This is a genomic window from Pseudooceanicola marinus, from assembly GCF_020177265.1.
Taxonomy (GTDB): Bacteria; Pseudomonadota; Alphaproteobacteria; order Rhodobacterales; family Rhodobacteraceae; genus Pseudooceanicola; species Pseudooceanicola marinus_A.
The window spans coordinates 1-55,366 of record NZ_JAIVMC010000017.1; the positions used below are offsets into that span (position 1 = coordinate 1).

The 55,366-nt window shown below is 65.9% G+C and carries 57 protein-coding genes, 2 tRNA genes and 1 riboswitch (1 of these 60 cut by a window edge); of the genes, 27 read left to right on the top strand and 32 right to left on the bottom strand.

All coding sequences use genetic code 11. The features are described 5' to 3' along the window. Positions 1–188: 188 nt before the first annotated feature. Positions 189–1,370: a DUF6538 domain-containing protein gene (locus LC066_RS20255; RefSeq protein ID WP_224903049.1), complete on the bottom strand. Its 1,182-nt coding sequence runs from the start codon at positions 1,368–1,370 to the stop codon at positions 189–191. Between the two features lie 254 nt (positions 1,371–1,624). On the opposite strand from LC066_RS20255, the gene LC066_RS20260 reads away from it, so the two are divergent. From LC066_RS20260 to LC066_RS20295, 8 genes are all read left to right on the top strand, one after another. Further along, complete coding sequence (locus LC066_RS20260) at positions 1,625–2,815, top strand: tyrosine-type recombinase/integrase (protein WP_224903051.1); 1,191 nt, start codon at positions 1,625–1,627, stop codon at positions 2,813–2,815. Between the two features lie 3 nt (positions 2,816–2,818). Then, the gene (locus tag LC066_RS20265) at positions 2,819–3,808 is read left to right on the top strand and encodes a hypothetical protein (protein ID WP_224903053.1); all 990 of its coding nucleotides are present in this window, start codon (positions 2,819–2,821) and stop codon (positions 3,806–3,808) included. Positions 3,809–3,983: 175 nt separating this feature from the next. After that, positions 3,984–4,178, top strand: a complete 195-nt coding sequence (locus LC066_RS20270) for a helix-turn-helix transcriptional regulator (protein ID WP_224903055.1) — start codon at positions 3,984–3,986, stop codon at positions 4,176–4,178. Positions 4,179–4,285: 107 nt separating this feature from the next. Next, positions 4,286–4,597 (top strand): hypothetical protein, encoded by a 312-nt coding sequence (locus LC066_RS20275; RefSeq protein ID WP_224903057.1) that lies wholly within the window; start codon positions 4,286–4,288, stop codon positions 4,595–4,597. Between the two features lie 284 nt (positions 4,598–4,881). After that, entirely contained in the window at positions 4,882–5,415 is a 534-nt protein-coding gene (locus LC066_RS20280; RefSeq protein WP_224903060.1) for a helix-turn-helix domain-containing protein, read from the top strand. Positions 5,416–5,785: 370 nt separating this feature from the next. Then, positions 5,786–6,703, top strand: coding sequence for a helix-turn-helix domain-containing protein (locus LC066_RS20285; protein ID WP_224903063.1), 918 nt, complete (start codon positions 5,786–5,788; stop codon positions 6,701–6,703). 198 nt (positions 6,704–6,901) lie between these two features. Further along, complete coding sequence (locus LC066_RS21585) at positions 6,902–7,045, top strand: terminase small subunit (protein ID WP_224903064.1); 144 nt, start codon at positions 6,902–6,904, stop codon at positions 7,043–7,045. After that, complete coding sequence (locus LC066_RS20295) at positions 7,042–7,281, top strand: hypothetical protein (protein ID WP_224903067.1); 240 nt, start codon at positions 7,042–7,044, stop codon at positions 7,279–7,281. The genes LC066_RS21585 and LC066_RS20295 overlap by 4 nt, the downstream gene beginning before the upstream one ends. Before the next feature lie 126 nt (positions 7,282–7,407). Here the strand turns inward: LC066_RS20295 and LC066_RS20300 are convergent, their stop codons facing one another. Continuing rightward, the gene (locus LC066_RS20300) at positions 7,408–7,839 is read right to left on the bottom strand and encodes a Rap1a/Tai family immunity protein (protein WP_224903070.1); all 432 of its coding nucleotides are present in this window, start codon (positions 7,837–7,839) and stop codon (positions 7,408–7,410) included. Positions 7,840–8,151: 312 nt separating this feature from the next. Beyond that, complete coding sequence (locus LC066_RS20305; protein WP_224903072.1) at positions 8,152–8,388, bottom strand: helix-turn-helix domain-containing protein; 237 nt, start codon at positions 8,386–8,388, stop codon at positions 8,152–8,154. A gap of 173 nt (positions 8,389–8,561) precedes the next feature. On the opposite strand from LC066_RS20305, the gene LC066_RS20310 reads away from it, so the two are divergent. Genes LC066_RS20310 through LC066_RS20320 form a run of 3 tightly spaced genes read left to right on the top strand, consistent with a single transcriptional unit; the run spans position 8,562 to position 9,348 of the window. After that, the gene (locus LC066_RS20310) at positions 8,562–8,729 is read left to right on the top strand and encodes a hypothetical protein (protein ID WP_224903075.1); all 168 of its coding nucleotides are present in this window, start codon (positions 8,562–8,564) and stop codon (positions 8,727–8,729) included. After that, positions 8,726–9,025, top strand: coding sequence for a hypothetical protein (locus tag LC066_RS20315; protein ID WP_224903078.1), 300 nt, complete (start codon positions 8,726–8,728; stop codon positions 9,023–9,025). The genes LC066_RS20310 and LC066_RS20315 overlap by 4 nt, the downstream gene beginning before the upstream one ends. After that, a complete protein-coding gene (locus LC066_RS20320; protein ID WP_224903081.1) occupies positions 9,022–9,348 on the top strand; it encodes a hypothetical protein in 327 nt (108 codons plus the stop codon). The genes LC066_RS20315 and LC066_RS20320 overlap by 4 nt, the downstream gene beginning before the upstream one ends. A gap of 82 nt (positions 9,349–9,430) precedes the next feature. Here the strand turns inward: LC066_RS20320 and LC066_RS20325 are convergent, their stop codons facing one another. Both LC066_RS20325 and LC066_RS20330 read right to left on the bottom strand, forming a co-directional pair. Next, positions 9,431–9,721 (bottom strand): HigA family addiction module antitoxin, encoded by a 291-nt coding sequence (locus tag LC066_RS20325; RefSeq protein ID WP_224903084.1) that lies wholly within the window; start codon positions 9,719–9,721, stop codon positions 9,431–9,433. Positions 9,722–9,733: 12 nt separating this feature from the next. Further along, positions 9,734–10,015 (bottom strand): type II toxin-antitoxin system RelE/ParE family toxin, encoded by a 282-nt coding sequence (locus tag LC066_RS20330; RefSeq protein WP_224903087.1) that lies wholly within the window; start codon positions 10,013–10,015, stop codon positions 9,734–9,736. 436 nt (positions 10,016–10,451) lie between these two features. On the opposite strand from LC066_RS20330, the gene LC066_RS20335 reads away from it, so the two are divergent. The 4 genes from LC066_RS20335 to LC066_RS20350 all read left to right on the top strand — a co-directional run bounded on the left by LC066_RS20335 (position 10,452) and on the right by LC066_RS20350 (position 14,984). Next, positions 10,452–10,640: a helix-turn-helix domain-containing protein gene (locus tag LC066_RS20335; protein WP_224903090.1), complete on the top strand. Its 189-nt coding sequence runs from the start codon at positions 10,452–10,454 to the stop codon at positions 10,638–10,640. Positions 10,641–10,803: 163 nt separating this feature from the next. Further along, positions 10,804–11,010 (top strand): hypothetical protein, encoded by a 207-nt coding sequence (locus LC066_RS20340; RefSeq protein WP_224903093.1) that lies wholly within the window; start codon positions 10,804–10,806, stop codon positions 11,008–11,010. 15 nt (positions 11,011–11,025) lie between these two features. Continuing rightward, positions 11,026–12,423 (top strand): hypothetical protein, encoded by a 1,398-nt coding sequence (locus tag LC066_RS20345; protein ID WP_224903096.1) that lies wholly within the window; start codon positions 11,026–11,028, stop codon positions 12,421–12,423. Continuing rightward, on the top strand, positions 12,423–14,984 hold the full coding sequence (locus tag LC066_RS20350) for a hypothetical protein (protein WP_224903098.1): 2,562 nt from the start codon (positions 12,423–12,425) through the stop codon (positions 14,982–14,984). Before LC066_RS20345 ends, LC066_RS20350 begins: the two co-directional genes overlap by 1 nt. A gap of 504 nt (positions 14,985–15,488) precedes the next feature. Here LC066_RS20350 and LC066_RS20355 read toward each other — a convergent pair. The 14 genes from LC066_RS20355 to murA all read right to left on the bottom strand — a co-directional run bounded on the left by LC066_RS20355 (position 15,489) and on the right by murA (position 24,484). Next, positions 15,489–15,752, bottom strand: coding sequence for a hypothetical protein (locus LC066_RS20355; RefSeq protein WP_224903101.1), 264 nt, complete (start codon positions 15,750–15,752; stop codon positions 15,489–15,491). Positions 15,753–15,977: 225 nt separating this feature from the next. After that, positions 15,978–16,052, bottom strand: a tRNA-Phe gene (locus LC066_RS20360). Positions 16,053–16,193: 141 nt separating this feature from the next. Then, entirely contained in the window at positions 16,194–16,394 is a 201-nt protein-coding gene (locus tag LC066_RS20365) for a DNA gyrase inhibitor YacG (RefSeq protein WP_224903104.1), read from the bottom strand. Next, the gene (locus LC066_RS20370; RefSeq protein ID WP_224903107.1) at positions 16,375–17,484 is read right to left on the bottom strand and encodes a ribonuclease E/G; all 1,110 of its coding nucleotides are present in this window, start codon (positions 17,482–17,484) and stop codon (positions 16,375–16,377) included. The genes LC066_RS20365 and LC066_RS20370 overlap by 20 nt, the downstream gene beginning before the upstream one ends. After that, positions 17,481–18,068 (bottom strand): Maf family protein, encoded by a 588-nt coding sequence (locus LC066_RS20375; protein WP_224903110.1) that lies wholly within the window; start codon positions 18,066–18,068, stop codon positions 17,481–17,483. Before LC066_RS20375 ends, LC066_RS20370 begins: the two co-directional genes overlap by 4 nt. Positions 18,069–18,116: 48 nt before the next feature. After that, positions 18,117–18,335, bottom strand: a complete 219-nt coding sequence (infA, locus tag LC066_RS20380) for a translation initiation factor IF-1 (protein ID WP_010137880.1) — start codon at positions 18,333–18,335, stop codon at positions 18,117–18,119. 89 nt (positions 18,336–18,424) lie between these two features. Beyond that, complete coding sequence (locus LC066_RS20385; protein WP_224903113.1) at positions 18,425–19,300, bottom strand: carbon-nitrogen hydrolase family protein; 876 nt, start codon at positions 19,298–19,300, stop codon at positions 18,425–18,427. After that, a complete protein-coding gene (locus tag LC066_RS20390; protein WP_224903116.1) occupies positions 19,297–19,875 on the bottom strand; it encodes a GNAT family N-acetyltransferase in 579 nt (192 codons plus the stop codon). Before LC066_RS20390 ends, LC066_RS20385 begins: the two co-directional genes overlap by 4 nt. After that, entirely contained in the window at positions 19,872–20,270 is a 399-nt protein-coding gene (locus LC066_RS20395; RefSeq protein ID WP_224903118.1) for a ketosteroid isomerase-related protein, read from the bottom strand. Before LC066_RS20395 ends, LC066_RS20390 begins: the two co-directional genes overlap by 4 nt. Continuing rightward, a complete protein-coding gene (locus LC066_RS20400; protein WP_224903121.1) occupies positions 20,267–20,728 on the bottom strand; it encodes a low molecular weight phosphatase family protein in 462 nt (153 codons plus the stop codon). The genes LC066_RS20395 and LC066_RS20400 overlap by 4 nt, the downstream gene beginning before the upstream one ends. Positions 20,729–20,735: 7 nt before the next feature. Beyond that, positions 20,736–21,215, bottom strand: a complete 480-nt coding sequence (locus LC066_RS20405) for a UPF0262 family protein (RefSeq protein WP_222478285.1) — start codon at positions 21,213–21,215, stop codon at positions 20,736–20,738. A gap of 132 nt (positions 21,216–21,347) precedes the next feature. Next, on the bottom strand, positions 21,348–22,652 hold the full coding sequence (gene hisD / locus LC066_RS20410; protein ID WP_224903125.1) for a histidinol dehydrogenase: 1,305 nt from the start codon (positions 22,650–22,652) through the stop codon (positions 21,348–21,350). A gap of 93 nt (positions 22,653–22,745) precedes the next feature. Continuing rightward, on the bottom strand, positions 22,746–23,219 hold the full coding sequence (locus LC066_RS20415) for a DUF2948 family protein (protein WP_222478281.1): 474 nt from the start codon (positions 23,217–23,219) through the stop codon (positions 22,746–22,748). Further along, complete coding sequence (gene murA, locus LC066_RS20420; RefSeq protein WP_222478279.1) at positions 23,216–24,484, bottom strand: UDP-N-acetylglucosamine 1-carboxyvinyltransferase; 1,269 nt, start codon at positions 24,482–24,484, stop codon at positions 23,216–23,218. Before murA ends, LC066_RS20415 begins: the two co-directional genes overlap by 4 nt. A 328-nt stretch (positions 24,485–24,812) precedes the next feature. On the opposite strand from murA, the gene LC066_RS20425 reads away from it, so the two are divergent. Then, positions 24,813–24,887, top strand: a tRNA-Thr gene (locus LC066_RS20425). Positions 24,888–25,091: 204 nt separating this feature from the next. On the opposite strand, the gene LC066_RS20430 is transcribed toward LC066_RS20425, so the two are convergent. The 3 genes from LC066_RS20430 to LC066_RS20440 are packed head-to-tail and all read right to left on the bottom strand — an operon-like array spanning position 25,092 to position 28,815. Next, entirely contained in the window at positions 25,092–27,332 is a 2,241-nt protein-coding gene (locus LC066_RS20430) for a TRAP transporter permease (RefSeq protein ID WP_224903127.1), read from the bottom strand. Continuing rightward, positions 27,329–27,835, bottom strand: coding sequence for a DUF1850 domain-containing protein (locus LC066_RS20435; protein WP_224903128.1), 507 nt, complete (start codon positions 27,833–27,835; stop codon positions 27,329–27,331). Before LC066_RS20435 ends, LC066_RS20430 begins: the two co-directional genes overlap by 4 nt. Further along, positions 27,835–28,815 carry a TAXI family TRAP transporter solute-binding subunit gene (locus LC066_RS20440; protein ID WP_224903130.1) on the bottom strand — a complete coding sequence of 327 codons (981 nt, stop codon included), beginning with the start codon at positions 28,813–28,815 and terminating at the stop codon, positions 27,835–27,837. Before LC066_RS20440 ends, LC066_RS20435 begins: the two co-directional genes overlap by 1 nt. A gap of 157 nt (positions 28,816–28,972) precedes the next feature. Here LC066_RS20440 and hutG point away from each other — a divergent pair, with 157 nt between their 5' ends. The 3 genes from hutG to LC066_RS20455 are packed head-to-tail and all read left to right on the top strand — an operon-like array spanning position 28,973 to position 31,963. After that, the gene (gene hutG, locus LC066_RS20445; RefSeq protein ID WP_224903132.1) at positions 28,973–29,776 is read left to right on the top strand and encodes an N-formylglutamate deformylase; all 804 of its coding nucleotides are present in this window, start codon (positions 28,973–28,975) and stop codon (positions 29,774–29,776) included. A gap of 1 nt (position 29,777) precedes the next feature. Continuing rightward, positions 29,778–31,190, top strand: coding sequence for a formimidoylglutamate deiminase (locus LC066_RS20450; protein ID WP_224903134.1), 1,413 nt, complete (start codon positions 29,778–29,780; stop codon positions 31,188–31,190). 23 nt (positions 31,191–31,213) lie between these two features. Continuing rightward, a complete protein-coding gene (locus LC066_RS20455) occupies positions 31,214–31,963 on the top strand; it encodes an IclR family transcriptional regulator (protein ID WP_224903136.1) in 750 nt (249 codons plus the stop codon). A gap of 36 nt (positions 31,964–31,999) precedes the next feature. Here LC066_RS20455 and LC066_RS20460 read toward each other — a convergent pair whose 3' ends face one another. The 4 genes from LC066_RS20460 to LC066_RS20475 all read right to left on the bottom strand — a co-directional run bounded on the left by LC066_RS20460 (position 32,000) and on the right by LC066_RS20475 (position 35,167). Continuing rightward, positions 32,000–33,001, bottom strand: a complete 1,002-nt coding sequence (locus LC066_RS20460; RefSeq protein WP_222478266.1) for an ABC transporter substrate-binding protein — start codon at positions 32,999–33,001, stop codon at positions 32,000–32,002. Further along, the gene (locus tag LC066_RS20465) at positions 32,998–33,738 is read right to left on the bottom strand and encodes an ABC transporter ATP-binding protein (RefSeq protein WP_224903138.1); all 741 of its coding nucleotides are present in this window, start codon (positions 33,736–33,738) and stop codon (positions 32,998–33,000) included. Before LC066_RS20465 ends, LC066_RS20460 begins: the two co-directional genes overlap by 4 nt. Beyond that, entirely contained in the window at positions 33,725–34,492 is a 768-nt protein-coding gene (locus tag LC066_RS20470; protein WP_224903141.1) for an ABC transporter permease, read from the bottom strand. Before LC066_RS20470 ends, LC066_RS20465 begins: the two co-directional genes overlap by 14 nt. Before the next feature lie 63 nt (positions 34,493–34,555). Next, a complete protein-coding gene (locus LC066_RS20475) occupies positions 34,556–35,167 on the bottom strand; it encodes a Ykof family thiamine-binding protein (RefSeq protein ID WP_224903144.1) in 612 nt (203 codons plus the stop codon). Continuing rightward, a riboswitch (TPP riboswitch) is annotated at positions 35,160–35,264 on the bottom strand. Its footprint overlaps the gene before it by 8 nt. 271 nt (positions 35,265–35,535) lie before the next feature. Between LC066_RS20475 and katG the strand changes: the two genes are divergently transcribed. Continuing rightward, positions 35,536–37,710, top strand: a complete 2,175-nt coding sequence (katG, locus tag LC066_RS20480; RefSeq protein WP_224903147.1) for a catalase/peroxidase HPI — start codon at positions 35,536–35,538, stop codon at positions 37,708–37,710. Positions 37,711–37,882: 172 nt separating this feature from the next. On the opposite strand, the gene LC066_RS20485 is transcribed toward katG, so the two are convergent. Continuing rightward, positions 37,883–39,787, bottom strand: coding sequence for an acyl-CoA synthetase (locus LC066_RS20485; RefSeq protein ID WP_224903150.1), 1,905 nt, complete (start codon positions 39,785–39,787; stop codon positions 37,883–37,885). Between the two features lie 232 nt (positions 39,788–40,019). Beyond that, on the bottom strand, positions 40,020–41,819 hold the full coding sequence (locus LC066_RS20490) for an ABC transporter transmembrane domain-containing protein (RefSeq protein WP_224903153.1): 1,800 nt from the start codon (positions 41,817–41,819) through the stop codon (positions 40,020–40,022). Between the two features lie 286 nt (positions 41,820–42,105). Between LC066_RS20490 and LC066_RS20495 the strand changes: the two genes are divergently transcribed. Together LC066_RS20495 and LC066_RS20500 are read left to right on the top strand one after the other, a co-directional pair. Next, positions 42,106–42,594 (top strand): (2Fe-2S)-binding protein, encoded by a 489-nt coding sequence (locus LC066_RS20495; protein WP_224903156.1) that lies wholly within the window; start codon positions 42,106–42,108, stop codon positions 42,592–42,594. Positions 42,595–42,627: 33 nt separating this feature from the next. Beyond that, positions 42,628–46,014 (top strand): molybdopterin cofactor-binding domain-containing protein, encoded by a 3,387-nt coding sequence (locus LC066_RS20500; RefSeq protein ID WP_224903159.1) that lies wholly within the window; start codon positions 42,628–42,630, stop codon positions 46,012–46,014. A gap of 24 nt (positions 46,015–46,038) precedes the next feature. Here LC066_RS20500 and LC066_RS20505 read toward each other — a convergent pair whose 3' ends face one another. From LC066_RS20505 to LC066_RS20520, 4 genes are all read right to left on the bottom strand, one after another. Then, the gene (locus tag LC066_RS20505) at positions 46,039–47,226 is read right to left on the bottom strand and encodes an aminotransferase class V-fold PLP-dependent enzyme (protein ID WP_224903162.1); all 1,188 of its coding nucleotides are present in this window, start codon (positions 47,224–47,226) and stop codon (positions 46,039–46,041) included. A 246-nt stretch (positions 47,227–47,472) separates the two neighbouring features. Further along, complete coding sequence (locus LC066_RS20510; RefSeq protein ID WP_224903166.1) at positions 47,473–49,119, bottom strand: acyl-CoA dehydrogenase family protein; 1,647 nt, start codon at positions 49,117–49,119, stop codon at positions 47,473–47,475. After that, entirely contained in the window at positions 49,116–49,877 is a 762-nt protein-coding gene (locus LC066_RS20515) for an SDR family NAD(P)-dependent oxidoreductase (protein ID WP_222478243.1), read from the bottom strand. Before LC066_RS20515 ends, LC066_RS20510 begins: the two co-directional genes overlap by 4 nt. A gap of 4 nt (positions 49,878–49,881) precedes the next feature. After that, positions 49,882–51,726 carry a feruloyl-CoA synthase gene (locus LC066_RS20520; RefSeq protein WP_224903169.1) on the bottom strand — a complete coding sequence of 615 codons (1,845 nt, stop codon included), beginning with the start codon at positions 51,724–51,726 and terminating at the stop codon, positions 49,882–49,884. Positions 51,727–51,869: 143 nt separating this feature from the next. Between LC066_RS20520 and LC066_RS20525 the strand changes: the two genes are divergently transcribed. The 5 genes from LC066_RS20525 to LC066_RS20545 all read left to right on the top strand — a co-directional run. After that, positions 51,870–52,655 carry a crotonase/enoyl-CoA hydratase family protein gene (locus LC066_RS20525; RefSeq protein ID WP_222478239.1) on the top strand — a complete coding sequence of 262 codons (786 nt, stop codon included), beginning with the start codon at positions 51,870–51,872 and terminating at the stop codon, positions 52,653–52,655. A 2-nt stretch (positions 52,656–52,657) separates the two neighbouring features. After that, positions 52,658–53,161, top strand: coding sequence for a MarR family winged helix-turn-helix transcriptional regulator (locus tag LC066_RS20530; protein ID WP_224903172.1), 504 nt, complete (start codon positions 52,658–52,660; stop codon positions 53,159–53,161). Next, on the top strand, positions 53,151–54,026 hold the full coding sequence (locus LC066_RS20535; RefSeq protein WP_085886617.1) for an amidohydrolase family protein: 876 nt from the start codon (positions 53,151–53,153) through the stop codon (positions 54,024–54,026). The genes LC066_RS20530 and LC066_RS20535 overlap by 11 nt, the downstream gene beginning before the upstream one ends. A 32-nt stretch (positions 54,027–54,058) precedes the next feature. Then, a complete protein-coding gene (locus LC066_RS20540; RefSeq protein ID WP_224903174.1) occupies positions 54,059–55,183 on the top strand; it encodes a C4-dicarboxylate TRAP transporter substrate-binding protein in 1,125 nt (374 codons plus the stop codon). Between the two features lie 89 nt (positions 55,184–55,272). Further along, positions 55,273–55,366: the beginning of a TRAP transporter small permease gene (locus tag LC066_RS20545; RefSeq protein WP_222478233.1), read on the top strand. 434 nt of this gene lie beyond the right edge of the window; the window shows 94 of its 528 coding nt (coding positions 1–94); the start codon lies at positions 55,273–55,275; its stop codon lies beyond the right edge, outside the window.

Consider the following 55,366-nt stretch of genomic DNA (forward strand, 5'->3'; position numbering starts at 1 on the left):
TGGTGCCTGTTGACGGCAGGAGGTCCAACGCGATAGCCCTTGTTTTGCTGACGCGAACCATCGCCGAGGTGCCTGTAGCGGGAACAGAACGAGGCAAGACCTCCGCCCCCGGGCACCATTAAACTCCGGTAACCCATTGGTTTCGCTTCAGCTTCTCGCTTGTGCCAGGAGCCGTAGACCATGTCGGCTCACGTGACGGCTTTCAGCCACTTCCTCAGAACCTCAGTTGGGTAGCCTCGCCCATAGGCATGGCCCACACCATCGGTCTGCCAGCCGCCGATCTGATCAACGATGTCAGCTGGACATTCGACCGCCCGGAGCCGATCCCGCATGGCATGACGGAAGCCGTGCATCGTGGTCCCCTTAGGCGTGTAGTCTTTCATCCATTTGTTTAGCGCTGCACTCGCTGAATTTGCGTTCGTGGTCTCGCCACTGTTGTACCTTGGGAAGGCATAGACGCTGTCGATCGAGGAAGCGAGGACCCGCTCCGCAGCCCATGCCGCCGCACCTACCAAGGGCACGTCCCTTTCGCTGCCCTTCGTCTTCAAGCGGCGCCAAGGGTGAGGTCGCACTCTCGCAACAAGCTCACCGTCCTCTGATCGACAGATGTCCTCCTTGAGCAGCCCTGCAGCCTCGGCAAGGCGCATCCCGGTGTCCGAGACCAATGCAACGAGCCACCGAAGCTCATCATCGACGTCGCGACACTTGGCCTGCACAAGAGCAAGTTCCTTCGTCGAGACGGGGGCACGTTCAGCGACGCCAGCTTCCCGGTCGTAATAGATCCGCGTGAATGGGTTGCGATAGTCCAGACCCAGCTCGCTTGCGGCGAAGTTAGTGACAGACCGGACAGTCCCCAAGACGCGCGTGATCGAACTCCCTGCCAACTTTCGCTCGACCAGAGCGTCCCTGAAGCGGTTCGCGTCGGCCTTGCTGTAGGCATCAATGGGCAAGTCCCCGCAGACGTCGATGACGTAGCCGCAAGACCTCTCCGCAGCCCTCTTGAAGGTGTCTGGGCGCCCTGCCCCTTTTAGCTTGATGTAAAGAGCGACAGCTTCCGAAAGGCACACGTCCTGCGCTTCAGACTCCACGTCCTGTCGTGGCGGCGCAGCCGTCGTGTCGCCTCCGCTACGCAGCAGATGCGCACCGGGCAGTGGCATGAGCTGTGTCCGAAGATGATACCAATACTGGTCGAGCTGATCTGCCGCCTTCCTCGCGCGGGCTTCAGCGACCCGTTCACTGCGGGTTCTGAGCGAATAACAAATACGAGAAGCAGAGTAATGCGACCTCAAAGCAGAGGGCACACGGCGGCTGAAGTAGAACACTCCGGCCTTGCGAAAGGTGAACGTGGGGGAGGAAATGGTCTCCGACATGGTCTACGGCTCCTGGCACAAGCGAGAAGCTGAAGCGAAACCAATGGGTTACCGGAGTTTAATGGTGCCCGGGGGCGGCAGCGAACACATCGATATATGGATCTCACACGAAATCAGGCACACTCACAAATTCCAACAGCACCTTAAAAATATAGATCAATAGCAATCAGGGGCTATCAAGGCAGCTCGGGAAATACTACATATCGGGGTGGATTGAGAGGGGGACTGAATACGCCCCGCCTGGAGCCCAAGTGATGCCAGCCATGAACCGCCTAAGTGCCCGCGCCCTTCCCAGCCTGCCTCCAGGCAAGCATGCTGACGGCGCCGGCTTGTGGTTCGTGAAACGAGAGGACGGCGGAGCGCAATGGGTTCTCCGCGTCACCGTTCATGGTCGGCGCCGAGAAATGGGGCTCGGGGCCTATCCCGCTGTCTCGCTGGCAGATGCACGGCGCAAGGCCGATGAAGCGCGCGCGCAGGTGCGAGAAAATCTGGACCCGATCAAGGAGCGCGAGCGGGCCCGGCGCGAAGCATCCAGCAAGCTCCACATTTTGAGCGACGTGGCGGCGGATGCCTTCGAGAGCCGCAAAGCCGAGCTGAAGGGTGACGGCAAGGCTGGCCGCTGGTTCAGCCCTTTGGAACTTCACATACTGCCCAAGCTTGGCAAGGTGCCGGTTTCGGATCTGGACCAGAAGGATATCCGCGATTGCCTTGCGCCAATCTGGCACACGAAAGCCGACACGGCGCGGAAAGCGATGAACCGGCTAGCGATCTGCATGAAGCACGCCGCGGCTCTAGGTCTGGACGTAGACCTGCAAGCGACAGACAAGGCCCGAGCTCTCCTCGGGAAGCAGCGCCATGAAGTCGAGAATATCCCCGCAATGCACTGGCAGGATGTCCCGGGCTTCTATGAGAGCCTTAGCGACGGCACCGTGACGCATCTGGCCCTCCGCCTTCTAATACTGACCGGAGTGCGCTCCCTCCCCCTTCGCTTCGTGCATGAGAGCCAGCTGGAGGGGGAAATCTGGACGGTACCTAGAGAAGCCATGAAAGGTCGCAAGGGCATGACCAGCGATTTCAGGGTCCCTCTGGTTCCTGAGGCTATGGCGGTCATTGAGGAAGCCCGGCGCCACTCACGCGACGGCTACCTGTTCCCAAGCATCCGAAAAGGGGTGATTTCGGACGCCACCATGTCACGGCTGATGGAACGGCGCGGCATGGTGGAACGGCCGCATGGCTTCCGCTCATCTCTACGAGATTGGCTGGCTGAGGCGACGGACGCCCCACACGAGGTGGCAGAGGCCTGCCTGGGGCACCGGACTGACGGCGCCGTGGTTCGAGCCTACCGGCGAACAGACTTCCTAGAGCAAAGGCGCGTTCTCATGGGGCGCTGGGCGAAACATGTGACCGGTCAGTCCGGAGTTCTGCTAAAAGCGGTTGGGGTATGACGAATGACCGAGAGCATTGAGAATGCAGCAAGGAAATGTCTCGTAACAGGCATCCAGATTCTTGCGCCGGACTCTCCGGTCGCAAGGCTTTATCGCGGCGACCTCGAGGGCCGCGACGATGAGAAGGCCGGTCCATGGTACGTCAAGGTCTGCACCAGAACCGGATACTTGCCGGAAACAAGCTTTGTTGCAGCTTTCCCGGATGAGCAGAGGGCCACTGAATTTGCCAACTTGTACCCCTTGGGCTCTGAAGTGCCCGAAGACGAAGGGGCTTTTACGCTCTTCGCGCGCGAGATGGAGCGCGAAGACTTTGTGCGGCAAGCGATGGGCGGTGACGTTTTGTTTTCGCGCTTTCTCACTGTCGGCGATGAAGACCTGGGGCTTCCCTGGTCGATCTTGGCCGCATCCAGTGTGACGGACGAAGTCGGCCTTCACCCTTCTCAACTGGTACTCGACTCTCTTGGAGAGCAGAGAATTCAAGAACTCCAACTGCAGTTCGGCGAGAATTGGGAGGGTGCCGCGGCATATGAGTACTGCTGGGTGAATCTTCCTCACACTTCTCCGGTCTACATCGCAGCAGCCTGTAGGTACCACTACTTCATAACGGGTGAGGACTTCTCGGCGGGCTACCTTCTCCGTGACTTGGAGGTCCTGGAGGCCGGAATTGAGATCGAAGCAAGCAATGCCATCGCAAGACGCAGGAAGGCTGGAGCGAAGGGAAGCGAAAGCTCCTCCCGCTCCAGAAAGGAAAGGAGGGCCAAGCTGATGGACGCACTCGAAAAAGTTGCTTCAGAAAACCCTGCTATTGCACCGCTACTTGGCCCCAAAGGACTGCTGGCCGCCGCCTTGCCAACGGCGAAATCCGCCGACCCAGCGCTCTGGACGCAGGGAGAAGGACAAGCGAAAGACTACCTTGACGAGATCCGTCGCGGCGAAGCGGGCAGATCACTAAAGGAGCGCTATCATCAACTCTTCCCCGCCAAAACCGCATAGGCGGTTAAGGTATCGGGTCTAGTTTCGCTTAGGCAACTCAGATGCCGTCAAGCAGCCGCCCAGCCACTTGGACAGCAGCAAGCGAACCGCATAAGCTATTGATTTTAAATATTAACAAAGCGCGGAGGTATCTTCATGCTTCACCTCGTATCAACAAGCATACGAGCCGAGAGCCATGAAAATCACCGACCCTCTTCTGAACGTCCGAGAATCCGCCGCGCTTCTGCAAGTCAGTGTGCCGACGTTTCATCGTCGCGTCGCTGACGGCACGATCCCGAAGCCCCTCAAGCTCGGCGCACTGTCGCGCTGGCCTCAGTCGGAAATCCTTCAGGTCATCGAGAACGCAAAGGCGGCACGAGCTGCCGCCTAACAAAACCGCCACCCCGAGGGGCGGCGGCGGGACTTTGTTTTCGGCGCTTGGATGCCTGAGAACAATAGCCGAACGCCCTTCGTGTTTCAACAGACACGAGGCCGAGCATGGCACAGAAACGTTGGGCGAGAGCCCCCTACGAATTCACCGACGAACAAGGCCAGGTCCAGACCGTAATCCTGCATGGGCGTGTCCGGTGGGCAATTGAGGAGCTGCGCAAGGCGGGGTCCGCCGGCCGCACCGGCAGAGAGGCCCTGGGGCCGCGCTGGGCCGCCTATGTTCACACCGCCAAGAACGTCCACGGCATCCCCATTTACGACACCTGGGAATCCCACGAGGGCGAACACCCGGGGCGACACAAGCGCTGGTGGCTGGGCTGCGATATCCGCCCTATCCCCCAGCAGGAGGCCGCAGAATGATGGCGCTCCGCATTGCCCGCTTTCGCCACCGCCATGGCTTGAGCAAAGCCGCGGCGGTACTCTTGGCCGCTCTCATCTACGGGGATGCTGATTGATGGCGCCCCTCAGCCCTCCCTGCCCTTCGACCAGGCGGACCGTCACGCGGCCCGGCCCTTCGTTGCCTCTCTGCTGCCCGTCGCGGGCGGCCCGAAACCCCAACGAAACAGGCGTGCATTGGAGGTCCATGCCGCTGAGGCGAAGCTGCCCTTGCCGCAGATCGAAGGGGAAGCGCATGACCGAGCACGATGGAAACGCCGAGCCACGGCGCCCTAAGAAATGGAGGGCTGGCGATGGGGCGTGACAAGCGAAATGAGGAGAAGGTCGAGCACTTTACGAAGATGGTGCGCCCCCTGATGCAGTCAGAAGCATGGCGCGCACTGTCGACCACAGCCCAAGCCCTCTATCCTTGGATCAAGTTCGAGTGGCGCGGCCCCAAGGCGAACAACAACGGCAAGCTGAGCCTCTCGGTCAGGCAGGCTGCGGAGTGTCTGGGCGTTAACCGAAAGACGGCCGCGCGCGCATTCCACGACCTCCAAGCGAAGGGTTTTCTCGTGCAAACCCACCCCGGTTGCCTAGGTGTTGGCGGCGAAGCTAGGTCGCCGACATACGAGGTGACCGAGCTTGCCTTGGCTGGTCACACGACCGGACGTCGCCTGTATCGAGACTGGGTGAATGGCCACGACTTCCCGGTAAAGACCATCCCATCGAACAATCCAGGCGGTCGAAATGGCAGGGCGCCAGCCGCCAATGTGGTTCCCATCAAAGGCGGAAACCGGTGACTGAAAAAGGAAAACCCCGTCATCCTTTTGGGGACGGTCCTGTCATACTTTTGGGGACGGCAACGGCCGCCCCTGTCATCCTTTTGGGGACGCCCTGTCATACTTTTGGGGACGGAAACGGCACTTTTCGACACCTTCCCTGTCATACTTTTGGGGACATCCTTAATCTACCAGGGGGTACAGGAACTTGCATCCAGACCTCTCCCAAGCCCGGAGGCTGTTCGGCGCCCGGAGAACGCTCGAGGAAGTGCCACCCGAACGCTGAACACCGCCACCTTTCCGCAAGTGGTCTGGCCTTCACCCGCATCTCCACCCAGCCGCGCTCGGCGCGAGTAGAAGAGCAGTGGCTCGTATGAAGGATAGTTCATCCATGTTGGACACCGAGAAGCTCCGTCGGCTCCAATCCCTGATGGCCAGGGGGGCCACCGAAGGAGAGAGAAGCGCAGCGCGGGGGCGGGCAGAGATGCTGGCCCAGCGCGCCGGGCTCTCACTAAGTGACGCCCTGTCCAAACTGGACGAGCAACCCGCCGCGAAGCCCAAGGGAATGTTCGATGGCTTCGATGATTGGATGGAGGCGAAGGAGCCAGGCTGGAAGGCTCGCAGTGCAGTCGAGAGAGCCCAGCGCGAAGCCGCACGCCTGAACCGGTGTGAGGAGCTTCTACGTGAATTCGGCTCTGAAGAGGCAGTATTTGCCGAGACGGCTGAAGAGGCGGCGCTTCGGAAGGCCTTGGCGCCCCTCGCGGACAAGACGAAGGGTTTCTCTGGGTTCGATGGCTGGGTCAGCGGCCGGCCAACGGAGGCCATGTGGAAGGCTATGGGTGCCGCCCTGCCGTTCCCGGAGACCGTACAAGGTGCTCTCGATGAGCTGAGGGGCCTGGAAGGGCTCACTGATGCCCGCTGTGCGTTCTTCCCGGATTATTCCGAGGGAGACCACGTCTACGCCCGCATATGCGCCCTCACGGCGCTTCTGGACGGCATGTCGGATCCAACGGAGGCCGGAATAAGGACGCGCTTGAAGTGGATTGCTGACATTGCGCACAGCGAGATCGCCCGCGACCCCGGTTACGACCAGGAACTTGCTGCGACATTACAGGCAGATTTCGAGCTGTTCACCCGATCGCGCGGGAAAAACACGCGGCGCGCCAGCAGAGCAGAGCGGCAAACGGAAATCGTGTCCATGTTGCGCGCTCACCCTGACCTCCCGGACCGCGAGATAGCGCGGCGCATCGGATGCAGCCCTCAGACAGTAGGGAACTGGCGCCGGCGCCTTGCGAAGGGGCATTCGTGAGACGGCAAATCAGCTCGAGCTGACCCGTGCCTCAATCTGATACGCGGGCCGTTTCCCAACTCGGTCAGGCTCAGTCGAAACGTTGCGCGACCAGTACGCGCGCACGCGCGCGAGACTGAGTTACCAATACGCGCGCGCGAGGCGGGAAGATTTTTCGGAAGTCTGTACGCGACCAATTCGCGCGCGCGAGGCGACACCTTGGAGGCGGCAATCCGGGCCGGATACAGCGAAAAGACAGCGCATTCCCAAGGCCCGCGCCTGTTGGAGAATGTTGACATCGATTCAGCGATTGCGGTGGCGGAAGCCGTAGGCTCAGAGCAGACCGGAAGGACATGGGAATGACAGCAGGACACGTTGAGATCGCATCGGGCATCATCAGTTCGCAAGAGCATCACAGCGCCCAAGGCAAGCAAATGCTGTTCAAGCACATCGGGGAGCGCTGGTTCTTCGTGGATGCGGTGGAGGCAGATGGGGGCCGCGTGTCGCTCTGGGATGGGCCCGCCTATGAAGCGGCAATCTTCGAGGCCGAGGTCTGCGCCCGCGAAGGTTGGGGGCCGGTGTTGGATCTGGTCCTCTGAGACTTCGCCGCCGGCCGGAGCGGTCCTGGACCCTAAGATGACCCTAAGACCCTGAGGTTACCCTGAGGTTCGCCCGAAGGCGAATGGGGTGGTGTCGGGCCCCATACCTAGGCGAGGTGGGGCGCTCTAGCTGCAGGGGAAAGCCTCCATCAGCGCATTCCAGATCAAGCCCCTTGCAGGGAAATGTCTGCTCTCAGGGTGGTCAGATAGGTATCGAACGACGATATCCCGAAGCTGCTCATTCGTCGCGTCGCTGGGGATGCAGTGCGCCAGAAAGGCGTTGATGGCACTATTGCTCTCATCTGTCGTCTGACCGGGCATGAGGCGCTGAATCACGATGAACGCACCAAAGCTCTCCCCTTCGATCGCTCCGAGAACGAAGCCTACGCAAAAGCCAAGCTCGACGCCACTCTCTGAACGGCAAGCTGAATAAAGCGAGTTGCCAGATACCTGTTGTGCTTTCGACGGGTGCGGATACCAAGCGAACGCCAAAGCTAGAATGGCGGCGAGGCCAATGCCTCTCCTGGACTGGCAGGCCCCGACGCTTCGTGTTGACATTCAGTCACCCTCTGAAGTGCATTGGACGGTCAGCGCGCCACTCCCGTCTCTCGACGGCGCGCAAAAGGTTACAGATCCCGTCTCTGTGTTGACGATGTAGACGCCTGGGCCGCCACCTTGCGCAACGGCCGTGAACGCTGCGCGGTCATCTGCGCCGCTCACGGCAGGCGTCATGAGCATGGTTGCTGAAGCGATTGCCAACAGTCGCAATGTCGTTCTCCCCTTATCAAGTTTGATGCATTCAACCTGCGCGCAGATGTCGGCTCAGGCAATAGGGAGACACGCGAGGAGCGTAGCGCCTTGGGCAGCGACCTAGTCTCGCGACGCCGCAATCAGAGCAATGCCCGGACCCTCTGAGGTCTCGCCAGGAGAGAGGAACTGCACGCCTCTGGCTTCGAGCGTCATCTGAACGAGCTTCACAGTCGATGGCTTGCCCTCGCCTCGGTCCACCTTGTTCAGGGTGTTGCGATGCAATCCAGTCAGCCCCGCAAGTTCAGGGTTACTCATCCCAAGCGCAGCTTTAGCCATTTTGAATTGCTCTGATGTCACGTCGCTTCCTTTCGTGTGCTACCGGCATATTTAATGTGTTGACAGAACAGCCTGACAGACCCATAAATATGCCAATAGCACACGCCAACAGGCGGCGCTATTCAAATTCAAAGCACCAAGTTCCCGCTTCAAGAGCCTGGGGAACGTCATCTCAAGAACAGGAAGGAAAGGCTATGCCGACCAATACCCCGCCCATCGCGCGTGAACCGCGTGGCGAACTCCATGACTGTATCGCCTTGGCTTTGGACGCGATCTGCGCTCCGAGCCCGAGCGAGCGGAACCTGATCGAAGCCCGGGGCTACCTGCGGGCTGCCATCAGCCGGATCGGGGGTGCAGCATGAAGCGCCGCTCCTTCATCGCCTCCGCTACGGCGCTCGCCTTCGCCCCTATCGCGTCCAAGTCGGCTGAGCCGAGCGTCACTGACCAGATCCAGCACCATGCCGACGAGCTGGTGCGCCTCCTGTCCGAGAGCGCCCCCGAGGGCATCAATGATGTTCAGCAAGTGGTCATCACCCCGGCATTCCTGATCGCGTCTGCTTTCCCTGGGGTGGCTGATCTGCGGTCCTGGCAGGAAGGCGATATGACCGCGAACTATCGCCATGGTCGTGGTTGGAAAACCGAAGGGGGTGCAGCATGAAGCGCCGCGAGTTTTTCGCCGCCAGCGCGGCCCTTGCTCTGGCCCCCGTCGCGGCGCCGGCCGTCGAAGTCCAGAACATTCCCGAAGACTGGGCACGGGACGAACTGAACACGAAGCTGGCCTATCACATCGAGGCGATCCGCGAGGCGCTTCTGGAGCACGCACCCGACGGCGTGACCAGCATGCAAGGCATCCAGCTGCGTTGGATCGACGGGAAGCCGACCGGCGTCTGGGCGACGGGCCGCGAGGGTCTCGGGGCACTGCAGAACTACCGCCCTGAGAGCGGGTGGCGCCAGAAATCAGCGGTCCTGCTCCCCGTGTAACGCAAGTCCCGGCGGCAAACGTATAAGCCTGAGACCACCCCCGACCGAACTCCGGCCGGGGGTGGATTGTTTCTGGGTGAGGTTAGGCGGCTTGCAGGGGCCTGATGCCCGAGACGTCCACTTGATCGCGATTGGAGATCAGATCGAAGTTCTTCTGCATGTTGAGCCAGTAGTCAGGCGTGGTGCTGAAGAACTTGGCAAGCCGAAGGGCGGTGTCCACGGACATGGAAACGTCCAGCTTGCACAGTCGCTCGATGCGGGTGCGCGGCACCCCTAGGCGCTTTGCAAGGGCGATGGGGCTCATCTCGAGCGGGTCAAGATACAGTTCGCGCAGGATCTCACCGGGGTGAACCGCAACTTTCATCATGGTCATGTTCGGCTCCTTTCAGTGGTAGTCGATAATCTCAACGTCTTCTGGACCAGTCGAGGTCCACACAAAGCAGATGCGCCACTGGCCATTGATCCGGACGGAGTGCTGTCCAAGCCGGTTCCCGGCAAGTTGCTCAAGGTGATTTCCAGGCGGAAACCGAAGGTCCTCCAGCTCGTGCGCGGCATCCAGGGCGGCCATCATGGCATTGGTCCGATTAACCAGGTCAGCTGGAAACCCCTTGCCGTACTTCCCTTCTAAGGCGCGTTTGGCAAGCTTGCCCTTGGTGCTTTGTATCATGGAGTGATACGTATCACGTTGAGATACATGCAGTCAACCGATCATTGACCCGTCGCGCCGACAAGTTCTGTCAAATTTCGACCTCGAACGACGACAAGCGCCGCGCGGTGATGACGCTGCTTGAGGATGAGGAGTGGACCCAGTGGTCGGACCGCCAGTGCCGTGTTTCTGCCCCGCTTGTCGCGACCGTTCGGGCTTCCGTCACTGTAAATTCTTACAGTGAGCCACGCACATATAAGACCAAGCATGGCACTGAAGCCAGGATGAACACCGCCAATATCGGCAGAAACGCAATCGGTGGCAAGACCCCCAAAACCTGAGTGATACACAGGGCTTCACCAAGCGCTGAGGCCGAAACAGCAAAGCAATCGCTCGCTCACAGTTCGGCGCCGCCACGTCCGCCCACCGGAACCACCAAAGCCATTGAGGAAAACCCATGACCACCCCCGCTACCTTCCGCCCCGCCGATTCCCCCAAGGTCGTCGGGATCTCGCGCGCCACGCTCTACCGCTGGGAGAAAGCTGGTCACATCAAGCTCTATCGCCAAGGCGGGATGACCTTCGCCAAAACCGCAGAGGTGGTCGATTTCATCACCGGCGATTGTACAGAGGCGGGCCCGACCTGAGCGTTGCCTTCGCTCGCGTACAGACTGCAAAAAAACCTTCCCGCTTGGCTTAATTGTCCCAGGTCGAGCCCGGCAAAGCCGCCCCAGGCGAGAACATTTGGGGCCAAATAGGGAATATAGACAGAACATGTTGTGGGAAATCTGCTCGTTTTAGCCTACACTGGTGCTGACTTTCATCGTCAGACTTGGATTGCAGGCAATGACCGACAAACACCCAGATTGCGAACGCCGTTCCGGCGAAGAAGCCCGCCAATCAGGCGGCGCCTCCCCCTTGTTCCCCGAGCTCTTCCAGCGGGGCTGGCGGGAGTTCCTGCGGTGGGAACAGATGATGCAGGCGCCGTTTGATCCGCGCACTGACCGCATCCACTAAGGGAGGGCTCTAACCATGGCAGACCTGAACCCGAGCATCATCCTCGCCGGCCAGCCGGTCAACGCGCTGAATGCGCTGTCGGGCGGCATCCAGACCGCGGGGCAGGCGAACGACGTCCGGCACACGTCGAACTACCGCAACACGCTGGCGCAGTACGGCGCGGGCGCCATCGGAGGCGACCAGGGGTCGATCAACGCGTTGGCAGGCTTCGACCCCGGCGCGGCGCTGGGCATCCAGCAGACCCGGCAGCAGATGGACATTCTCGACGCCCAGGAGCGCAGGGCAGCGGCCAAGTATGCCGCCAGCCTTTCGGCGGCACGTCGCAGCGCCGTAGCACAGGAGGTCGAGGGCGCTGTGAAGGTGGGGCTTGGCCTTCAAGACAAGGACGCCTGGGACGCCTTCATGGGCGAGAACCAACCCGATCTCGTCGGCCAGTTCGAGAATCGCCAGGCTCTGGCGAACCGCTACATGAGCGTCGCGGATATCCTGAGGAACAGCAGGGAACCCGACCCCATCGTCATCAACGGCCAGCTGGTCAACCCGCGCACCTCGGAAATCCTCGGGGACTACCGAGACGACGCCGAGCCGGTGTCCCCGGACTATGTCGAAATGAACGGTCAGCTGGTGGATCGCAACGCCCGGGGCGGCCCTGCCGTGGTGCCGGTGCAGGGCCTCCAGCCGGAGCCCATCAAACAGACGGAAGCCGACCGAGAACTGGCCCGGATGGAGAGTATCGGCATTCCGCGTGACGTAGCCATCCGGATCAAGGAGGGCGTGTACCGGGTCGTAACCGACCCGCTTACCCGAGAGACCTCGGTCATGGACCTGTCGAGCGGAAAGACCATTCTCGACGCGACGCACAGCGCGAACATAGGTCCTTCGCCTTCAGGTCAGGTCAGCAACCAGACTGCTCCCGCTCTCTCGTTCGGGCCTGATGTCTCAGGCGATGCGGGGCAATCCTTCGGTGTCGAGGGCTTCGCCAAAGCGGGTATCAATGCGCTGGGAGATGCGGTGGGGCTTGGCCCAGCCTACCCGGATGTGCAGGAAACCCAATCCGACTTCATGGTCCTGCGCGAAACCTTGCTGAACGACGTAGCTGGGGCCTATGACCGGCAGCCGCCGGGCTGGCTTATGGAGAACATCCGGGATCTGACCCCGGAGCCCGGGCGCCCCCTGCAAGGCGCGAGTGGGGCGCAGTCGAAGTTGCGGGCTCTGAAGCGGAACTTCGAGAGCGAGCTGAACATCGCCCAGCAGCAGGCCGGTCGCCGTCTCTCGCCAACACAGCGTCAAGACCTTGAGACCCGCATCATCGGCTTGGAGGCGACCATTCGCCGGGTGGACGGCGCACTGGCGCGCTTCGGCAGTGACCAGCAGCAACGCACATCGAATGGCATCACCTGGAGCATTGAGTAATGGCCACCCTGAACATCGACGGTCAGCGCGTCACCGTTTCGGATGACTTCTTGTCTCTCACCCCCGAAGAGCAGAACCGTACCGTCGAGGAAATCGCGTCGCAGTTGGGCCCGCGCCAATCGGCCGTGACCGGCTCGATGTCCCAGGTGAACCGCGGCATTGCCGACGCGGCCGGCGGTATCGTGGACTTTCTCAACCCCTTTGATAAGCCCCACGCCCTCAATCCCTTCAAGGAGGGAACCGGCTCCGCTCAGGACGGTATTGCCGGGCTCATGGAAGGGGCTGGCATCCAGGTTGCGGAAGGTGAGCCGGCGAACGTCACAGAGGCTTTCCTGCGCGGCACCGGGGAGGCGGCAGGCGCGATGCTTCCCGCCACCAAGGGGCTGCAAGCACTGAGCCGTGCCCCAGGGCTGGTCGGACGACTGGCCGCAGACTCCGCGCAAGCGATCGGCTCTGTGTCGGGCGTCGCCTCAGAGGCGCTGGCGGGTGGCGCCGCGCGAAGCGGGGAGAAGCTGGCTGAAGAAGCTGGCGCCCCGGAATGGGCGCAGCAGACGGCAGGCGTCCTGGCCGGGGGCGCTGTGCTTCCCGCCACGATTGCCGCGCCGAAGTTGCTGCCCAGCGTCGCCGGGGGCAAGCGCGTCGTCGGGGCGATCAAACGTGCCGTGGCTCCCCATACGGAGGGCGGAGGCCGTGAAATCGCGGCGCGGCGCTTGCAGAGCCTTGCGGGCGGAGAGGAGCGCGCAGGCCAGCTTGCGCGCCGCATCACCCCGGAGAACGAATTGGGGCTGACTCCGGCCCAGCAGACCGAAGACCCCAGCTTTATCGGCCTCGAGCGTCTGGCCGCCGATCAAGACCCGGCCCTAAGGGCGCGGCTCGATACCCGGGCGCAAGCCAGTCAGGACACGGCGCGGGGTGCTGTGGGGGCTATGGGCGGCGACGAGGCAGAGGCCGCCCGTTTCTTTGAGCAGCGGCGCGCTGCCTTCTCGGAGCGCCTGTCGCGCAGGGCCAATGAAGCGCTCGCAGCGGCCGAACGGCAGATTGCGGCGCTTGGCCCGGCCCGGTCGGAAAGTGAAAATGGCCTCATCGCCCGCCGCGCCATAGATCAGGCGCTCGATCGAGAACTCCTCCAGGAGCGAGCCTTGTGGGAGGCCGTCCCGAAGGAGGCGATGGTGCCCACGGCGCGCACCCGGGAGGCCATCCAGCAGGTAAACGCCAATCTGCCCTACGCCCAGCGGAACGACATGCCTCGCGCCGCCCGCGAGGTGATCGAGGCCGAAGGTGTCTATGGCAGTGAAGCGTCGGTGCGTGACCTGCACGGGCTCTATTCCGAGCTCCGCAGGGTTGCGCGCTCCGCGATGGCCGGAAACGACCAGAACAAGAACGCCGCGCGCATCGCCAACGAGGTGGCCGATGCGGTCCTCAAGGATCTGGGGGCGGCAGATGGGTCCACCCTGGCCGGCCGACGCATCAATGAGGCCCGTGCCTTCTCCGCCGCTCTTCACGAGAGATTCGACCGTGGTGCGGTGGGCCGCCTCTTGAAACGCAGCCTGGACGGTGACGCGTCCGTTGACCCGGAGCTTTCCCTACGTCGGACGGTCGGTCGCGCAGGGCCAGAAGGTGCTGTCGGCGCTCGGCAGATTGAGGCCGCGACTGGCTCACGCGCCTCGGGGGCCATCCAGGATTTCATCCGGGATCGGTTCACTCGGTCCGCGACAGGGCCCGACGGGGAATTCACCCGTAGCTCCGCTGGGCGCTTCATCCGCGACAACCGTGAGCTGCTGGCCTTGTACCCCGAGTTGCGCGGGGAGATTGAAAATGCCGTGCGGAACCGCGAGACTGCCGGTGCTCTGGCCGAGCGGGTAACTCGCAGGCTGGGAGCTCTTCGGCAGAGTTCAGCCTCTGGACAGGCGGTGATAGATGGGCAGACGGTCAAGGCGGTGCTCTCCGCGAGGTCTCCGGCGCGCGAGGCACACAAGCTTGCCAGCGAGGCCCGCAAAGACTCGACGGGGCAGGCTTTGGCTGGCCTTAAGGCTGCTTTTGCAAATCACCTGATCGGCGGCGCCTCTGGAGTAAGGGCCGGCCGCGAGACCTTCTCCGGTGACGCGCTCCTGAAACTGATGAGCGACAGCAGGACGGCCGCGGCTCTGCCCCGGATCTTCTCTAAGGAAGAAATCGGGCGCCTGCGCCGGATCGGTCACGAGTTGGCGAAACTCGACGCGGGCGCGGCTGGGATCGGGGCCAGCCTATCCGGAGAGAGGCCGGCGCGCGTCATCGAGTATCTGGCTCGCGTTGTGGCTGCTCGGCACGGCGCGCAACTTGGTGGCGGTGGCGGTGCCAGCTTGCAGACGGCTCAAATGGCCTCGGCTCGAGTAAAGGAGCTTCTGGCCTCACTTGTATCTGACAAGGCGTCTGAAATCCTCGCACGCGCGGTGGAAGACCCTGAACTCTTCAAGGATCTGCTGCTCCACACGCAAAGCCCCAAGTTGGAGCAACGTCTGTTGCCCAGGCTTGCACCCTACCTGCTTGGGACAAGCTCGGCCCTCGGAGCGGAAACCGACTGACAGCAAACGAAAGCACCGGGGTCCGGGTTGATGAGCTTTCGGCGACTGGGGCGGCTCAGCTAACCATGCCGCATGGCGCGAGGTTCCTTCCTCGTGGAAGCTCGATTTGACCGCAATAAAGCCTTGATCCCATATTATCGAGCTTGCCAGATGAGCAATCGGGTCCGGCGATAGCAAGAAGACAGCCGCCCCAGCAGGGCAGCCGCATGTTGATAAATGTTAAGGTGGCGGAGGCCATCTCGACCCTATCGAGGGCCTGTGCAACTTCCTCGATATCAGCCGCCGGACCTGGGACAATTACGCCAAGCGGGAAGATTTTTTCCCAGTCTGCACGCGAGTGGAGCAACCAACCGTCGATTGCGTCATCTTCACCACGCGCCGCTCGACCAGGCGTCACCCAGGAGAACCTCAGATCGAAAAGGCGATTGTCGCTTCTCCAAGTCTCCGTCGCAGAGCTCCGGCTGGGGCAGGACCCGCCCTCAGCCCGAGACCTTTCCGGCCGCCTCAGTAAGCTTCCCGGATCTCAACGATGCGAACTGGCAAGCAGACGAAGCCGCGGTCATTTCGCTTCGGCGCTGGCAGGCCGAGTTCCTTGCAGCGGGCAATGACCCTGGCAGCCGCGCTACCAGCAAGACCCTCAGTTGCTGAACTGTTCTCGCAGCGCAGGCACATGGGGATCCGCCATTCCTCTGCGTAGGGCAGCGTCCCCTCCAGGGCTGGCCGGTCGCACAGAGGGCACAGCACAATATCACCGTCATTCATGTTCATGAGAATCTCCTTTCCTGCTCTCGCAGCTCAGCATGACAGAGGAGAAAAGCGTTCCCGATGCACAGGAGGCTATGATGAAGATGGGAAGCGAGCTTGGGGCGGCACCATGCGGACCGACGCCCCTTGATAGCCCCTAGCGCCCCGCAAAGAGGTGGATAAAAAGGGGGATTGGAAATCCAGAAATCCCGGTAACAGACGAAAAACAAACGACTATTTCCGGAAAAATGGTGCCCGGGGGCGGAATCGAACCACCGACACGAGGATTTTCAATCCACTGCTCTACCCCTGAGCTACCCGGGCACGGGAACGGCGTTTGCCGTTGGGTGGAGGCGTTCTAGGCGAGGGGCGCGGGAGTGTCCAGAGGGTTTTTGCAAAAAGATGCAGCCCCCTTGCGACACACCCCAGACCGCCGCGCGCCGGCGTCCAACGCCTCGGAACCGTTCAGGAAAACCGCTGTGTTTTCATAGCCTTCTCGACCTCTTCCTCGACCGCGTCGATGGCCGCCTCGATGTCTTCGGGGTTGGTCGAGGGCACGGCATAGCTGCCGTTCATCCAGCGCGCCAGATCGCGGTCCGCGCAGCGGCGCGAGCAGAAGGGGCGGTAGTCAGGATCGGTCTTTCCGTTACAGATCGGACAGGTCATCGGCATAGCTTTCCGCAAAATGGTCCAGCGGAAGCCGGGCGCGTTTCCGCTGCAGTTCGTAGTTGCCCAGGGGCGACCAGCCGGCAAGGACGGTATCCACCGGATCGCTCTTGAAGGCCGCGCGCAGGACGCTCTCGAACTGGCGGCGGTCCTTCTTCCCCATGGGGGCGAGGTCCAGGTAGATGATGCCGCCCAGTCCCCGTACGCGCAGGATGCGGGGCAGCTCGCGGGCGGCGGCCAGGTTGGCCTTGAACCCGGCTGCGGGGCTATTGTCGCCGCCGGTGTTCACATCGACGCAGACCGCCGCGCGCGTGGCCTCGACGAAGACACGTCCGCCACCCGGCAGGGACAGGCCCGACCACATCGGTGCGGCCAACTCCAGCACCCCGGCCAGTTCGAAGGCGCTCTGGCGCTCCTTCGCGGGCAGCGCAGCGCCGTCCAGCACGTCGCCCATCTCCCAGTCGCGCAGGGCGAGATCATGGGCGGACGGGCCGTCGAGCAGCAGCTCGGCCTCCGCCCCTTCATCCGTCAGCACCTGTTCGGCCAGATCGGCCATCGCGCGGATGTCCTCGGCCACGGCCTCGGGATCGGCCTCGGCGCAGACCGAACGCAGGATCAGCCCTGCACCCCGTGCGGCCACCGGATGCTCGGCGAAACATTCATGCGCCAGCACCTGCAGCTCGTCGCGCAGGTCATCGTCCTTGATGGAACGCGAGATGTTCATCCCCGGCGCGCCGGGGGTGACGATGGCATAGCGGCTCTTGAACAGGATCTTGGCGGTGACCGGCAGGGCCTTGCCCGGCTCGGGGTAGCCGGTGACCTGCACCAGCATCACGTCGCCCGGGGCGATGCCCTTCACCTGACGCAGGAAGGCGGCGCCGTCGGGGGTGGTCACGAACATGCCCCCCTGCCCTTTCACGGGACGATCGGCCACGGCGCGGTAGATCGTGCCGGGGGCCACCTGGGCGGGATGATCCACCAGCAGGTCCATCAGCCGACCATCCTCGATCAGGGCGGCCATTTCCACGGTTTCCTCGCCCTCGGGCGTGGGGAACACCCGGGTGTCGAGAACGATCTGACGGCCCTTCATGCGACGGCCTCCCTGTCCTGCCACAGCGGCCATCCGGCAGCCATCAGCAGCGTGGCGGTTTCGGCCAGGGGCAGGCCCATGACCGCGGAATAGGAGCCCTGAAGCCAAGGAACGAAGGCGCCCGCAGGCCCCTGAATCCCATAGCCCCCGGCCTTGCCCTGCCAGTCGCCGGTGGCGAGATAGCCGTTCACCTCCGCGTCAGAGAGGTGCTTCATCTTCACCGCCGTCACCACGTCGCGTTGCCAAAGCTGATCGCCCCGCTTCACCGCAAGCGCGGTGACGACACGGTGGCGCCGGCCCGACATGGCGTAGAGGAACGCGGCCGCCTCGCCCGCATCGGCAGGCTTGCCCAGAATGCGGCGACCGAGGGCCACGGTGGTATCGGCCACCAGCACGATCTCGTCGTCGGCGGCGGGCACGGCCTGTGCCTTTTCCCGGGCCATGCGCTGACAATAGGGGCGCGGCAGCTCGGCCCGGAGGGGCGTTTCATCGATGTCGGGGGGGCGGATGTCGTCGGGAACGACCCCCAGCTGGGCCAGAAGCTCCAGCCGCCGGGGGCTGCCCGATCCGAGGACGAGTTTCAAGTCAGGCCCTCTTGTTTGGGACGTGCGCCGCGCAAATCGCGCGCGGCGTCACTTGAAGCGGTAGTTGATCCGACCCTTGGTCAGATCGTAGGGGGTCATTTCGACCTGCACCTTGTCGCCAGCCAGAACGCGGATGCGGTTCTTGCGCATCTTGCCTGCCGTATGTGCGATGATTTCATGGCCGTTCTCGAGCTCGACCCGGAATGTCGCATTGGGCAGGAGTTCCTTCACGACGCCGGGGAATTCGAGAATGTCTTCCTTGGCCATGTGGTCTCCTGTTTTCAGTAAGGGACGCGCGAAGAGCGCGACCGTGTCGCGTAAATGGGCGCAGATCGGCAGAAATTCAAGGAAATAATCTACCTCAGCGGACAGGATTCGACGGAATCCTCGCCCGCCTGCTCATCCCAGTGGGCCAGATTGCGGACGCGGCCCGAATTTCGCACATGGCGCACGGCCTCCAGGTCCACCTCGGCATAGGTCCAGCCGGGCTGGTTCAACACCCCTTCGGCCAGGACGCCCGTCGGCGGGAAGCCTTCGTCGGGCGGGCCGAAGATGCCGCCCATGCCCACGCTGACATCCACCGCATCCAGCGCGGGGAAGTCACCGATGATCGAGGACATAACCGCAACGCATTGATTTTCAAGGGCCCGCGCCATGGCGCCGATGCGCACGCGCCAGTAGCCTTCCAGCGCGTCAGTGGCCGAGGGCACCAGCAGGAGCTCCGCCGCGCGCTGTGCGCGGGCCTGCAGGGGGAACTCGCTGTCATAGCAGATGTTGATCGCGATCTTGCCCAGGGCGGTGTCGAAAACCTTCAGCGGGCCGGTGCCGGCGACCTGCCAGGGGTCGCGCTCCCACAGGGTCATCACGACCTTGTCCTGGAACCCGGTCTGCCCCGTGGGCGTGTGCAGATGCGCGCGATTCACGATGGATCCGTCGGAGCGGATCACCGGGCCGGAGGCGCCAAGGATGTGGACGCCATGCCGCGCGCAAAGATCGCGGTGCAGCTGGTTGGCCTCTTCCATCACCTCTGACACCTGCCGGGTCGCCCGCGCCAGATCGGCACAGACCGCCTCGCCTCCCAGGGTCGCCAGTTCCATGGCGCCATATTCGGGGAAGACCAGCAGATCGGCCCCCTGCCCTGCGGCCTCACCCACCCAGTGGGTCAGCTTGGCCTCGTAATCGGCCCAGGTTTCGAACCGCGTCAGCGGATAGGCGGCGGCGGCGATCTTCATAGGCTCTTCATCCAGAATTGCAGCGGGTGGGAGGTCTGCGCGTCGTCACCGATGTCCTTCCAGCGGAAGTGCGCGACGACGCCGGGCAGCGGTTCATAGCCGCGCTTGCGCCAGAACCCGTCCAGCGGGCGATAGCCCGCAGGGCGCGCCGGGTGATCCTCTGGCCGCTGCACGCCGCAAAAGGCGGAATAGCGGCGACCCAGGCTGCGGGCATGGGCCTCGCGCGCGTCGAAGAAGGCATGCCCCAGTCCACGGCCCCGGTAGTCCGGCAGCAGCACCGACTCGGCGCAATAGAAGATCTGGTTCAGCGGTTCCGGCCGGTCGGCGAAGGCGGCAGAGAAGTCGTCGGCATGCGCCTCCATCGCCATGCCGGTGGCGACGCCGACGATCCGGCCCGCGTCGATGGCGGCCACGACCACGGCGCTGTCGGCCTGATACTCGGTCAGGTAGCGCCGTTCATAGGCCAGGTCGCCGTCATAGAGATAGGGCCAGGCGCGGAAGACCTCGATGCGCAGCCGGGCCACGTCATCCAACGCGGCCTCCAGCGCCTCCCCTGTCAAGACCTCGACCCTCATGCGGAGACCTGGGCCACCCAGTCCGCGAGGTTGTAATAGGTCGTCACGCGGCAGATCAGACCCTCTTCGTCCACGTCGAAGAAGCTGCCGGCGGGCAGACGGTAGGTCTGGCCCTTGGCCTCGGGCAGTCCCTCATCGGTGGCCAGGTAGGTGCCGTTGACCACGAATTCGGCTGCCATGCGGCGCCCGCCCTCGGCCTGAAACAGCACCATGTCGGTCAGCTGTTCCTTGTAGCAGCGGGTCATATGGGCGTTGAACTCGGCAAAGAGCGCCTTGCCGGTGCGCACCTGACCTTCGTTCACATGGTGGCGGACATCCTCGGACAGGCAGTCGAGCATGGCATCGGTATCGCCCGCGTTGAAGGCATCGAAATAGCGCTGGAGTATCTGGGTCATGCGGCCTCTGTAGGGGGACCGAAACGGTCCTTCAGCTTCGAGATGATCTGGTCCCGGCTCTGCCGGTAGGCATTCAGCTTCTGCTCGCGCGTCTCGCCGATGCCCGTGGGATCCATGATCGGCCAGTACTCGACGTCAAGATGAAAATAGCGCGTCAGCTCCAGCGCGGATCGCTGGCTGGCGGGCGACAGGGCCACCACAAGGTCGAACGACGACAGGTCATCGCCCCAATCCTGCATCTCCTCGAAGGACCGGGAGCGATGGCGTGACAGCTCCACCCCCAGTTCCTGGCATACGGCGATGGCGAAGCCGTCGATCTCAAGATCGTTCTTCACCCCCACCGATTGCACGTAGATATCCATGCCGTAGAGCTTCTTCATGATGCCCTCGGCCATGGGGGAACGGACCGCGTTGTGGTCGCAGCAGAACAATACCGATTGCGGACGTTCCGCTGGCAAGGGTCCGTTATCCTCCGAAGTGCAGCACGCAGATCAGCGTGAACAGCCGTCGCGCGGTGTCGTGATCCACGATGGCCTTGCCTTCGAGACGTTCCTCGAGCACCCGCGCGCCTTCATCATGGATGCCCCGGCGCGCCATGTCGATGGTTTCGATCTGCGCGGGCGGCAGATTCTTCACCGCGTCGAAATAGCTTTTGCAGATGGCGAAATAATCCTTCACCACCTGCCGGAACGGGCCCAGCGACATCAGGAATTGCGCGGCCGGCTCGCCCGCGTCGGTCTGCACGTCGAAGACCAGCCGCTTGTCGCGGATCGACAGGCCGACCTTGTAGGGGCCTTCGGGCACCACGCGATCATCCCGCTTCGGCAGGGTGAAGGAGTTCTCCTCCATCAGATCGAACATGGCCACGCGCCGTTCCTGCTCGATCTCCGGGGTCGGAGGCGGCAGGTTGCGGTCGTCCAGCTCTATTTGCGCGATATGGGACATGGCGTGTTTCCCTCGGACTCCTGTCAGCGCTCCCCTCGCTGACAGACTATGCTGCGCCGCAGAAAAACGCTAGAAATTCTTACCCGAAGGTTAAGGTTTCGCGACAGGACTACGACGTAAACGTGACGTCACTCAACCCTCGTTGAGCTTGTCGATCCGGGCCCGGACGGAAAGGCCATGGGCCTCAAGGCTTTCCGAGTTGGCCAGCCGTTCCGCGGCGGGGCCGATGGCCTTCAGCGCGGCAGGCGTCATCTGGGCCAGCGTCGTCCGTTTGAGGAAGTCCAGCACCGACAGCCCGGAGGAGAATCGCGCCGAGCGGGCGGTCGGCAGAACGTGGTTCGGGCCGCCGACGTAGTCGCCGATGGCCTCGGGCGTCCAGCCCCCCAGGAAGATCGCGCCGGCATGCTGGCATTGCTCGGACAGCTTCAGCGGCTCGGCGGTGCAGATCTCCAGGTGTTCGGGCGCCACGCGGTTCGACAGCGCCGCTGCCTCGTTCAGATCCCGCACGGTGATGACGGCCCCGTAATCGCGCCAGCTGGCGCCCGCGATCTCACGCCGCTCCAGCGTCTCCAGTCGCCCCTCGACCGCCGCGACGACCTTTTCGGCCAGCGCGGGGCTGTCGGTGATCAGGATCGACTGGGCGCTTTCGTCGTGCTCGGCCTGGCTCATCAGATCCAGGGCCAGCCAGTCGGGATCGTTGTCGGCATCGGCGATCACCAGGATTTCCGAGGGACCAGCGATCATGTCGATGCCCACCTTGCCGAAGACGCGGCGCTTGGCGGCGGCGACGAAGGCGTTGCCCGGGCCGGTGATCTTGTCGACGGGTTGCACCGTCTCGGTGCCATAGGCGAAGGCCGCCACGGCCTGGGCGCCGCCGATGCGATAGATCTCATCCACCCCGGCCAGACGCGCAGCCATCAGGACCAGCGGGTTTACCTTGCCGTCCGGCGTCGGCACGGCGATGGCCAGACGTTCGACCCCCGCCACCTTGGCGGGAATGGCGTTCATCAGCACCGAGGAGGGATAGGAAGCCAGGCCACCGGGCACGTAAAGACCCGCCGCCGACACGGCCGTCCAGCGCCAGCCCAGCGAGGCCCCGTCAGGATCGGTCCAGAAGGCATCCTCGGGCATCTGGCGCACGTGGTAGGCGCGGATGCGCTGCGCCGCCGTCTCCAGCGCCTGCTTCTCCTCCGCCGAGACCTGGGCGCAGTAGGCGTCGATCTCCTCGGGGGTGAAGGCCAGGGTTTCGGGCGTCAGCTCCAGCCGGTCGAATTTCGCCGTCAGCTCCACCAGGCAGGCGTCACCGCGCGCCCGCACGTCGGCGATGATCGCGGCCACCGCGTCATCCACGTCGGGGCTGTCCTCGCGCTTGGCGCCCAGGAGGGCGGTGAAGCGGGTCTCGAAATCGGCGTCGGTCGTGGACAGGAAGTGCGGCATGGGTCTCTCCGAAAGTCGGACCTCTCTAGACCGAAGCAGCACAGGGGTTCAAGCGACGGCGACAGCTCGCCCCCTGCCCGGCTGCATCTGATCTCATTCCCCGTGATCAGGTGCCCGGCCCGAGGGGGCACGATAGGGGCGTGTCACGTCCTTCAGCACCGCTTCCAGCGCCTCCACCTTCAGGCGGATGGCCCCGTCGCCGGCCAGGGTGATCTCCACCAGGCCCGAGGGCGGCTCGGCATCGGGCAGAAAATTCAGGGTGAGCGGCGACAGGATCATTTCCGGATCCTCGCGGGTGACCCCCTGGGAGGTCACCGCCAGCACGTTCTCGAAGACCAGCAGCGAGCGCACCCGCTCCGCCCCGTGACGGTCCCGCGCCGCATCTTCCCAGCGGAAGCGGTTCAGCAGCATGGCAAAGCGGCGTTCGTCGCGGAACCAGCGCATTTCCGACACCGGCAGGACCGAGTCCTGGATCAGCGCCGACAGCACCTGAAGGTCCTCCTGCGTCAGGGCGCCCAGATTCAGGGGCGCCTCGCCACCGTCTTCGAAACGTGCATCTTCCGTCATTGGCCCGACACCCGTTCCACCTTGGCCCCGCAGGCCTGAAGTTTCTCTTCCAGCCGCTCGTACCCACGGTCCAGATGGTAGACGCGGTTCAGGACCGTTTCGCCCTCTGCCGCCAGGCCCGCCAGGATCAGCGAGACCGAGGCGCGCAGGTCGGTGGCCATCACGGGCGCTCCTTTCAGGCGCTCGACCCCGTGCACCGTGGCGACACCGCCGTGCACCTCTATATTGGCGCCCATTCGACCCAGTTCCGGCGCATGCATGAAGCGGTTTTCGAAGATCGTCTCCTCCAGCACCGAGGTGCCCTCGGCGGTGCACAGCAGCGCCATCATCTGCGCCTGCAGGTCGGTGGGGAAGCCGGGGAAGACCTCTGTCTTCACGTCGACGGCCTGGATGCGGTCGCCACGGCGGCGCACCTTCACGCCATTCTCGGTCGCCTCCACATCGACGCCCGCCTCGTCCAGCTTCTCGACGAAGGCGCCCAGCAGGTCCAGGCTGCCGCCCAGGCACTCCACCTCGCCACCGGCGATGGCCGGGGCCAGCATGTAGGTGCCCAGCTCGATCCGGTCGGCGACCACCTGATGGGTGGCGCCATGCAGGCGGTCGACGCCCTGGATCTCGATCCGGTCGGTGCCCTCGCCCTCGATCTGGGCGCCCATGGCGCGCAGGCATTTCACCAGGTCGACGATCTCGGGTTCACGCGCGGCATTGCTCAGCACAGTGGTGCCCTTGGCCAAGGTCGCGGCCATGACGATATTCTCGGTCGCGCCCACCGAGGCGAAGCTCAGGCGGATCTCGGCGCCCTTCAGCCCGCCGGGAGCCTTGGCGTGCAGGTAGCCGTCGCGCAGTTCGATCTCCGCGCCCAGGGCCTCCAGGCCGTGCACGTGCAGATCCATGGGGCGCGCACCGATGGCGCAGCCGCCGGGCAGCGACACCTCGGCATGACCTTCGCGCGCCAGCAGCGGACCCAGCACCAGGTTGGAGGCGCGCATCTTGCGCACGATCTCGTAGTCCGCGCGGGTCGAGGTCAGGTCATGGCTCGACAAGGCCAGAACCTTGCCATCCGCCATCGGCATCGCCTCGCCGCCCAGCGACTGCAGCAGGCTCGACATCGTCTTGATGTCCGACAGCCGCGGTGCATTGGTCAGCGTCAGCGGCTCTTCCGACAGGAGCGTGGCCGGCATCAGCGCCAGGCAGGCGTTCTTGGCGCCCGCGATCGGGATGCTGCCCTTCAGCGGGCCATTACCCGTCACAACGATCGAATCCATCTGCCCTAGTCCTCTTTCCCGTTTTCCGCGCCGGGGGAATCGTCCGCCTCGGTCGCGTTGTCTGATTCCGCCCTGGCCCGCGCCTGCGCCTTGCGCCGGGCGAGATTCGCTTTCAGGGCCGATCTCAGCCTCTCCTCGCGCGTCTGCGCGTCTTTTCCAACGCTCGATTTCCTTGCCATACGCCTTCTGTAAACGAGCCGGAAAAAAGCGTCCAGTTTGTGCTTGCACCCTCGGCGGTTTGCGTCTAAATCCCCGCCCACGGCAGCCGGAGACGGCGGCCACGGCAACGGGCCACGCCAGATGCGACATCGCAAAACGGCCCCCGGATGCTGCTGTAGCTCAGAGGTAGAGCACTCCCTTGGTAAGGGAGAGGTCGAGAGTTCAATTCTCTCCAGCAGCACCATTAACCACCTGAAAGCATAGAAGACTTTCTGCCCCTCGGGCCATGTGCCTCGGCATGTCCTGCGGCGGTCTGCCGAGTTTCGCGGCGCCTTTCTCGGTGCGTTCCGCGAACGCCCCCTGCCCTGCTCTCTGCCATCCGCCTGCGCCCAAACGAAAACGGGCGGCGCTGATGCGCCGCCCGCTCGTTTCGGAAACCTGCCGGTCGTCAGGTCCCCGGAGCTGCAACCGCCGGGGCGGGACGTGCCAGGATCGCCAGAACGATCAAGGCGCCCACGGCGATGGCAATCATGTTGGTGGAGATCAGCAGCAGACCCGCCAGGGTCAGCACCAGCTTCTCCCAGGTGGCCAGGCTGCGACGGAACCACCCGATGTAGGCCGCCGACAGTGCCAGCACGCCCACCAGGCCCGACAGCAGCGCGGTGATGAACTCCAGCCAGGTGAAGTTCACGAACAGCAGCGCGGGCGCGTAGACGAACATGAAGGGCACCAGGGCCTTGCCCATCGACAGACGGAAGGCCGTCGTGCCGGTGGTCATCGGTTCCGACCGTGCCAGACCTGCCGCCGCATAGGCGGCAAGCGCCACGGGCGGCGTCACATCGGCCAGCACCCCGAAGTAGAAGACGAAGAAGTGCGTGGCGATCAGCGGCACGTCAAACTCCATCAGCGCAGGCGCCGCGATCGAGGCCAGGATGATGTAGGTCGGCGTCGTCGGGATACCCGCGCCCATGATGATGCAGGCGATGGCGACGAAGATCAGGCCGAAGAACAGCGCCATGCCATCCTCGGACAGCAGCCCGGTGAAGTCGATCATGGTGACCCAGCCGGCCAGGTCATGGGCCAGTTCGACCACGGCGGCCGAGAACTTGAAGCCCAGGCCGGTGAGGGTGGTCATGCCCAGCAGGAAGCCCACGCAGGCACAGGCGGCGCCGATGGCCAGCGCGAACTTCGCGCCATCCTCGAAGCCACGCACCAGGCGCGGCGGCGTCAGCACGGTGGAGGTGTCCATCTGGGTGTTACCCATCTTCGACATGACCCACGGGATGTAGCTGCACACGATGGTCAGGATGATGCCCCAGAAGGCGGCCAGGAAGGGCGTGTATTGCATCAGCAGCATCGCGACCATGACGCCCAGCGGGATGAACAGGTGCCAGGATTTCGCCAGGACGTTGGCGAACTGGGGGATGTTCTCCTTGGTCATGCCGGTCAGGCCCAGCTTCTTCGCCTCCAGGTGCACCATCAGCAGGATGGCGATGTAGTGGAAGGCGGCCGGAACGATCGCGATCAGGATCAGCTCGTTGTAGGGAATGCCCAGCATCTCGGTCATGACGAAGGCCGAGGCGCCCATGATCGGCGGGGTGATCTGCCCCCCGCAGGAGGCCGAGGCCTCGGTCGCGCCGGCGAAGCGTCCGGAGAAGCCCGACTTCTTCATCAGCGGGATGGTGAAGGCACCCGTGGTCACCGTGTTGGCGATCGGCGAACCGGAGATCATGCCGAAGAAGCCCGAGGAGACGACCGACACCTTGGCCGAGCCGCCCGAGGCGCGGCCGGCGATGATCGTGGCCAGGTCGATGAACAGCTGACCCAGGCCCGACATCTGCGCCAGGATCCCGAACAGAACGAAGTGGAACACGTAGGTTGCCACGACGCCCACGGCCACGCCGTAGATGCCTTCGGTGCCGATGAACAGGTGGTTGATGATGCGCGAGATCGAGTAGCCGCGGTGCGCGAAGATGCCCGGCAGGTAGGGACCGAACAGCGCATACAGAAGGCAGCCGATGCCGATGTAGGCCAGGGTCGGGCCCATGGTGCGGCGGGTTGCCTCCAGCGTCATGAGGATCGCGACGAAGCCCATCAGGTAGACTTCCTGCGGCGGGTTGCCGACGTTCTGGATGAACACGTAGTCGAAGCCGAAGGACAGGTAGGCCGAGAAGCCCGCGCCACAGGCGGCGAAGATCCAGTCACGCAGCGCCACCTTTTCGGGGTCCGCGCCACGGCGGTTGAAGGGCAGCGTCAGCACGGTCAGCACCAGCACGACGGCGATGAAGACGTATTTCACCGTCCCCTCGGGCAGCGTCGGCGCCATCTGCCACAGCATGTAGAGGTAGAAGGCCGCGAAGATCAGCGACTCGATCCACAGCTTCCGGGTCGGTTTCGCGCGTTTGCGCGGGAACACCAGGAAGATCAGGCCCATGACGAAGGCGAGGTGGATGGTGCGGTGCATCACCTCGTTCAGCAGGCCGAAGCCGGCGGTGTAGACATGGAACAGCGACAGGATGACCGAAACGACGGTCACCAACTTCGCGGTCGGGCCAACCAGGTTGCGGAAATTCGACTCGGAATCGTATTCGCGCACCAGCGCCTCGACCTCGTCGGCGGTAAATTGGTGATCACCGTCCGCCGCGGTGTGTCCGCGGTTGTCGGTCTTCGGGGGACTACTTTGAGTCACGGGAGGGTCTCCTCGTCACAGGGGGCAAGGGTAAGAGCGGAAATCCCGAGCGTCGCCAGGGTCAGCTCGGTATCGGCGGTATGAAGGGTATTCTCGAACTGGGCCTGGATGCGCAGCGGAATCGGGCCCGTATAGCGATGCATGTCGAGAATGAAACGCCCATTTTCGTGTCGCCAGCCCGTCGCGTCCATGTCGTTCGCGATCGACGGCAGACCGGCCCCATGGGCCATGAACTCTTCGCGCATCTGCAGGATGCGGCCCTGCTCGACGCGATAGTAGTCCGTCACGGGCGTACGCGACACGGAGTGGATGAAGCTGAGGGCGAATGTGGCGTCGGGGCCCAGGGGCACCCGTTTCACCAGCGACTGCGTTCCACGCGTTTCGCTCAGGCACAGGAAATGACTCGGCTCCGCCGCCAGTGAGACGCCGGAGCCGATGATGAGGACCAGGAGGGCGAGCAGGCTCGCCTCTCCTGGCCGGCGCAGAAACCCGCGCCGGAGCATTACTCGGTAACGCCCATTTCTTTGTAGTAGCGTTCCGCGCCGGGGTGCAGCGGGATCGAGACGGATTCCAGAGCGGTCTCGACCGAGATCTGCTTGCCCATCGGGTGCACCTGACCCAGGGTCTCGGTGTTCTCGTAGAGCGCCTTGGTCACGGCGTAGACGACATCCTCGGACACCTCGGCGTGGGTGGTCCAGATGGCGCGCACGGCCAGGGTCGGAACGTCTTCCTCAATGCCGTTGTAGGCACCGGCCGGAACGGTCGCGGAGGCGTAGTAGGGCTGTGCTTCCTGCATCGCTTCGATGGCCGGGCCGGCCAGCGGGACGATGGCGATCTCGTGGCCGTTGGCCAGGTCGGTCACCGAGGAGGTCGGCAGGCCGGCGGTGATCAGCGAGGCGTCGAGGTTGCCGTCCTTGATCTTGTCCACGGACTGCGCGAACGAGGAGTAGTCCTCGTTGATGTCTTCGCGGGTCATGCCGTGGGCTTCCAGCAGGTCACCCAGCAGCTGCCACTGGCCCGAGCCCGGCGAACCGGAGGAGACGGACTTGCCGCGCAGGTCTTCGATCGAGGTGATGCCGCTTTCGGCACGCACGACCAGCTGGACGGTTTCCGGGTACAGGGCGCCGATGGCGCGCAGGTTCTCGATCGGCTCACCTTCAAACTGGCCGGTGCCGTTGTAGGCGGCGTCCAGGATGTCGGCGGAAGCGAAGGCGGATTCGATCTCGCCACGACCCAGCAGCTGGGAGTTGGCGACCGAGGCGTTACCGGTTTCGGCGGTGGCCGACAGGCGGGTGTCGGGCAGCTCGGCGGTGTTGGAGATCAGCTGCGCCAGCATGCCACCCAGCGGGTAGTAGGTGCCGCCGGTGCCGCCGGTGGCGATCCCGAAGAAGGTACGGCTCTGGGCGAGGCCGGGGGTTGCGAGGGCTGCCAGGGTGGCGGCAGCAGCGGAGGTGCCAAGGAAATGGCGCCGGGAAAGAGACATCAGGAATCCTCCTAGATCTGTTGGTCCCCCGCCTGCGCGGAGCAGTCCGTGCGGCCCGCGGGGGGATGAACGGATCTTGACCTTAAGTTTTTGCATGTCAATATCCGATTTCAGATATGAAATCCGACTGACCCGTCAGTCAGTAGCAGGCAAGGTCATGGAAACACAACTCTATTCCAGCGCAAACGGGGGCTCTCCGCTGTTGCTGAATGTGCCACATGCGGGCACTGAAATGCCCGAGTCGGTGCGCGCGGCGCTCACCCCGGAGGCACTCGACCTCAGCGACACCGACTGGCACATGGACCGGGTCGCCCGCGACGTGCTGCCCGACGGCGCCAGCCTGATGGCCGCGCGCCAGTCGCGTTACGTGGTCGATCTGAACCGGCCCGCCGATGACGTGCCCCTTTACACCGGGGCCACCACGGGGCTGATGTCGACCATCGATTTCGACGGCACCCCCCTCTACCGCGAGGGGATGGAGCCCGACGCCGCCGAGCGGGACGCGCGCATCGCCAGCTACTGGCAGCCCTACCATGATGCCCTTGCGGCCGAGATTGAACGCATCCGCGCCCTGCACGGCTATTGCCTGCTACTGGACGTGCATTCGATCCGCAGCCGCATCCCGCGCCTCTTCGACGGTCGCCTGCCGGACCTGAACCTGGGCACCAACGTCGGCGAAAGCTGCGCCCCTGCCCTGTCGGACGCGGCCTTTGCCGCGCTGCAGGCCAGTGGTTTCAGCGCCGTGCGCGATGGCCGCTTCAAGGGCGGTTTCATCACCCGCAACTACGGCCAGCCCGCCCGCGGCGTGCACGCCCTGCAGATCGAGATCGCGCAGGAATGCTACATGGAGGAGGTCTCCCCCTGGACCTACCGGCCCGAGCGCGCCAACCGGCTGAAGGTCGCCCTGCAGGCCCTGATCGCCGCCATGACCACCTTTACCCCCGAAGCGGAGCTTTCCTGACATGACCGCCCCCCAGATGACCGGCGCGCATTTCCACCTGGCCCTGACGCCAGAGGGCTGGCGCCGGAACCTCTCGGTGCATTTCGCCGCCGACGGCACGATTGCGACGATGGCCGAGGACGACAATCCCGACGCCCTGCCCGTCTATGAAAACCCCGTCGTGCCCGGCATCACCGACCTGCACAGCCACGCCTTCCAATATGCCATGGCCGGGCTGACCGAGGTACGCCGCAACCCCGTCGACAGCTTCTGGTCCTGGCGCGACATGATGTATTTCTTCGCCCTCACCCTCTCGCCCGAGGACATGCGGGCGGTGGCGGCGCGCCTGTACCTGTCGCTGCTGAAGGGCGGCTACACCGGCATCACCGAATTCCACTACGTCCACAACGACGTGGACGGCAGCCGCTACGCCCGCCCCGAGGAGCTGTCGCTGGCGATCTTCGACGCGGCCCAGACCACCGGGCTGGAACTGACGCATCTGCCGGTCTTCTACGCGCATTCCGACTTTGGCGGCGCCGCCCCCAATGAGGGCCAGCGCCGGTTCATCCAGAGCCTCGATGGCTATGCCGAGATGATGGAGGCCCTGCGCGCCCCCGCCGCCGAGGCCGGTCACGTCCTGGGCATCGCACCGCACTCGCTGCGCGCCGCCACGCCGGACGAGATCACCAAGCTGCTGGAGTTGCGCGCCGACAAGCTGCCCGGCTGCCCGGTCCACATCCACGTCGCCGAGCAGATGAAGGAAGTGAACGACGCGGTGGCCTTCAATGGGCGCCGCCCCGTCGAACAGCTTTACGATTTCGCCCCGGTCGATGACCGCTGGTGCCTGATCCACGCCACCCACCTGACCGAGGCGGAAGTGACGCAGATCGCCGGATCCGGCGCCGTCGTCGGCCTCTGCCCGCTGACCGAGGCGAACCTGGGCGACGGCATATTCCCGGCCACGGACTTCCTGGCCCAGGGCGGTGTCTTCGGCATCGGCTCCGACAGCAACATCGCCACCGTCACGGCGCAGGAACTGCAATCGCTGGAATACAGCCAGCGGTTCCGCGACCGCACCCGCAACGCCCTGGCCTCCGAGGCCCAGCCCCATGTCGGCACCAACCTGTGGTCCCGCGCGGCCCTGGGCGGCGCGCAGGCCGCAGGCCGCCCGACCGGCGCCATCACCCCCGGCGGGATGGCCAGCTTCGTCGAGCTGACCAGCCCGGAACCCGCCGCCATGGCCCCGGTTGCCGCCGAAGCGAGCCTCGACTTCCACATCTTCGCCGGACGGGGCTTCCACGTGGGCGATGTGGTTGTACGCGGTCGTAGGGTGGTCCAGTCTGGCCGGCACCCGCAGGAGGAGGCGATCCTCGCCGACTATGCCGCGGCCATGGCGAAGATCGCCGCGCGGATGGACGACCGCAGCATCAGTTAAGGCCGGGGAGGGCCGCAGGACATATGGCGAAGGAACCAGACTACCGCTCGAACTCGCTTCTGCGCGGGCTCAGCATCCTGGAGTGTTTCGACCATCGCCATGCGGAGATGACCCTGACCGAGATTGCCGAGGCGATCTCGGTCACCAGCTCTGCCGCCTATCGCTTCGTCGTCACCCTGGAACGCGAGGGCTACCTGTCCCGTCGCGAGAACTGCTATCGCCTGGCGCCGCGGGTGATGGACCTGGGCTATCGCTACCTGGCCTCGCTGGATGTCTACGACGTGGCACGCCTGCCCGCGGATGCGCTGCGCAACGCCACCGGTTTCACCGTGCATGTGGCGGTGCTGGACGGCACCGAGATCGTCTATGTCTACCGGGCGCTGTCGGACCGTTCGATGGTGTCGAACGTGCCCGTAGGCTCGCGCCTGCCCGCCTTCTCCACCACCATGGGCCGCGTGTTGCTGAGCGACCTGCCGGAGGCCGAGTTGAACCGCCGGTTCGAGGGCTATGCCTTCGACCGGATGAGCCAGGCCGCGCCGGGATCCCTGTCGGAGCTGAAACAGATGCTGAAGGCCGACCGGGCGCGCGGTTATGTGGCGCAGTCCTCGCACCTGGCCACCGGCACGGTGTCGATCGCCGCGCCGCTGATCTCGCGTCACGGCGCCTATGTCGCGGCGATCAACCTCTCGGGCCATGAGATGCAGCTGACGCCCACCGATGCCCGCGTGGCGCAGGTGCTGGACACCGCGCGCGAGATTTCCGCGCTGCTGTGAGCCGGCGGGACGCCGCCCCCCGCCGACCCACGCCGTTTACTCGGCCATCCAGTCCTGGCTGATCCAGTCCGACACGTCACCGGGCCATTCCAGCGCGGCGCCGCCCGGCCCCTTCAGCACGCCGCTGTCGAAGAGGAACCGCGCCATGGTGGCGAAACGGTCTGGGTCGATCTGCCCCACGGGCGTGTCGCCATCGCGCAGGTAGTCGCCGTCGACGATCACCTCCATCGAGCCGCGCACCAGCTCCGGGTTCTGGAAATCGCCCGCCCCGATCAGGATCTCGGCGGCCTCCTGCGGGTGATCGGCCGCCCAGGCGTAGCCCTGCTGCGTGGCCTGCATCACGGCGCGGACCAGTTCGGGCTGCGCCTCCAGCACCTCCGACCGCGTCCCGATATAGCCGGTCTGCTGATCCGGAACGCCGTAATCGGCATAGGTGAAATGGGATTGCTCCCGCCCCAGAAGGTCGCTGTTCACGCCCTCCCAGGTCGTCACCTCCAGCGTGAAATCGACCGCGCCCGAGGCCAGCGCCTCGTAGGCGCCGGTGCCCAGTGTCACGGTGTCATACTCCGCCGTGCCGCCGTCGGCCTCGATCATGGTCGAGATCAGCGCCTCTTCCCAGGCGCTGCCGAAGCCCGCGTAGGTCTTGCCCTCCAGGTCCGCCGGGCGGGTGATCGCCTCGTTGTTGCTGTTGTAGACCAGCCGCCCGGCCTCATGCTGCATCGTGGCCCAGAGCGCGACGATATCGGCGCCCCCGGCGCGGGCGGACATGAAGCCCAGCGAGGTCATGTAGGCGAAATCCGCCGCCCCGGCCGCCAGCAGTGCGGTGGAGGAGCTGTCGGAATAGGGCAGGATGTCGACCGACAGCCCTGCCTCTTCGTAGAAGCCCTTCTCGCGCGCCACGATCAAGCCCACGTGGTTGGTGTTCAGCGTCCAGTCGAGCGCCAGGCTAACCTCGGTCAGCTCCTCGGCCTGCGCCGCCACGGGCACTGCAAGGGCCAGGCCCAGGGTCGCGGCGGTGAAAGTCTGTCGGATCGTCATGGTGTCTCCTCCATCAAAAGGGATCTCAGGTCGGCGCGGACGCCCGCCAGGGCGGCCTCGCTGCGCGCGGGGCGCGGGGTGGTCAGGGGAATGTCGGCGACGATGCGGCCCGGGCCAGCGGCCATGACCAGGATGCGGTCGGCCATCTGCGTCGCCTCGTAAAGGTCGTGGGTCACCAGCAGCACCCCGCGCGGACGCTCCGCCAGCCGCGCCAGCAGCCAGTCCTGCAGGCGCAGCCGCGTGACCGCGTCGAGCGCGGAAAAGGGTTCGTCCAGCAACAGGTAGGGGGCATCCAGCACGATGGTGCGCAGGAAGGCGGCGCGCTGGCGCATGCCGCCCGACAGCTCGCGCGGGAAACGATCCTCGCAGCCCGCCAGGCCGAAGCGGTCGAACAAGGGCCGCACCCGCGCCTGCGCGGCGCGACGCGACAGCCCCGTCAGCTCCAGCCCCAGGGCCGCGTTCTCGGCCACCGTGAGCCAGGGAAACAGCGTGTCCTGCTGCGGCTGGTAGGCCAGCGCAGGCGACGGCGGCACCAGGGGGGTGCCGTCGACCTCGGCCCGCCCTTCGGCCGTCAGGCCGGGGGCCAGCACCCCGGCCAGCCACTTCAGGACCGAGGATTTGCCGCAGCCCGAGGGGCCGATCAGGCAGGTCACCTGCCCCGGCACGAGGGTCAGCGACGTGGGCTCGACCAGCAGCCGGTCGGCGGCGCGAATGGTCAGATCCTCAAGCCGCAGCATCATCGCCTCCGCGGAACCGGCGCCCGGTCAGCCGGTCGATGAGGTGCAGCAGCCCCAGCAGGGACAGCGTCAGGAAGGCCGACAGCACCACCGCCGAGAGCACCAGGTCGGCGCGAAAGTTGTTCTTGGCGGTCAGGATCCAGATCCCCAGCCCCTGCCGCGCGCCGGCATATTCGGCGAAGATCGTGGCGACGATGGCGTAGGTGGCCGAGATCCGCAGACCCGCGAAGAACTGCGGGCGGGCCACCGGCAGGGCGGCGCGGCGGAACAGGGCGCCCCGCCCTGCCCCCATCGACACCAGCTGATCGTGGTAGGCCTGCGGCAGGCGCGCGTAGCCCGACAGCAGGCTGACCAGCATCGGGAAGAAGGTGACCAGGATCACCAGCAGGATCTTGGGCAGCAGGCCGAAGCCGAACCACAGCACCATCAGTGGCGCCAGCGCCACGATGGGCACCGTCTGGCTGGCCACCATCAACGGCAGCACCCCGCGCCGCAATGCCGGCAGGAACCACAGCGCCACGGAAGAGGCAAAGGCGAAGGCCACCGACAACGAGAACCCCAGCCCTGCCACCAGCAGCGTGGCGCCCGCGTGCCGCGCCAGATCGGCGCGGTTCACCCACAGCCCCCGCGCCACGTCGCTGGGCGCGGGCAGGATCAGGGGGGACACATCGGCCCAGGCGCAATAGCCCTGCCAGAGGGCCAGCAGCGCGGCGGCCAGGAAGAACGCGGGCAGGAGCTGCCGCAGGACGGACATGGGGATACCTCGCAAACGGGGCGCGTCGCCCCTGGGGGCGGCAGTCGGGTCAGGACAGCGGGATCAGCGCAGGCTGGGGCTGTTGGCCGAGGCGGTCAGGTCGATGGTGACATGCCCCTCCGCCGGACCGAAGCGCAGGAAGGCCTGGCGCAGGGTCTCGAAGACGGCCCCGGCATCGCCGCGCAGGCGGGTGCAGAAGTTCTTCGATTTCAGGAAGGTGCCCGAGGCCTTGAGGAAGTCGATGCAGCCGTAGATCTCATCCATGTGGTGATCCTGGCCCAGCACGTAGAGAGAGAACTGCACGTCGATCCCCACGCCCAGGTCGGGCGCGGCGGCCACGGCCTCGGCGGCCAGGGCCTTGCGATCCTCCAGCGACAGGTCCTGCGCCCGCACCAGGGCCTCGCAGTGACAGCTGGGATCATCCGGCTCGCCCGGACAGCCGCGCGACAGGGTGACATGCATCGTCACATGCTCGGGCCGGCGGGCGGCCTCGGCAAAGAGATCGCGGATGGCATCCAGAAGCGGTTCCGGCGCGCCGACCATCAGGGTCGACATGTCGTCCGTCTCGATCCGCAGATCATCCGTGTAGGGGGTCAGGGCGGTGAGCCCGGATTTGATGACATCCACGAAATCGGACGTCATCGGATACAGTGACACCTGCGCGCCAATGAACATATGCGTACCTCGCTCCGCTGGTATTACCCAGATCAGCTTTGAAGGGTTCGCGCGACTGCGCATCTCAGCCCCTGACGGAGCACCCCTGGTTGATGGCCGGACCGTCACGCATGCGGGCCGGGTTGTCAACCGGACATTCGCGGCGCCGACCGAGCGAGTAGAACCGGGGAGCGAAAAAGGGGCCGGGGGCCTGCCGCGCCAAGCTATAATAAAATCCTATTTAGAACTTTTATAAATCCAATTGTACGTTATTGATGCGCACTGCTATCGGTTGAGGCGCAAGAGGAGGAATGATCGCAGCGGCCCCTGCCCGGGCAGCCGTCGCGCGGTCGGCAACGAGATACGCAGCACCAATCCGGAGAGACGACATGGACGGAAACGACGTGAACACGGGCGGCAAGTGCCCGGTGATGCATGGGGGGATGACATCCAGCGGCACCACGGTGACCGACTGGTGGCCGAACGCGCTGAACCTGGACATCCTGCACCAGCACGACAGCAAGACGAACCCGATGGGCCCCGACTTCGACTACCGCGAAGAGCTGAAGAAGCTGGACGTGGGCGCGCTGAAGGCGGACCTGCACGCGCTGATGACCGACAGCCAGGACTGGTGGCCCGCGGACTGGGGCCACTACGGCGGGCTGATGATCCGCATGGCCTGGCACGCCGCCGGCTCCTACCGCCTGGCCGATGGTCGCGGCGGCGGCGGCACCGGCAACCAGCGGTTCGCGCCGCTGAACTCCTGGCCCGACAACGTCAGCCTCGACAAGGCCCGCCGCCTGCTGTGGCCGATCAAGAAGAAGTACGGCAATGCCGTCTCCTGGGCCGACCTGATCATCCTTGCGGGCACCATCGCCTATGAGGACATGGGCCTGAAGACCTTCGGCTTCGCCTTCGGTCGCGAAGACATCTGGCACCCGGAGAAGGACACCTACTGGGGCGCCGAAAAAGAATGGCTGGCGCCGTCGGACACCCGTTACGACGACGTGGATGACCCCTCGACCATGGAAAACCCGCTGGCCGCGGTGCAGATGGGCCTGATCTACGTGAACCCGGAAGGGGTGAACGGCCAGCCCGACCCGATGAAGACCGCCGCCCAGGTCCGCGAGACCTTTGCCCGCATGGCGATGAACGACGAGGAAACCGCGGCGCTGACCGCCGGGGGCCACACCGTCGGCAAGACCCACGGCAACGGCGACGCCGAGGCGCTTGGCCCCGACCCCGAGGCCGCTGGCCCCGAGGCGCAGGGCATGGGCTGGGACAACCCAAACATGGGTGGCAAGGCCGCCAATGCCGTGACCTCGGGCCTTGAAGGCGCCTGGACGACCGAGCCCACGAAGTTCGACATGGGCTTCTTCGACATGCTCTTCGGCCACGAGTGGGAGCTGCGCAAATCCCCCGCCGGGGCCAACCAGTGGGAGCCGGTGGACATCAAGGAGGAGGACAAGCCCCGCGACGCCTCCGACCCGACCAAGCGCCGCAACCCGATGATGACCGACGCGGACATGGCGATGAAGGTCGACCCGACCTACCGCGCCATCTGCGAGAAGTTCATGGCCGATCCCGAGTACTTCCGCGACACCTTCGCCCGCGCCTGGTTCAAGTTGACCCACCGCGACATGGGCCCGAAGGCGCGCTACATCGGCCCCGATGTGCCCGCCGAGGACCTGATCTGGCAGGATCCCATCCCCGAAGGTCCCTCGAACTACGACATCGGCGGTCTGAAGGCGGCCATCGCGGCCTCCGGCCTGAGCCAGCAGGACATGGTCAGCACCGCCTGGGACAGCGCCCGCACCTACCGCGGGTCCGACATGCGCGGCGGCGCCAATGGCGCGCGCATCCGCCTGGCCCCGCAGAAGGACTGGGCGGGCAATGAGCCCGAGCGCCTGGCCCGCGTCCTGTCGGTGCTGGAACCGCTGGCGGCGCAGTTCGGCGCCTCGGTCGCGGATACCATCGTGCTGGCTGGCAACCTCGGCGTGGAAATGGCCGCGGCAGCGGCTGGCTTCGACATCACGGTGCCCTTCGCACCGGGCCGGGGCGACGCCACAGACGAGATGACCGACGCCGACAGTTTCGACGCGCTGGAGCCGATCCACGACGGCTACCGCAACTGGCTGAAGAAGGACTACGCCGTGGCGCCCGAGGAGCTGATGCTGGACCGCACGCAGCTGATGGGCCTGACCGCACATGAGATGGTGGTCCTGGTGGGTGGCATGCGCGCCATGGGCACCAACCACGGCGGCACGACGCATGGCGTCTTCTCCGAGACGCCCGGCGCGCTGACGACCGAGTTCTTCACCACCCTGACCGACATGACCTACACCTGGGTCGACGCCGGCGAAGGAGTCTACCAGATCCGCGACCGCAACAGCGGCAAGATCCGGGGCACCGCAACGCGGCTCGACCTGGTCTTCGGATCGAACTCGATCCTGCGCGCCTATGCCGAGGTCTATGCCCAGGATGATGCGGCAGAGAAGTTCGTGATCGACTTCGTGAACGCCTGGACCAAGGTGATGAACGCCGATCGGTTCGACATCGCCTGAACGCGGTACTGAGCCGCGCATGAGAACCAGGGCTTCCCCGCAGAGATGCGGGGGAGCCTTTTTGCGTCTCTGGGCAGGGGGGCTATGCCCGCAGGGAAAAACAGCTGCACGCCACAGAAAAGCCCCGGCGCCGAGGCCGGGGCTTGTTGATTTGGCAGAGCGCGGGGGCGGCTCAGGCCGGTTCCGACACGTCTTCGGCCCATTCCCAGGGGTTGGTGTAGTTCCCCAGCAGGGTCTTCAGGGCGGTTTCATCCACCTCGCCCTTGCGGACGACCCGGGCAGTCAGGCCGCGTTTCTTGTCGTCGACCACCTCGACCACCTCTGCCGGGATGCCCGCCTCGGCCAGGGCGGCGTTGTAGACCCGCTGGATCGCGCTCTTGCGCAGGGCGGGCTTGAACACCTTGCCGACGGCGGTCTTGGGCAGTTCGTCCATCACCTCGACATACTTCGGGATCGCGGCGCGTTCGTGGACATGTACCTTGCAGTGGGCCAGCAGCTCTTCCGAGGTCACCTCGGCGCCGTCCACCAGCTCGACATAGGCGCAGGGCAGCTCGCCGGTGCGGGCGTCGGGCTGACCGATGGCGCCTGCGAAGGCGACCGAGGTATGGGCCAGCAGCGCCTCCTCGATCTCCGCCGGGTCGATGTTGTGTCCGCCACGGATGATCAGATCCTTGGCGCGCCCGGTGATGAAGAGGTAGCCATCCGCGTCCAGCCGGCCCAGGTCGCCGGTCCGCAGGTAGCGGTCATAGTGGAAGAGCTCGCGGTTCTTGGCCTCTTCGGTATAGGTCGACCCCGCGTAGACGCCAGGGTTGGCGACGCAGATCTCGCCCACCTCGTCCACGGCGCATTCGCGCGGCTCGCCCCCGCCCGAGGCATCCAGGATGCGCACGTCGGTATAGGGGAAGGGCACGCCGACCGAGCCGTTCTTGCGCTCCCCCTGGTCGGGGTTGCAGGACACCAGGCAGGTCGCCTCGGTCAGCCCGTAGCCTTCGAGGATCTTCAGACCGGCCGCCGCCTCGAACCGCTTGAACAGTTCCACCGGCAGGGGCGCGGAACCCGAGAAGCAGAGTTTGACCGTCGAGATGTCGGCATCCACCGGGCGCTGCATCAGCGCCGAAATCGCCGTGGGCACCGAGACGATGAAGGTCGTCTTGTAACGCTCACAGAGCTTCCAGAAATTGTCGAAGACGCCGTCGCCGCGATAGCCCGCAGGCGTCGGGAAGACCACATGGGCGCCCGACATGCAGGCCCCCATCAGCATCACGTGACAGGCGAAGACGTGGAACAGAGGCAGCGGGCACATGATGCTGTCCTCTTCTGTGTAAAGCAGCGAGGCCCCCACCCAGCCGTTGTAGACCAGTCCAGAATGCAGGTGGCGCGCCACCTTGGGCATGCCCGTCGTGCCGCCGGTGTGGAAATAGGCGCCGATGCGGTCGGTCTGGCTGTCGGCAAAGGCCAGCTCGGTCGGCTGGCGGGCCAGCTCCTCACCGAAGTTCAGCACGTCGGCGTGGTGCCGGTCCGGTGTCTTGGGACGGATCAGCGGCACGATCCAGCTTTTCGGCGGGCTGAGGTAGCGGTTCAGGTCCACCTCCAGCACGGTGTGCACATTGGGCGCGAATTGCACCGCCTGGGCGACCTTCTGCGCCACGTCGGTCTTCGGGAAGGACTTCAGCGTGACCACGACCTTGGCGCCGGTTTCCCGCAGGATGGCGGAGATCTGCTCCGGCTCCAGCAGCGGGTTCACCGGGTTCACGATGCCTGCCGTCATGCCGCCCAGTGTGGCGACCACGGTTTCCATCGAGTTGGGCATGACCAGCGCGACCACGTCGTTTTCCCCGACGCCCAGCTTGCGGAACATGTTGGCGCATTGCGCCACCTTGCCCTTCAGCTCGGTCCAGCTCAGGGTTTCGGCCTTGTCCTTCGGCCCGGATTCAAGCTGGAACGTGACCGCCTTGTTCGACGGAAAAGCGGCCGCCGTGCGCTCCACCATTCCGAATACCGTCTTCGGAACGTCCCGCGCCTCCCAGGGCATCTCCGCTTCGATCCGCTTGACATCAGGCACGCCTGTAAAGGTCATGCGTTCTCCTCCCATCGCCTCGTGCGCCTCCTTGCGCTCTTCGCTAGATTTTCCTTCGCCGCCTCAAAGGCAAGCATGACGCTGCGTTTCCCCTCCGATGCGCAACGTGACGTAAAGCCTAGCATGGAAAGGCAATTGGCGAGAAGAAATGTCGGAAGAGTCAGAGAAAGCTGCCCGGACCTGCCCCACAAGGGGCCGCCGGGCAACAGGCGCAGGACGGGCGGCGGGGCCCTCAGGCCGCCGCCGATCCGTCGGTGAATTGCAGCCGCGCCAGACGGGCATAAAGGCCACCCTCGGCCACAAGGTCCTCGTGACGGCCCTGGGCCACGATCCGGCCCTCCTCCATCACCACGATGCGGTCGGCCCGTTTCACCGTGGCCAGACGGTGCGCGATGATGATGGTGGTACGCCCCTCGGACACGGTCTCGATCGCCTTCTGCACCAGGCCCTCGCTTTCCGCGTCCAGCGCTGAGGTCGCCTCGTCCAGCAGCAGAACCGGCGCGTCGCGCAGGATGGCGCGGGCGATGGCGATCCGTTGCTTCTGCCCGCCCGACAGCATCACGCCGCGTTCGCCCACCGGGCTGTCGTAGCCCTCGGGCAGCGCCTCGATGAACTCATGCGCGGCTGCGGCACGGGCGGCGGCCTCGACCGCCGCATCGCTGGCGCCGGGCAGGCCGAAGCGGATGTTGTCACGCGCCGAGGCGGCGAAGATCACCGGATCCTGCGGCACCAGCGCCACGTGGCGGCGGAAGGCATCCCGTGCCATCTGGCGCAGGTCGGTGCCGTCCAGGGTCACCGCCCCCGCCTCCGGGTCGTAGAAGCGCAGGATCAGCTGGATCAGCGTCGACTTGCCCGCCCCCGAGGGGCCGACCACGGCCACCGTCTCGCCCGGGTTCACCTGCAGGCTCACGTCGTCCAGCGCCGCCCGCGCGGGGCGCGAGGGGTAATGGAACGTCACACCGTCGAATCCGATCCGCCCGCGTGCCGGTGACGGCGGTGCCAGCGGCACGGCCGGGTCCTGCACGGCATCCTCGACCGTCAACAGCTCCACCAAACGCTCGGTGGCGCCGGCGGCGCGTTGCAACTCGCCCCAGATCTCCGACAGGGCCGCGACGGAACCTGCGACCATCACCGCGTAGATCACGAACTGCACCAGCCCGCCGGTGGTCATCAGCCCGGTGCGCACGTCATTGGCACCGATCCACAGCACGCCGACGATGCCCGCGAAGATCAGGAAGATCACGATCACGGTCATCACCGCGCGCGTCAGGATGCGCCGCATGGCGGAGCGATAGCTTTCCTCGGTCACCGCATCGAAGGTCTCGCGGCTTTGCGCCTCATGGGTGAAGGCCTGCACCGTCTGCACCGACAAGAGCGCCTCGGAGGCATTGCCCGAGCTTTGCGCGATCCAGTCCTGGTTTTCCCGGCTGAGTTTCCGCAGGCGGCGCCCCAGCGTCAGGATCGGCACCACCACCAGTGGCACGATCAGCAGGGCCAGCCCCGTCAGCTTGGCCGAGGTCAGCAGCATCATCACGAAGCCGCCGAAGAAGATCAGCACGTTGCGCAGCGCCACCGAGACGGAGGAGCCGACGACCGACTGGATCAGCGTGGTGTCGGTGGTGATCCGGCTGAGGACCTCGCCGGTCATCGTTCTCTCGTAGAACGCCGGGCTCATCCCGATGACACGACCGAAGACGGCCTTGCGGATGTCGGCCACCACGCGTTCGCCCAGGGTGGTGACCAGCGTGTAGCGCAGCCCCGTGCCCAGGGCGAGAAGCGCCGCGATGCCGATGGCGGCCAGGAAATACTGGTCGAGGATCTGGGCCGAGCCCTCCTCGAAGTTGTCGACCACGCGGCGCACCGCCAGGGGCAGCACCAGCGAGACGGAGGCGGTCAGCACCAGCGCCAGCAGCGCGCCGATCAGCAGCGCGCGGTAGGGGCGCAGGAAGGGCCACAGCTCTCCCAATGCGCCGACGCGGCGCGAGGGGTCGCGATCAAGCTGGCCGGGATCGGTCTGGGGACGTCGGGCCAAGGGGGGCTCCTTCCTTTGCGGGCGCAAAACAGGGGCTTCATGCCCCCCCGCGCCGCCCCGGTCAAGCGCAGGCCCCGACAGGGCGCCAGACGCGACGCCCGTGCCGCTGCCCAGCCCTTACGCAGCCGCAGAGCAAACTTGAGCCGCGGGGGCATTTCGTGGCTCACTCCCTCTGGCGCGGGGACAGGTTTCGCGACATTGTTCGTGCGCAAGCAATTTGTCCGCCCCGCAACGACGGGACAGGGCCAGCAAGAGAGGCGCAGCCATGCGCCCGGGGAAGGGAAGGATGCGGGAGGAACTGAGGTTCACCCTGAACGGGAAGCAGGTCACCTGCGGCGGCGCGGCGGGGCTGAGCCTGCTGGATCTGCTGCGCGAGGAACTGGGGCTGAACGGCCCGAAATACGGCTGCGGCCTGGCGCAATGCGGCGCCTGCACGGTGCTGGTCGACGGCGCCCCCGCGCGGTCCTGCATCCTGCGCGCCGAACGCGTGGCCGGGCGGTCCGTCACCACGCTGGAAGGTCTGGCCGATCCCGACACCGGCGCCCTTTCCCCCACACAGCAGGCCTTCCTGGAGATGGAGGGCGCGCAATGCGGCTACTGCCTGAACGGCATGGTGATGAGTGCGACGGCCCTGCTGCGCGCCAACGCCGACCCGACGGAGGCGGAGATCCGAAGCGCCCTGCGCCACAACCTCTGCCGCTGCGGGGCGCATCTGGAGATCATCGCCTCGGTCCGCCGCGCGGCGGAACTGATGCGGGAGGCCGGCCATGCGTGACCTTTGCCCGGCTGCCGAAAAGGGGCGCCGCCCGTGACCCATGCCCTGACCATCTACCGCGCCACCGAAGGAGGGCGTGATGTCTTCCTGACGCTTTCACCCGAGGGCCACGCTACCGGCTACAACGGCCACGTCGACCTGGGCACCGGCATCGGCATCGCCCTGACACAGATCGTCGCCGAGGAGCTGGACCTGCCGCTGGAGGCGGTGACCATCCACCTAGGCGACACGGCCCACACGCCGAACCAGGGGCCGACCATCGCCTCTGAAACCATCCAGATCACCGCCGCGCCCCTGCGCCGCGCCGCCGCCCAGGCCCGCGCCTGGCTGGTGGCCCAGGCGGCCCGGCAGTGGGATGCGCCCGAGGCGGAGATCACGACCCTCGACGGCGCCTGCCTCTGGCAGGACCGGCGCCTGCCCTACGAGACCCTGTTGCAGAACCACGCCGAGGCGCTGCCCCTGGACGAGGCCGCGCCGGTCAAGGACCCGGCCAACTATCGCGTCGTGGGCCGCAAAGCCGGGCGGCTGGACCTGCCGGCGAAACTTCGGGCCGAGTTCGACTACATCCAGGACGTGCGCCTGCCGGGCATGATCCACGGCCACGTCATCCGCCCACCCTATGCGGGCCGCGACAGCGGCGATTTCATAGGTCGCAGCCTGATCGGCTATGACGCCACCAGCGTGGAGGGCATGCCGGGCTATCTGGGTCTCCACCACGAGGGTGACTTCCTGGCCGTGCTGGCCGAAACCGCACCCCAGGCCCGCGCCATTGCCGAGGCGCTGAAGGTGGACTGGCGCCTGCCGCCCCCCCTGCCCGAGATGGAGAGCATCGCCGAGACGCTGAAGGCGCAGCCCTCGACGCCCCGTCCTCTGCTGGCCAGCGGCGACATCGACGCCGGGCTGGCCGAGACGGCGCATCGGCTCGACCGGCGCTATGTCTGGCCCTGGCACATGCACGCCTCCATCGGACCCAGCTGCGCCGTGGCCGACTGGAACGGCGGTGCGCCGCTGGTCTGGTCGGGCACCCAGAACCCGCACATGCTGCGCGGAGACCTGGCGGTACTGGTGGACCTGCCGGACCAGCAGATCGAGATCCGCCGCCATCAGGCCGCCGGCTGCTACGGGCGCAACTGCGCCGATGACGTGGCGGGCGATGCCCTGCTGCTGTCGCGGGCCTGCGGGCGACCCGTGCGGGTGCAGCTGACCCGCGCGCAGGAAAGCCTGTGGGAACCCAAGGGAGCCGCGCAGCTGATGGAGATCCGTGGCGGCCTGGATGCCGCGAAGGATTTCCACGCCTATGACTTCCAAAGCTGGTATCCCTCGAACCGCGGCCCCAACCTGGCGCTGCTGCTGACCGGCCGGATCAGCCCCGAACCGCGCCCCGACACCATGGGCGACCGTACCGCCGTACCGCCCTACCGCATCCCGCACCGCCGGATCGTGGCGCATGACATGGCCCCCATCGTGCGCGCCGCCTGGCTGCGCGGCGTCTCGGCCCTGCCCAATACCTTCGCCCATGAAAGCTATATCGACGAGCTGGCGGCAGAGGCCGGCGAAGACCCGGTGGCCTTCCGCCTCCGTCACATGGACGACCCGCGTCAGGCCGAACTGGTGCGCCGCACCGCCGAAGAGGCGGGGTGGGAGGAACATGACGGCCCGCGCCTGCGCCGCGAGGGGCGCATGGCCTATGGTCAGGGCTTCGCTTTTGCCACCTATGTCCACGGCCCCTTTCCGGGCGTGGCAGCGGCGGCCGCCGCCTGGGTCGTCGACGTGGCGGTCGATACCCAGACCGGCGAGGTCACCCTGTCCCGCGTCTTCGTCGGCCAGGACCAGGGGCTGGTCATCAACCCCGACGGGGTACGCCAGCAGATCCACGGCAACGTCATCCAGACCGCCGGACGGGTGCTGACCGAGGAGGTCAGTTTCGACGAGATCAGCGTCACCGACCAGAGCTTTGCCGACTATCCCCTCACCACCTTCCCGCAGCTGCCGGAGATCCGCACCCTGCTGGTCGAACGCCCCGAGGATCCGCCCCTTGGCGTCGGCGAAAGCGCCGCCGTGCCCGCCGCCGCCGCCATCGCCAATGCGATCTTCGATGCCACCGGGGTGCGTATGCGCGAGGCGCCCTTCACGCCCGAGAAGATGCGCGCGGCCTTGGGACGGACGGAAACACCGGCAACCGCCCTGCCCCCGCCCCCGCGCAAACCGCGTCTGCCCCTGCGCGCGCGCCTGGCCGCCGGGGCCATCGGGTTGATGGGGCTGGCGGGCCTCGGCGCCGTTTCCCTGCCCCTGCACCGCGCCATCGCGCCGGTGACGCCCCAGCTCGCCACCACGGCGGAGCAACTGGCGCGGGGCGAGACGCTCTTTGCGCTCGGCAACTGTTCGTCCTGCCACACCGCCACCGGCGGGCTGAAGAACGCGGGGGGCAAGCCGGTGGAGACGCCCTTTGGCACGGTGTTTTCCACCAACCTGACGCCCGATCCCGAGACCGGGCTGGGTCGCTGGTCCTACCCGGCCTTCGCCCGCGCCATGCGCCATGGCGTCAGTCGCGACGGGCGCAACCTCTACCCGGCTTTCCCTTATACCTCCTTCGCGAAGATGGCAGAGGCCGACCTGCAGGCCCTTTACGCCTACATTCAGTCGCTGGAGCCGGTGCGATCAGAAGTGCCCGTCGCGCGGATGCAGGTGCCGCGCCCCGCGCTGGCAGCCTGGAACGCGCTGTTCCACAAGGCCGAGACGCTTACCGCCGATCCGGCCCAGGACGCGACCTGGAACCGGGGCCGCTACCTGGTGGAAACCGTCGGCCATTGTTCCGCCTGCCACACGCCCCGCGGCACACTTGGCGCCGAGGATGGCGCCCGTCCGCTGACAGGCGCGATGATCCGCGACTGGTTCGCCCCTGCTCTGGCGGGCCCCGAGGCCGGCGCCCGGGGATGGGACGTGGCAACGCTGACCCGCTACCTGAAGACCGGCACCGCACCGGGCCTCTCGGCCGCCTCCGGACCCATGGCCGAGGTGATCGAGGGCACGTCGCAACTGCCCGAGGCGGATCTGACCGCCATGGCCACCTACCTGGCTTCGCTGGCCGAAGGCAGTGCCGCGCCGGTGCCCGAGCCCGTCCAGCCCGCCACGCCCGACCGGATGCACCGCATCTACGAATCCGCCTGTGCGAGTTGCCATGAACCCGCCTTCGCCGACCTGCTGACGGCGGCACAAATCCCGCTGGGTCAGGCGCCCGCCCTGCGCGCGCCGGGGCCGGAAACGGCGATGACGGTGATCCGAGAGGGTCTCTCCGGCCCGCTGGGGACCGAGCTGCGCGACATGCCGGGCTTTGCCGCCGAACTGCCGGAGACGGACATCGCCGCCCTGGCCCGCTACCTGCGCACCCGCTACGCGCCCGATCTGCCCGCCTGGCCCTGAACCAGAACGCGGTCGCGGCGTCCGTCAGGCCTTGGCGTGCTCTGTCACGATCTCGCACAGCGCCTCGGCCAGCCGCGTGATCTCCGCATCATCGGTCAGGTAGCTGACCGAGGCCCGGCAGACCGAGCCCTGCGGCATCGGCACGGTGGAAAACGGCGCATAGGAGGTGTTGACGGTGGTGATCGTCACCTCGCGCCCGGCCAGCGCCAGCTGCACCTGGGCGGGTGTGATCTCCGGCATGTGGAACGTGGTGATATGACTTTCCGCCGCGCCGGTTTCCCGCAGGACCAGCCCCGGCACCTCGGCCAAAGCCGCGCGCAGGCGCGCCGTTCGCTCCAGCACCCGCGCCTCGATTGCAATGGCGCCCAGCTGGTTGGCCAGTCGCACCGCCGCGCCGAGACCGAGGCGCAAGGCCGGGGCATATTCGGAGGCTTCGAAGCGCCCGCCGTCACGCCGCTGCACCACCTCGCCCGCGACGAGGCTGGCGGCGCGCAGGTTCATCGGCCGCGGCACCAACTGCTCCAGCGCGCCCTCGCGGACAAAAAGGAACCCGCTGCCCTTCGGCCCGCGCAGGCCCTTACGACCTGGCGCCGTCAGGATGTCACAGCCGATCCGGTTCACGTCGATCGGCAGGACCCCCACCGCCTGGGCCGCGTCGACGACAAACGGCACCCCGGCGGCCCGAGCCAGCCGACCGATCCGCTCCACCGGGACGGCATGGCCCAGGTGCGCTCCGATCCAGGTCACCGCGATCAGCCGCAGCCGGTCATCCATCATCTCTTCCAGGCCCGACAGGTCCATGCGGCCATCAGGCAGCTCGGGGATCCGCTCCAGCCGGGCGCCGGCGGCGGCGCATTCCTGCGCCAGCGCCAGGATGTTGCCGCCCCATTCCCCACCGCCGACCAGCACCCGGTCCCCCGGCCGCAGGCGCGGCAGCGACAGGACAGCCAGGTTCCAGCCCTCGCTGTTGCTGCTCATGAAGGAGATCTCGGGGGCGGTGGCGCCGATCAGCCAGGCAATCTCGTCGCGGGCGTTCTCGATCGCCTCAGCAGCGGCCAGCCCGGCGGCATGAGGAGAGGTGCGGATCTCCTCGCCCAGGTGGAACTGCAGTGCCTCGACCACCTCGGACGACAGCAGACCGCTGCTGGCGGCATTGAAATGCGCCAGTCCGGGAAGCGACGGCGTTGCCTTGCGCAGAGCAACGACATCCATGGGCATGCCAGGCGCATTCATTCTCAAACTCATCAAAGACGCCACGCGGAAAACACGGAAAATCAACAACCCGGTCATCTAAGCGTGAGAGGGCGCAGGCGATCAAGCTGTTTCTAGGCGCACAGTGTCGCGCCCCCGCCCGTCTGTCTGCCCGCCTGCCTGGTTTGCAGCCGGGGCAAGCCGTGACGGGGCGAGCCTTCAGGGAAGGATCCGCGCGGCGCGCCCTTGGGCCGCCGCGCAGCAGGGTCAGCCAACCGCGTCCAGCAGTTCGGGCGGCAGGCTGCAGGAGGCCTCCGCCCGGACCATCTCGCTTTCGGCGAAATGCAGGCGATAGCGCGCCCAGGCGCGCCCCTCGTCGCCCAGCCCGGCCAGCCGCGCCGCCATCAGCGCCGATACGGCGGCCCAGCCGGCGCGGAGGTAGCCGTCGGCCTGCCCCAGCAGGACTTTCGTGGAGGCACCCGACGACATCAGCCTGTCAGCCAGGGCGATGAAACGGTCCAGCATCTCGGCGGCGCGGGCCGCCTCGGCCTCGTGGGGCGAGGCCGTCAGCTCTGCCCGGGCGGCACGGGTGAAGGCATCGAGGCTGCGGCCTTCATCCTTCAGCAGGCGGCGCATCAGGAAATCCTGCCCCTGCATGCCCGTGGTCCCTTCGTAGATGGTGATGATGCGCGCGTCGCGCAGGTAGCGTTCGGCGGGCCATTCGCGGGTATAGCCCGCGCCCCCCAGCACCTGCACCGCGCCCGAGGCGACCTCGAAAGAGATCTCGCCGCCGAAGTTCTTGGCCAGGGGCAGCAGGAAGGCGGAGCGCATCTCGGCCTCCGGATCGCCCGCCCGCGCCGCGTCGGTGGTCACCGCCGCCTCGGCCACCAGGGCCGCCAGCAGGGCCGCGTTGGACTGCATGTCCAGCAACTGCCGCCGCACGTCGGGGTGCGACAGGATCGGCACAGGCGGCTCGGACGGCTTGCCGCCCTGCAACCGCTCGCCGGCGTAATGCCGCGCCAGCGCCGCCGCGCGCAGGGCCACGCCCGCGCCCTGACAGCCGGTTTGCAGACGCATCAGCTCGATCATCCTGAACAGGGTCACGAGGCCCCGGCCCGGCTCACCCACGATCTGCCCCTCGGCGCCCTCGAAGCTGAGGACACAGGTGGGCGAGCCGTGCAGGCCCAGCTTTTCCTCGATCCGTTCGACCCGGATGGCGTTGCGGCTGCCGTCGTCCTTCACGTCCGGCACAAGGAAAAGCGACAGGCCGCGCGTGCCCTCCTCCGGGGTGCCGGTGCGCGCCAGGCACAGATGGCCGATGCGCGCCGCCATGTCGTGATCACCGAAGGAGATCCAGCATTTGGGCCCGGTGATCGACCACAGGCCATCGCCCAGATCCGTCGCCCGGGTGCGGATACGTCCCACGTCCGAGCCCGCGTCGGGTTCCGAGATGCAGATCGTCGCGGTCCATTCGCCCGAGGCCAGTTTCGGCGCCCAAGTCGCGGCCAGGTCCGGCGCGGCGGCGATCAGGCAATGGGCGCCTGCACGGGTCGAGCCGCCGATCATCATGAAGGGCATCGCCGCGCCCTCAAACGCCAGAGAAGCGGCCACATGCACCGCCGTCGGCAGGCCCTGCCCGCCGAAGTCCTCGGGCAGGTCGGCGGCCAGCCAGCCGTCGGCGCCCAGACGCGCCAGCGCCTCGCGGTAGCCCTGGGGCGTGCGCACCCGGCCGTTCTCGACCGTGCACCCCTCTTCGTCGGCCCGCCCGGCCAGCGGCGCCAACACCTCCTCGGCCAGGCGCGCGGCCTCGCCGAGGATCATGGTCGTGTCTTCCCGCTCCAGCCCCGCGGCCTCGGCCTGATCGGCCCAGCCCGGGGTCAGGTGCAGGATGTCGGAGATCAGCTCCGCGCTCATTTCGGCTGCATCCGCACGGCGCCGTCGAGGCGGATCACCTCGGCGTTCAGGTAGGCCGTCTCGAAGATGTACTGCACGGTGCGGCCATATTCATCCGGATCGCCCAGACGCTGCGGGAAGGGGATGGTGGCGGCGATGGATTTCTGCACCTCCTCGCCCAGCCCCTCCAGCAGAGGGGTCAGGAAGAGGCCCGGCGCGATGGTGTTCACCCGCACGCCGAACTTCGCCAGCTCGCGCGCGATCGGCAGGGCCATGGCGACGATGCCGCCCTTGGAGGCCGAATAGGCCGCCTGGCCGATCTGCCCGTCGAAGGCCGCCACGGAGGCGGTATTGACGATCACGCCGCGCTCGCCGTCCTCCAGCGGGTCGGTGGGCACCATGCGCGCCGCGGCCAGCCGCAGCATGTTGAACGATCCCAGCAGGTTCACCCTGATGGTGCGTTCGAAATCCTCGAAGGGCAGCGGCCCTTCGCGGCCCACCACGCGGCCCGCCTCGCCGATGCCGGCGCAGTTCACGAGCCCACGCAGGGGCCCCTGCGCCGCGATCGCCTCGTCCAGGGCGGTTTCCGCCGCGACCGGATCGGCCACGTCCAGCGCCTTGGCCACGCCGCCCAGTTCCGCGGCCACGGCCTCGGCCGCCTCGGCGTTGCGATCCACGATGGTCAGCTTGGCGCCCGCCTTGGCCAGGCGCCGCGCAGTGGCGGCCCCCAGGCCGGAGCCACCGCCGGTGACGGCGATATGTGCGTCGGTCAGGTTCATGTCGTCAGGTCCTTTCCATATGCAGGGAGATCACCCGCGGGTCCTCGGACCACAGGTTCTCCACCAGGTCGGCACGGTGGCGCAGCACCGCGCGCTGGTTGATCGAGCCCTTGTCGGTCACCTCGCCCTTCTCGAAGGACAGCGGCACCTCCAGGAACATCATCCGGGTCACCCGGCTGGCCGAGCCGGTGGCCCGCGCCGCATGGGCATCCAGCAGGTCAGCGGCCACACGGCGCACCTTGGGGTGGTTCAGCAGCGCCTCGTCGGTGACGTCCTCGTCGACCATGGCGGCCAGGGCATCCCAGTCGGGCACGACCAGCGCGCCCAGTTCGGTATGCCCCTCTCCCGCCACGACCACGTCCGAGGCGAGCCCCTTCAGGTCGTTGGTCAGCTGCGCGCGCAGGGCGCCCACGGCGACCCAGGTGCCCGAGGCCAGCTTGAAGTTCTCGGCCAGGCGCCCGTCGAAGTAGAAGCCCGCCGCCGGGTTGCCCGGCTCGACGAAGCGGAAGGCGTCACCGAAGCAGTAGAAGCCCTCCTCGTCGAAGGCCTCTGCCGACAGTTTCTCGTTGCGCCAGTAGCCGGGGGTGATGTTGGGCCCCTTCACCCGCGCCTCGTACTTGTCGCCCTGGGGCGCCAGTTTCAGGGTTATCCCGCGCGACGGCACGCCCAGGTTGCCGGCCGTTTCCTGCTTTTCGCAGCACATCAGCGAGAACGGCCCGGTCTCGGTCGAGCCGAAGCCGGTGGCCAGGACCACGCCGCCCTCGACCTCCTGGTCGGCGATACGGGTGATCCGATCCCAGACGGGTTGCGACATGCCGGCGCCCGCGTACATCAGCATTTTCACCCGCTTGAAGAAGGTCTTGCGCAGATCCGCGTCGCGCTCCATCGCGTCCAGCAGCATCTGGTAGCCAAGCGGCACGTTGAAATACCAGGTGGGCGAGACGTCATGCAGGTTGCGGATGGTCCGGCCGATATCCTTCGGCGTCGGCTTGCCATCATCGAGGTAAAGCGTGCCGCCGTTGTAGATCACCAGGTTGAAGACCTTGTTGCCGGCAGCCGTGTGGTTCCAGGGCGCCCAGTCGCAGACCACGGGCGGTTCGTGGTTCAGGAAGCGATAGCTGTCGTTGATCATCACCTGGTTGGAACACAGCATCCGCTGGGTCTGGATCACCGCCTTGGGCGAGCCGGTAGTGCCGGAGGTGAAGAGGAACTTCGCCACCGTGTCGGGGCCAAGCGTTGCAAAGGCCGCCTCCATCTCCGCCGAGGGCTCCGTCGCCGCCAGGTCACCGAAGCGCAGCACCTCGCGGTCCTTCAGCTGGCCGGTGACGCTGACCACGGGAACCGCCGGGTCGAAGACCTCATGGATGGCACGGCCGAAGGGCGTGGCGTCCTCGGCGTAGATCATGCCGGGGGTCAGCTGACCCGCCACGTCGATCAGCTTGCCCAGATCGCCCTTGGCCAGGGCATAGGCGGGCGCCAGCGCGGCGGAGGGCACGCCCACGTGTTGCGCCGCCAGCGCCATGATCGCGTGACGCACCGAGTTGCCCGAGAGAATCAGCAGCGGCCGTTCCGCCGACAGGCCCATCTGCAGCAGGGCCGACCCGATGGCGCGGATCTTTTGCGCCGCCTCGCCATAGCTCATGTGCTGCCAGGCGCCTTCCGGCCCACCGCGTTCAACGATCCAGCTGCGGTCCGGGGCGACCTCGGCCCAGTGCATGAATTTCTCGGTCATGCAGCGGGGATAGGGGCCAAGCTCCTCCTCCTGCCAGACCAGAATCGATCCGTCGTCGCGGGTCTCATGGCGAATGACGGGCGCCCAGAAATCCTGGGCCCGAGAACTGTCGGACATGTGTCTCCTCCGTTTCCAAAAGGCCCGGACAAAACTCTCCTCACTGCCCGGGCTTGGTTGATCAGAGATTGACTCAGCAATTTTATTTTGTCTACTAGGAAACAAATAACAGTCGAAAGACGATGTGGAAGGAGTGCGGTCCGATGGCGGAGACCGAAGGAAAGTCGTTTGTTTCCTATGAGTTGCGCGGCAATGTTGCGCTGATCGGCCTGACCCGGCCGGAAAAGCGCAACGCGATCAGCGACGCGGTGATCGAAGAGCTTGCCCTCGTGATCGAGCGTGCACGCAATGAGGCGAAGGCCGCCGTTATCTTCGGCGAAGGGCAGCATTTCTGCGCCGGGCTGGACCTGGCGGAGCATTCGGAGAAGCCGCTGCTCGAATCGATCATGGGCTCGCGCCGCTGGCATGAGGTCTTCGACCGGATGCAGCGCGGCACCATCCCCTTCTTCGCGGCCCTGCATGGCGCGGTGGTCGGCGGCGGCTTCGAGCTGGCCTCCTCCTGCCAGATCCGCGTGGCGGATGAGACGACCTATTTCGGCCTACCCGAAGGCCAGCGCGGCATCTTCGTCGGCGGTGGCGGCTCGGTCCGGATCGAGCGGCTGATCGGCACCTCGCGGATGACCGACATGATGCTGACCGGCCGTGTCGCCAAGGCCGAGGAAATGGAACGCTGGGGCGGCGTGAACTACCTTGCCCCCGCCGGCGGCGCCATCGACAAGGCCATCGAACTGGCCGAAGAGGCCGCCAGCAATTCCGAGTTCTCCAACTACGCGGTGATGAACGCCCTGCCCCGCATCCGTGACATGTCCTCGGAAGACGGGCTGTTCGTCGAATCCATGGTTTCGGCCCTGGCCTCGATGACGCCCGAAGCCCAGGAACGTCTGCGCGCCTTCCTGGAGAAGCGCGCCAAGAAGGTGCTGGCGGACTGATCATGGCCAGCCCCACCCCAACAGCCCCCGCGCAGAAGATCACGACCGAGAGCCTTCGTGGCTCCCTCGGCTTCCTGTTGCGGGTCGCCCAGCTTCGCTCCTTCGGGCATTTCTTCGCCGTCATGGGCGACGAGGAGGTGCGTCCGGGCGAGGTAACGGTGCTGGACCTGATCCGGGAAAACCCCGGGATCCGGCAGGGGATGGTATCGAAGACGCTGAAGATCAAGCGCGCGCAGATGTCGAAGATGATCCGCGAGATGGAACGCGAGGGCCTGGTGGCCCGCAGCGTGCCGGAGGACGACCGTCGCGCGATCGAACTGCGCCTGACGAAGGAGGGGGAAGCGATGATCGCGGCTATCACCGCGCGCTTCCCGGAGATCGAACGCCGCACGCAGGCCGCGCTGACGCCGGCCGAGGGTGCCGAATTGCGCCGTCTACTGATCAAGCTGAACGGCCTCGACAAGACCAAGGGAGAGGATTCCGATGACCCGGACGATGAACGTTGATGAGCTGATCGCCATCGACTTCCACACCCACGCCGAGGAACCCTGCAAGTGCAGCCGCGATGACGGCTACAACGAGTTCCAGGCCGGCATGGCCAAGTATTTCAAGAACCCCGCCGGGGCCGACGGGATGCTGCCCACCGTGCCGCAGACCGCCGAGTATTTCCGCGAGCGCAAGATCGGCGCGGTCATCTTCCCCGTCGATGCGGAACGCGAGACCGGCTTCCACCGCTATTCCAACGAGGAAGTGGCGGAACTGGCGGCGGAGAACGCCGACGTGCTGATCCCCTTTGCCTCCATCGACCCGCACAAGGGCAAGGCCGGTGCCCGCGAAGCACGCCGCCTGGTACGCGACTACGGGGTGAAGGGGTTCAAGTTCCATCCCACCATGCAGGGGTTCTTCCCCAACGACCGGATGGCCTATACGCTCTACGAGGCGATCGCCGAGGAAGGGGCGATTTCCCTGTTCCACACCGGACAGACCGGCGTGGGGTCGGGCATGCGGGGAGGCATGGGGATGCGGCTGAAGTATTCCAATCCGATGCACGTGGATGACGTGGCGGTGGATTTCCCCGACATGCCCATCGTGCTGGCGCACCCCTCCTTCCCCTGGACCGAGGAAGGCCTGTCGGTGGCCCAGCACAAGCCCAACGTCTACATCGACATGTCGGGCTGGGCGCCGAAATACTTCCCGCCGATCTTCGTGAAATATGCGAATTCGATCCTGAAGAAGAAGATGCTCTTCGGTTCCGACTGGCCTGCGATCACGCCGGACCGCTGGGTGTCGGAATTCCAGGATCTTGACCTCAAGGAGGAGGTCAAACCTTTGATCCTGAAGGAAAACGCGAGGCGTCTCCTGAAGATCTAAGAAAAGACTGTTGAGCAACCAGGGAGGAGAAAATGGTGGCTTTCAAGAAGACGATGATGATCGCGGCGACGGCAGGGATGGCCTTTGCTGCAACCGCCGACGCACGGGACCTGCGGATCGCCTCGGGCGCCCCGCCGGCCCACCCGTCGAACGGCTTCCTCTACAAGCCCTTCGCGGAGTACCTGCCGGAGGAGTCGAACGGCGCTCTCGGCACCATCGAGCTGGGCACCGAGGTCGTGGGGCTGACCCAGATGAAGGACGCCCTGCAGACGGGCCTCGTGGACGTGGGCAACCTGCTGCCGCTCTACTTCCCGGCCGAGCTGCCCAACTTCGCCCTGGCGGGCGAGTTGTCCCTGTCGGGCCGTGACGCCCACGCCATGGGCGCGGCGCTGACCGAATACACCGTCACCTGCGAAATGTGCCAGCAGGAGCTGTCGGACTTCGGCATCGTCTATCTGGGCTCCGGCTCGTCCGACCAGTATGCCCTGCTGACCAAGACCCCGGTCAGCACCGCCGAGGACGTGGCCGGCCTGCGCCTGCGCTCGGGCGGCGCGCCCTATGCCCGCTGGGCCGAACACTTCGGCGCGACCCCGGTCAGCGTGTCGGTGCTGGAAACCTTCGAGGCGATGTCGCAAGGCACCATCGACGGCTCCATGGCCTCCATCGGGGACCTTCTGGCCTTCCGCCTGATCGAGCTGGTGGAACACGTCACGCTGATCCCGCTGGGCACCTACTTCGCCACGTCGAACATGACCGTGGCGCAGCCCACTTGGGCGAGCCTGTCGGCAGAGGAGCGTGCCGCCATGGCCCGCGCGGCCAACAAGGCCAACGCGGACATGACCCAACGCTGGGGCTACGACTTCCCGCAGATCGCCCGCGAACAGGCGCTTGAGGCCGGCATCACCATCGAGGAAGCCTCGCCCGAGTTGATCGAGGCTGCGACCCAGTTCGCCATCGACGACCGCACCGCCGCCGCCGAAATCTCGGCGGAACGCTTCGGCATGGACGATGCGGCCGAGCGCGTGGACGAGTTCGTGCGCCTGATCGAGAAGTGGGAAGCCATCTCGGAAGAGCTGGACCACGACAAGGACGCCATCACCCAGCGTGTCTGGGACGAGGTCTGGAGCAAGGTCGACTTCTCCACCTACGGCGGCTGATCAGATCAGATGCCCATGGTGGCCGGGCCTGTCCCGGCCGCCAGCCCCTTCCCTGCCGTCTCTCCACTCTCAAGACCAGGACACCTGCCATGAAACGTCTTGAAAAGGTCGCGGACCTGCTGTCGCAGGGCCTGGCCCTGATCGGCTCCATCGGCCTGATGGCCATGCTCGTGCATGTCTCCA

Coding starts and splice junctions, on each gene's coding strand:
- LC066_RS20255 (WP_224903049.1), bottom strand. CDS start 1,370: ATGTCGGAGACCATTTCCTCCCCCACGTTCACCTTTCGCAAGGCCGGA.
- LC066_RS20260 (WP_224903051.1), top strand. CDS start 1,625: ATGCCAGCCATGAACCGCCTAAGTGCCCGCGCCCTTCCCAGCCTGCCT.
- LC066_RS20265 (WP_224903053.1), top strand. CDS start 2,819: ATGACCGAGAGCATTGAGAATGCAGCAAGGAAATGTCTCGTAACAGGC.
- LC066_RS20270 (WP_224903055.1), top strand. CDS start 3,984: ATGAAAATCACCGACCCTCTTCTGAACGTCCGAGAATCCGCCGCGCTT.
- LC066_RS20275 (WP_224903057.1), top strand. CDS start 4,286: ATGGCACAGAAACGTTGGGCGAGAGCCCCCTACGAATTCACCGACGAA.
- LC066_RS20280 (WP_224903060.1), top strand. CDS start 4,882: ATGGAAACGCCGAGCCACGGCGCCCTAAGAAATGGAGGGCTGGCGATG.
- LC066_RS20285 (WP_224903063.1), top strand. CDS start 5,786: ATGTTGGACACCGAGAAGCTCCGTCGGCTCCAATCCCTGATGGCCAGG.
- LC066_RS20295 (WP_224903067.1), top strand. CDS start 7,042: ATGACAGCAGGACACGTTGAGATCGCATCGGGCATCATCAGTTCGCAA.
- LC066_RS20300 (WP_224903070.1), bottom strand. CDS start 7,839: ATGTCAACACGAAGCGTCGGGGCCTGCCAGTCCAGGAGAGGCATTGGC.
- LC066_RS20310 (WP_224903075.1), top strand. CDS start 8,562: ATGCCGACCAATACCCCGCCCATCGCGCGTGAACCGCGTGGCGAACTC.
- LC066_RS20315 (WP_224903078.1), top strand. CDS start 8,726: ATGAAGCGCCGCTCCTTCATCGCCTCCGCTACGGCGCTCGCCTTCGCC.
- LC066_RS20320 (WP_224903081.1), top strand. CDS start 9,022: ATGAAGCGCCGCGAGTTTTTCGCCGCCAGCGCGGCCCTTGCTCTGGCC.
- LC066_RS20325 (WP_224903084.1), bottom strand. CDS start 9,721: ATGACCATGATGAAAGTTGCGGTTCACCCCGGTGAGATCCTGCGCGAA.
- LC066_RS20330 (WP_224903087.1), bottom strand. CDS start 10,015: ATGATACAAAGCACCAAGGGCAAGCTTGCCAAACGCGCCTTAGAAGGG.
- LC066_RS20335 (WP_224903090.1), top strand. CDS start 10,452: ATGACCACCCCCGCTACCTTCCGCCCCGCCGATTCCCCCAAGGTCGTC.
- LC066_RS20345 (WP_224903096.1), top strand. CDS start 11,026: ATGGCAGACCTGAACCCGAGCATCATCCTCGCCGGCCAGCCGGTCAAC.
- LC066_RS20350 (WP_224903098.1), top strand. CDS start 12,423: ATGGCCACCCTGAACATCGACGGTCAGCGCGTCACCGTTTCGGATGAC.
- LC066_RS20355 (WP_224903101.1), bottom strand. CDS start 15,752: ATGAACATGAATGACGGTGATATTGTGCTGTGCCCTCTGTGCGACCGG.
- LC066_RS20365 (WP_224903104.1), bottom strand. CDS start 16,394: ATGACCTGTCCGATCTGTAACGGAAAGACCGATCCTGACTACCGCCCC.
- LC066_RS20370 (WP_224903107.1), bottom strand. CDS start 17,484: ATGAAGGGCCGTCAGATCGTTCTCGACACCCGGGTGTTCCCCACGCCC.
- infA (WP_010137880.1), bottom strand. CDS start 18,335: ATGGCCAAGGAAGACATTCTCGAATTCCCCGGCGTCGTGAAGGAACTC.
- LC066_RS20385 (WP_224903113.1), bottom strand. CDS start 19,300: ATGAAGATCGCCGCCGCCGCCTATCCGCTGACGCGGTTCGAAACCTGG.
- LC066_RS20390 (WP_224903116.1), bottom strand. CDS start 19,875: ATGAGGGTCGAGGTCTTGACAGGGGAGGCGCTGGAGGCCGCGTTGGAT.
- LC066_RS20395 (WP_224903118.1), bottom strand. CDS start 20,270: ATGACCCAGATACTCCAGCGCTATTTCGATGCCTTCAACGCGGGCGAT.
- LC066_RS20405 (WP_222478285.1), bottom strand. CDS start 21,215: ATGTCCCATATCGCGCAAATAGAGCTGGACGACCGCAACCTGCCGCCT.
- hisD (WP_224903125.1), bottom strand. CDS start 22,652: ATGCCGCACTTCCTGTCCACGACCGACGCCGATTTCGAGACCCGCTTC.
- LC066_RS20415 (WP_222478281.1), bottom strand. CDS start 23,219: ATGACGGAAGATGCACGTTTCGAAGACGGTGGCGAGGCGCCCCTGAAT.
- murA (WP_222478279.1), bottom strand. CDS start 24,484: ATGGATTCGATCGTTGTGACGGGTAATGGCCCGCTGAAGGGCAGCATC.
- LC066_RS20435 (WP_224903128.1), bottom strand. CDS start 27,835: ATGCTCCGGCGCGGGTTTCTGCGCCGGCCAGGAGAGGCGAGCCTGCTC.
- LC066_RS20440 (WP_224903130.1), bottom strand. CDS start 28,815: ATGTCTCTTTCCCGGCGCCATTTCCTTGGCACCTCCGCTGCTGCCGCC.
- hutG (WP_224903132.1), top strand. CDS start 28,973: ATGGAAACACAACTCTATTCCAGCGCAAACGGGGGCTCTCCGCTGTTG.
- LC066_RS20450 (WP_224903134.1), top strand. CDS start 29,778: ATGACCGCCCCCCAGATGACCGGCGCGCATTTCCACCTGGCCCTGACG.
- LC066_RS20455 (WP_224903136.1), top strand. CDS start 31,214: ATGGCGAAGGAACCAGACTACCGCTCGAACTCGCTTCTGCGCGGGCTC.
- LC066_RS20460 (WP_222478266.1), bottom strand. CDS start 33,001: ATGACGATCCGACAGACTTTCACCGCCGCGACCCTGGGCCTGGCCCTT.
- LC066_RS20465 (WP_224903138.1), bottom strand. CDS start 33,738: ATGCTGCGGCTTGAGGATCTGACCATTCGCGCCGCCGACCGGCTGCTG.
- LC066_RS20470 (WP_224903141.1), bottom strand. CDS start 34,492: ATGTCCGTCCTGCGGCAGCTCCTGCCCGCGTTCTTCCTGGCCGCCGCG.
- LC066_RS20475 (WP_224903144.1), bottom strand. CDS start 35,167: ATGTTCATTGGCGCGCAGGTGTCACTGTATCCGATGACGTCCGATTTC.
- katG (WP_224903147.1), top strand. CDS start 35,536: ATGGACGGAAACGACGTGAACACGGGCGGCAAGTGCCCGGTGATGCAT.
- LC066_RS20485 (WP_224903150.1), bottom strand. CDS start 39,787: ATGACCTTTACAGGCGTGCCTGATGTCAAGCGGATCGAAGCGGAGATG.
- LC066_RS20495 (WP_224903156.1), top strand. CDS start 42,106: ATGCGGGAGGAACTGAGGTTCACCCTGAACGGGAAGCAGGTCACCTGC.
- LC066_RS20505 (WP_224903162.1), bottom strand. CDS start 47,226: ATGGATGTCGTTGCTCTGCGCAAGGCAACGCCGTCGCTTCCCGGACTG.
- LC066_RS20510 (WP_224903166.1), bottom strand. CDS start 49,119: ATGAGCGCGGAGCTGATCTCCGACATCCTGCACCTGACCCCGGGCTGG.
- LC066_RS20515 (WP_222478243.1), bottom strand. CDS start 49,877: ATGAACCTGACCGACGCACATATCGCCGTCACCGGCGGTGGCTCCGGC.
- LC066_RS20520 (WP_224903169.1), bottom strand. CDS start 51,726: ATGTCCGACAGTTCTCGGGCCCAGGATTTCTGGGCGCCCGTCATTCGC.
- LC066_RS20525 (WP_222478239.1), top strand. CDS start 51,870: ATGGCGGAGACCGAAGGAAAGTCGTTTGTTTCCTATGAGTTGCGCGGC.
- LC066_RS20530 (WP_224903172.1), top strand. CDS start 52,658: ATGGCCAGCCCCACCCCAACAGCCCCCGCGCAGAAGATCACGACCGAG.
- LC066_RS20535 (WP_085886617.1), top strand. CDS start 53,151: ATGAACGTTGATGAGCTGATCGCCATCGACTTCCACACCCACGCCGAG.
- LC066_RS20540 (WP_224903174.1), top strand. CDS start 54,059: ATGGTGGCTTTCAAGAAGACGATGATGATCGCGGCGACGGCAGGGATG.